The following is a 55,447-nucleotide window of genomic DNA, read 5'->3' on the forward strand; positions in this document are numbered from 1 at the left end:
CGCGTACGCGTGACACCCTCCGCTTCCTGCGGGAGGCGCTGGCCGGCGAGAAGGTGTCGCGGGCGTACGAGACCTTCGAGATCAAGGGCTTCAAGCTGGAGCGGGCGCCGAAGGTCCCGCCCAGGATCGTGCTGGCCGCGCTCCGGCCGCGGATGCTCCACCTGGCGGCCGAGGAGGCCGACGGCGCGATCACCAACTGGCTCTCGCCCGACGACGTGCGCACGGTGCGCGCAGAGATCGGGCCGGACACCGAGTTGATCGCCCGCCTGTTCGTCTGCGTGAACGAGGACGCGGACCAGGTGCGCGAGCTGGCCCGGTGGATGCTGGCCGGCTACCTCACCGTGCCCGCCTACGCCGCCTTCCACGACTGGCTGGGCCGCGCCGAGGTGCTACGCCCTCTGCACGAGGCGTGGGCCGCAGGCGACCGCAAGGCGGCGCTCAAGGCCATCCCGGACGAAGTGGTCGACGCCCTGGTGGTGCACGGCGACGCGGCCACCTGCCGGGCCAGGATCCAGGAGTATGTCGACAACGGCCTCGACACGCCGGTGCTCGCCCCCATCCCCAGCGGTGACGTCTCGATCACCCAGGCGGTGCGCGACCTGGCGCCACTAGATCGTTAGGAACCAATCTCCCCGAGTAACACGTTATGTCGTGAGAGTCGGGTAAGGGGGATCACATGATGGCGAAATCACCAGCACGGGCGGCGGCCGCATGGCGCACGTACCAGGAAGTCACCAAGCCTGGAACGCCGGGACTGATGACGAGGGTGCGAGCGATTCCGCGCATGATCGGCGCGGTGATGCGCGGCCGATACGCCGGCCTGGGCAAGGGCAAGCTCGGCATGATGGCGCTCGGCGTCGTCTACATGATCTCCCCGATCGACGTCGTCCCCGACTTCCTCGTCCTGATCGGGGTCGCGGACGACTTCGGCGTGTTCCTCTGGCTGATGGCCTCGCTGCTCGGCGAGAGCGGCCGTTACGTGGACCACGAACGCCAGATCATCACCGGGCGGGTCGAAGGAGCTCCTCAGGAGGGATAGATCTCTTCCATCCTGAGCCAGGCGCGCGACGGCAGCGGGTGCCCGAACAGCCGGGCCGCGTTGCCGTACGCCACCCTGGCGATGTCGGCGGGCGGCAGCGCGCCGAGATTGCGCGAGACCGCCTGCTGGGTGTCGGGCCAGGTCGAGTCGGAGTGCGGATAGCCGCTCTCCTGCAGGACGTGGTCCAGGCCCACCGCCAGCCGCACGCCTGACAGCGCGTGGTCGTCGAGCGTGCCGAAGAAGAAGTTACGGCGCAGCACCTCGCTGGGCTTGATCCCGCCGTCCCACTCCGCCTCGCCCGCCACCGGGTGGTCGAGGGCGTAGTCGGCCCGCTCGGCCAGCATCGGCAGCCAGCCCACGCCACCCTCCACGATGAGGATGCGCAGGTTGGGGAAGCGCAGCGGCAGGCCGGACCAGAGCCAGTCGGCGCAGGCGAACATGGCGCTGGTCGGCATCAGCGTGGTGATCGCCTCGATGGGCGTGTCGGGCGACGGCACCGGCGACCAGCTCGACGAGCCGGTGTGCAGGCACACGACCGTGCCGGTCTCCTCGCAGGCGGCGAAGAACGGGTCCCAGTGGCCGGTGTGGATCGACGGCAGCCGCAGCCGCGTCGGGAACTCGGGGAACACCACGGCCTTGAAGCCCCGCGCCGCGTTGGCCCGGATCTCCTTGGCGGCGACGTCGGGATCGGGCAGCCAGGGGAGCTGCAGGCCGATGATGCGCTCGGGGTAGGTGCCCGCCCAGACGTCGATGTGCCAGTCGTTGTAGGCCTTGACCAGCGCCAGGCCGAGCTCCTGGTCGCGGGTCCTGGCGAACGGCATGCCCGCCTGGCCGGCCACCATGCCGGGGAAGCACAGGGCGGCCCAGATGCCGGCCATGTCCATGTCCTCGATGCGGGCCTCGATGTCGTGGCAGCCGGGGCGCATGCTGTCGAACCTGACCGGGTCCAGGGTCCACTGCTCACGCGGCAGCCCCGCACCGACGTCCAGGCCCGCGCAGGGATAGGTGGCGCCACCGTAGCGCCAGACCTGGTGACCGGCCTCGGTCTCGACGACCTTGGGCGCGACCTCGGCGTACTTCTCCGGCAGCCTGTCCTCGAAGAGGTCAGGGGGCTCGATCAGGTGATCGTCCGCCGAGATGATCACATAGTCGCGCCGCCTGGGGTCTGGGTCGGGGAGCAGCGGCGTAGTCACGCAGGTAACCGTACGACGACGGGATAACGTCGAACAAGCTGCGACGTATCCGTTGGGTCTCCGAGGCGGTGGGAGAGCGCCATCACTCGGGTCCGGTCAGGAGATGCTCGCGCAGCCGGTCGACGACCGTGGAGTCCAGGCGGAGCACGTCGGTGACGTACCCCTCGACAGAGCCGTGCCTGCCCGCCAGGTCGTCGAGGAAGTGCCGCATCGTCTCGGCCGGCGCCAGCCCGAAGCCGTCCCACATGGGCGCCTCGGGGTGCCTGCGGAGCCAGTCGGCGACGAAGCGCTCGGTGGCCAGGCCGGTCAGCGCGTAGTCGGCCACGATGTCGTCCTCGGCCACGCCCACCAGGGACAGGATCAGGGCCGTGAGCAGGCCGGTGCGGTCCTTGCCCGCGGCGCAGTGGACGACCACGGGGGCGCGGTCGGCCTGGGCGATGGTGGTCACGGCGGTGCGCAGGTGCTCGACGCCGTCCTCCGTCACCTCCAGGTAGCGGTCGGCGAGGAAGCGCGCCACCGGCTGCGTGCCGTCGTAGGCGGTGAGGTTCCAGCGACGGCCTTCGACGGGCAGGTTGTGGTAGGTCAGGCCGTCCTCCTCGGGCACTCGTCCCGACCCCGCCACCTCGTGGGGGTGGCGCAGGTCGATGACCGTCTTCACGCGGAGCGCGCGGAAGGTGTCGAGGTCCTGGCCGGACAGCCGGCCGAGGGAGTCGGCGCGGTAGAGCCGCTGCCACCGGACAGTGCGCCCGTCCTTGGTGGCATATCCACCGACATCGCGAAAATTGTGGACATTGGTGAACTCGATGTGGCGGATCATGTCCTCACCTTAATTGGGGGAAACTTCCGCCTCCAGGGGTGCGTCGGCGTCCTCCTGCGCCTTGCGATCGGCCACCTCACGCCGGATCAGCAGCACCCAGCCACCGATCGCGATCCCGATGAACAGCCACCACTGCACGCCGTACGCGAGATTGAGCCCGCCGCCCGCCCCCACGTCGGGCGCCGGCACCGGCGCGGGCGCGGCGGAGCTCTCCGGCCGCTGCTCGACCAGCTCGACGTACCCGCCCACGAGCTGGTACGGCAACGATGCGCCGATCTTGCCGGGATTGATGAGCAGCACCTGGCCAGGGGGCAGTCCGGGGCGGTCCCTGAGGCCGCTGTTCTCCTCGGTCTCGGCCGGACGTAGCCGTCCGGTGACAGTTACCTCACCTGTTGGCGGGGCGGGCACCTCGGGCGGCGCGTCGGCGGTCGGCCCGGCCTGCACCCAGCCCCGGTTCACCAGCACGGCCTGCCCGCTGCCGATCACCAGCGGGGTCAGCACGTAGAACCCGTTACGCCCGTCCTGGGGCCGCCGGCGCACCACCAGCGCGTGCTGGGCGTCGTAGGTGCCGGCGGCCACGACCTTCCTGAACCGGTCGGACTCCTTGACCGGTTGTCCGGGCCTGGCGAGCTCGCCGAGCGGCACCGGCGCGCTCTCGATGTTGCTGGTGACCAGGTCGCTGTTGGCAGAGCGCTCCTCGAAGCGCCCGAACTGCCACCGGCCCAGGAACACGAAGGCGGGGATCACGAGCAGCACGACGAGGTGAAGCGCCACCCAGCGAGGGGTGAGCAGGAACCGGTACACCCCTCAAGGGTAGGCACCAGGGCCGATGCCTCTCCACGCGCCTCAGGCGGTCGAGAGCCCCGAGCCGGGGCCGGGCAGTGCCGTGACCTCGCGGGGACCGCCCACCTCGTGGCCTTCGGCGCAGCGGAAATACTGCTCGACGGGGGCGCCGCAGTCGCGGTGGGTCAGCAGGACAGGCGGGCCGTCCTCGCCCGCGAGATAGCGGTCGCCCCAGTGCATGAGCGCGATGAGCAGGGGGTAGAGGTCGCGGCCCTTGTCCGTCAGCCGGTACTCGTCGCGTTGCCGCTGGCCGGGCTCGCGGTAGGGGACCTTGCGGAGCAGGCCCTCGTCCACCAGGCGGGTCAGCCGCGCGCTGAGGACCTGCCGGGGCGCGCCGGTGATCGCCTGCATGTCGGCGAAGCGGCGGACGCCGGCGAACGCCTCGCGGAGCACCAGGAAGGTCCACTTCTCTCCGACGATGTCCAGGGTGCGCTCGATCGAGCAGTTGGTCGCCGCCCGGAGGGGCTCGTTCATGAGCACATGATACCTGAGTTCAATTGACAGACTTAGAGGACGTGGTGAAGGCTGGGTCCATGTTCGGAACCCAGTTGCCGCTCATCCGTCCGGTCAGAGCCGACGACGAGGAGCGGATCCGCCGCTTCCTGGCCGGACTCTCCCTGCATACGCAGACCCTGCGCTTCTTCGCCGGGGTCGGCCGCCCGTCCGCCGGTGTGGTGCGCGCGCTGATCGAGCTCAACGAGCGCAGGGACGCCCTCGTCGTCGTGCACGAGGGGGAGATCATCGGCCACGCCATGAGCTACCGGGGCGACCTGAGCGACGTGGAGATCGCCGTGGTGGTCGCGGATCAGTGGCAGGGATTCGGGCTGGGGCCGGAACTGGTCGAAAGGCTGCTCCTCCGGGCCGTGGTGCGCGGCGCGACCACCGTCGGCATGGACGTGCTCGGCGAGAACCGGCGGGCGCTGAGGATGATCCGCAAGGTCTGGCCCGAGGCCAGGATGACGGTCACTTCAGGATCTGTGGAGGTGACCGCTATGATCCAACAGGCGAAGGTATTTGCGGAACAACGTTCTGGTGCAGCACCATGATGACGTGAAGAGTGTCAAGAGCGGACGCGACGGACGGACCCGCATCATCGAGGGCGCCCTGCGCCGCTTCAGCCAGGACGGCGTCTCGGCCACCACCCTGGCCAGCCTCCGCGAGGAGAGCGGCGTCAGCGTCGGCAGTTTCTACCACCACTTCGCCAGCAAGGAGCACGTCTTCGGCGTCCTCTACGCCGAGACTCTCGCCGCCTACCAGCAGGAGTTCCTCGCCGAGCTGGTCGGCCACCAGGACGCGCGGGCCGGCATCGAGAGCGTCGTCGCCTTCCACATGCGATGGGCCGGCGAGCACCCGGAGCGGGCCAGACTGCTGATCAGTGAGCGCCCGCCGCGCAAGCACGAGCCCGGCGGCGCCGAGGTGGCCGAGTCCAGGCGCGCCTTCTATCGCCAGGTCAGCGACTGGTGGCGGCCGCACATGAAGAACGGCCTGCTCCAGCCCTTCCAGGCCGCCATGTGTTACGTGCTGTGGCTCGGCCCCTCGCAGGAGATGTGCCGCCTGTGGTTCGCCGGGGCGCACACCCCCACCGACGAAGAGATCAAGGGCCTGAGCGAGGCGGCCTGGCAGAGCCTGCGCCAGCACGACGAGTAGGCGAGCCCGCTAGGCCGGCTGGCGGATCCGCGTAGGCACCCGCCAGCTCGCGCTGTCGAGCGAGATGTCCAGCCGAAGCTCGCCGCGCTGCCTGCGCAACCCCGGCACGCGTACGCGATCGAGCACGTCGAACCGGCCGCGGGACGGATAGCCGAACCCGAGCTCGCCCGGCAGCACTCGGAGATCGTCGCGGTTTCCGCAGTGTGGGCATGTCCACGACACCAGGTCGAGCCCGCGGTTGTAGTCGGAGCAGGCGCCGAAGTATTCGTCGGGCACGAAGCGCGACTCGCAGGCCAGGCAGGGAATGAGCATTGTGGGTCCGCTCCTCGTCGAACGGGTGACTGACCTCCTAAGAAGTATCCCGTCCCACTTGTCCCACGCTTGCGGAACGCTTGGGTACTTCGGTAACAGTATGATCACTGTCGGTATCGGATCATGCGTGGAGGTCTGCGGTGAAAGGATGGACTCGTGGAACGACTGCGCGATCATCTCCTGGAGACCGGCTACACCATCGACGGCGTCCGTGCCCGGCTCGGCGACGTGGCGGCTTCGGCGCTGGCCCGTGAGGAGCTGGTCCCGGCCCTGCGCGCCACGGCGGGGAAAGATCCGCTGGCCGCGCTGATCCGGCTGTGGTGGCTCGGCGCCGAGGTGGACGCGGGCGACCTGCCCACCGCGGTGCTGGAGTCCGGCCTGGTGCGGGTGACGGGCACGCGGGCCAGGGCGGAGGTGCACCTGCAGCCTTGGGAGGAGGACGGCTACGTCGTCTCCGACCGCAAGGTGCGGCCCGGTGACCCGGCGCTGCGCCCCGACCACGTCGTGGGCGCGGGCGGCGCGTCCGCCAACCTGGCCCAGCTCGTCACCCGCCGGCCCGTCGAGCGCGCCCTCGATCTCGGCACCGGCTGCGGCGTGCAGGTGCTGTCCCTGACGGGGCGGGCCCGGCACATCACGGCTACGGACGTCAACCCACGGGCGATCGAGCTGGCGAAGCTCAGCTGGCGGCTCTCCGGCATCACCGGCGTGGAGGCCCGCACCGGCTCGCTGTACGAACCGGTGGCGGACGACCTGTTCGACCTGATCGTCGCCAACCCGCCGTTCGTCATCTCTCCCGGCGGTGAGCTGACCTACCGCGAGACGGGAGCCGACGGCGACGGTTTCTGCCGCGATCTCGTACGGCGCACGCCCCGCCATCTCAATCCCGACGGCCAGGCGCACTTCCTGGCCAGTTGGCTGCACGTCGAGGGCGAGGACTGGCGCGAGCGCGTCGGCGGCTGGCTGCGCGAGACCGGCTGCGACGGCTGGGTGGTCGAGCGTGACCTCCAGGACCCGGCCGAGTACGTCGAGCTCTGGCTCAGGGACGCCGCCGAGCACGGCACCCCCGGCTACACCGAGCACTACGACCGCTGGCTGGCCTGGTTCGAGGAGCGCAAGGTGGAGGCGGTCGGCTTCGGCTGGATCACCATGCGCAACTCCGGCACGCTCGACCCGGTCGTCCGCGTGGAGCAGCTCACCCACAAGGTCGCCCTCCCCGTCGGCGACTACGTCGACGACGTGCTGGACGCGATCGCCACCGCGCACCGCGTCGCCGATCTCGACTCGGCGCTGCTGCGGACCGCGGACGGGCTGCTCGACGAGCGCATCGGCCTGCCCGGCGCCGAGGACCCCATGCGGATCGTGCTGCGCCAGACGACGGGCCTGCGCCGCAGCAGGGAGGTGGGCACGGTGGAGGCCGCGCTGGCCGGCGTCTGCGACGGAGAGCTGGCCCTGGGGCCGCTGCTCAACGTGATAGCCGAGCTGGTCGGAGACGGCGCGATCCCCCACCCCGACGCCATCCGCCCGCTGATCGCCGAACGCTACTTCCTCCTCTGACCCACCGGGACGCCGCCTCCTGCGCGATCCGCCGGCCCCACCCCAACGCCCTCGTCTTTGATCCGGTGACCGTCTTCAATTCGGTCACCCCGCCCCCTTGTCTGCATTCGGTCACCCCGCCCCTCTCGTCTTTGATTCGGTCACCCCCTCCCGTCTTTGATTCGGTCACCCCCTCTCGTCTGCGATTCGGTGTTGATTGGTTGTTGACCGTCCACGGGCAGGCTGTGATCCACGACACGGACCTGGGGGGTTCGAGGACCGTGTCGGGTCCGGCCGGTCGTCGATGTGAGGCGGCTAGCCGCTACGCGGAGCATCCGGATACCCGGGCCCCCTAGCGAAGCGTGGCGGTCAGATGGCCGGCCGGGCCGAATTCCCCTATCTCACACCAATTTCTGCGGGGCTCGTGACGCCCGAAGGACAGCCTTGTTCAATCATGTGTGGATGACACGTCTGGACGACGAGCTGTACTCAGGACTCGACGACCTGAGCGTTCTCCAGGAGGACCTTGAGGTCCCCGGCCTCAGGAGCACCGAGGCCGGTGAAGATGTCGAAGGCCTGCCGTAGACAGTCGGTGCTCCTGGTGGCGCTGCCGAGCCCCTTGAGCGCCTTGCCCAGCACCGTGAGGGAGAGCGCTTCCCCGTAGGGGTGGCCGATCTCCCTGGACACCACCAGGGCCTCCTCCGCGTGGCGCACGGCCTCGCCGTAACGCTCGGCGGTGATGAACGTCTCCGCCAGCCGGGAGCAGACCCGCTGTTCCCAGACGCGCTGCTTGCTGGCCCGGAAGAAGGCCAGGCACTCGGCGTGGTGGTGGACCGCCTCGGTGAGCCGGCCGACCCGCGACAGCACGATGCCCAGGTGATAGCGGGCTCTGGCGGTGCCGGCGCCGCTGCCGATCTCGGTGAAGATGGCCAGGCCCCGCTCCGCCGCGGCGATCGCGTCCTTGGCGCGGCCCAGGCCGAGGTGGTCGCGGGCCGAGTAGCTGAGCACCAGCGCCTCACCGGCGGGCACGTCGTTGTCGCGGTACCACTGCGAGGCCGTGTCGAACCAGGCCAGCGCCTCGGTGTGGCGGCGCTGGCGGCCGACGACGACGGCGAGGGCGTTCAGCACCTCCCCGGTGACGATCTTCTCCTGGCGCGCCGTGGAGAGCTCGTGCACGATCTTGAACTGCTCCTCGGCCTCCGGCAACCGGTTGCCGGCGAACAGCACCCTGCCGAGCACGTACCGGGCGCGCAGTTCGCTCGCCTGGTCGCCGATCCGCCGGGCGGTGGCCAGCACGGCGCGGGTCCCGTGGTCGAACTCGCGGGTGTGGGTGCCGGACTCCAGCAGCGGCTCCATGGCCACCAGCAGGTCGGCGGCGGGCAGGAGCTGCTCGGGCAGGCGCGAGGAGATGGCGGCCTGGTTGATCGCGGCGAACAGCGAGTCGCCCTCGGCGATCAGCCAGGCGACGGCCTCGTCGGTCGTGCCGAACACGTGGCCGCTGCCGACCACCACGAGGTTGTCGGAGATCATGCTGCCTTCGTAGGCCAGCCGGTGCGCCGACCGGCAGGAGGCCAGATAGAAGCCGAGCAGCCTGCGCAGCGCCATCGTGCGGGCCTGTGGCCGTTCGCTCTTCTCCAGCGCCCGCCGCGCGAACAGCTTGAGCAGGTCGTGGAAGCGGTAGCGGCCCGGAGCGGGCGCCTCCAGCAGGCTCGCGTCGACGAGCGACTCCAGCACGTCCTCGGCCTGGCGCATGCTCAGCGACAGCACGGCGGCCGCGGCTCCGGTGGAGATGTCCGGCCCGGTGGGCAGCGACAGCAGCCGGAACGCGCGGGCCTGGGAGCCTTCGAGCTGGCCGTACCCGAGTGCGAACGTGGCCTCGACGGCGAGGTCGCCCACCCGCAGCTCGTCGAGGCGGCGCTGCTCGTCGGCCAGTCTGGACCCCAGCGAGGCCACCGTCCAGGACGGCCGGGCCGCCAGCCTGGCCGCCACGATCCGTACGGCCAGCGGCAGGAACCCGCAGGCGGCCACCACGTCCATGGCGGCGGCGTGCTCGGCCGCCACCCGCTCGGGCCCGGCCACCGTGGCGAACAGCGACAGGGCCTCGTCCGGCTCCATCACGTCCAGGTCGATCAGCCGGGCCGACGGCAGGTCGGCGAGCTTGACCCGGCTGGTGACCAGCGCCGCGCACCCGGGCGAACCGGGCAGCAGCGGGCTGACCTGCGCGGCGTCGCGGGCGTTGTCGAGCAGGACGAGGATGCGCCGGTCGGCGAGCAGCGACCGGAACAGCGCGGAGCGCTCGGCCGGCACTTCCGGGATCACGTCGGGCGGGATGCCGAGGGCCCGCAGGAACGCGCCGAGCGCCGACTCGGGCGCGGTGGCCTCGTCGGTGTAACCGCGCAGGTCGACGTAGAGCTGCCCGTCGGGGAACAGGTCGCCGGTCGCGTGCGCCACGTGTACGGCCAGCGCGGTCTTGCCGACGCCGCCGATGCCGCAGATCACCGCGACGGGCACCCCTTCGGCCGACGACTGCGCCGACAGCAGCGTACGGAGCCGCCCGGCGATCTCCTTGCGCCCGGTGAAGTCGTTCACCGCGGCCGGGAGCTGCGCGGGACGTGGCAGCTCCGGCGCCGGCTCGTCCTCCGGCTCGGGTGCTTCGGCGGCGACCTCGGCGGCGGCCAGCTTGGGGTCGGCGGCCAGGATGCGCTGGTGCAGCGCGGTCAGCTCGGGGCCCGGCTCGATGCCGAGCTCCTCGATGAGCGCCTCGCGCGTCTCGGTGAACACCGCCAGCGCGTCGCCCTGCCGCCCGCACCGGTAGTAGGCCAGCATGAGCTGGGCGCGCAGCCGCTCGCGCAGCGGGTGGTCGGCGGTCAGCGCGATCAGCTCCGAGACCACCGCCGCGTGGTTGCCCAGCTCCAGGTCCAGGTCCATGAGCGACTCGATGACGCTGATCCGGCGCTCGATCAGCCGGTCGCGCTGGTGCTCGGCGTACGGACCGACGGCTCCGGCCAGCGGCTCGCCCTCGAACAGGCGGAGCGCGTCGCGCAGGCACTGGGCGGCGGCCGACGGCCTGCCCGCCCGCCGCGCGCTCTCCGCCTCGGCGATGCCCGCCTCGAACCGGGTCAGGTCGAGGGAGTTCTGGGGCAGCCGCAGGGCGTAGCCCCGGCCGACGGAGGTGAGCAGGTCGGGACGGGTGCGGGCGGGCCTGTCGGGCTCCAGGACCGTGCGCAGCCTGGAGACGTAGGTGCGCAGCGCGCCGAGTGCCCTGGGTGGCGCTTCCTCGCCCCAGACGGCGTCGATCATCTCGGTCGGCGTGACCGCCCGGCCTTCCCGCAGGAGCAGCATGCCGAGAATCGAGCGCTGCAACGGGGTGCCCAGATCGAGCTCGCTGCCATCGCGCCACGCGCGGACGGGACCCAGCACGGCGAACCGCAGCCTGCCTTCGACGTCCTGACCAGCCATGCCGCTTGTCTCCAACGCAATGGAACGATTTGTTACCGAATGATAGGTCCATAGTCGCCGCGCACCTAGGCGCGGGGGCATTCGTTAACCGAAGCGTTGATTCGCCTTTGATCCGGTATTGAGCGTCGCACAGCATCCTGAAGTCAGCGAGCGTGACCCAGGAAAAACGGGGGCGTCACGCTCGGGAGAATAACCAGGACAAATGTATGGCCCCGCCCATTTCCATCGGGCGGGGCCTCGCGGGTCCGGGGTTCGGCTCAGCCGTGCCACAGAGCCGGCGCCAGCGTGGCGTGCCGTACCAGAGAAAGCTCCTTCAGTCCCATCGTCAGGTGGTCGAGCGCGGCCGCGATCCACGGCAGCTGGAGCGGATCCGCGCTGTTCAGCGCGGTCAGCCGCTCGTCGGTCGTGGTCCCGTACAGCAGACTGACTGCGACCCGCACCCGCGCGGCGGCGGGGTCGTCGCCGAAGGCGTGGCCGGGCAGCACCCCGATGCCGTGCTCGTCGAGCAAGATCCTGGTGATGTCCGCCGAACCGCCGAGTCGCAGATGGCTCAGGTCCGGATAGAGGTAGAAACCCCCCTGCGGAACGGGCACGTCGGCGCCGATCGCGACGAACCTGTCGCGGACGGCGTGCGCCAGCGTGCCGTGCAGCTTCCTGCTCAGCTCGATGCGTTCGGTCAGCTCGGGTGGATCGGTGAAGGCGTACGCCGCGGCTTCCTGCACCGGGGCGGCCGGTGCCGACCAGATCTCGCTGGCCACCGCGAGCAGGGCGGCGCGCAGGTCGGGCGCGTTCTCGGGCAGTCTGGCGACGCCGATCCGCCAGCCGCCGAGTGCCAGGCTCTTGCTCAGGCCGGTGGTGACGACCGTGCGCTCGGGAGCCAGGTCCGCCGGGGAGGTGTACGGCAGGGCCGGGTCGTGCAGCAGGTCGCGGTAGATCTCGTCGGAGATGATGTAGAGGTCGAGGTCGCGGGCGACTTCCACCAGGCGGCGGATGGTCGGCGGCGTGGCGAGCCGTCCCGTGGGATTGTCCGGCAGCGTCACGAGCACGGAGCGGACGGTCCGGCCCTGGGCCCTGGCGCGCAGCACGGCCGCGGCGACCAGATCCGGATCCGGCGCGCCTCCCTCGCCGCGCGGCGCGGGGACCAGGATGGGGCGGGAGCCGACCAGGTCGGCCTGCGCGGCGTAGCTGACCCAGCTGGGCCTGGTCAGGACGATGTCGCCGCCGATCGCCAGGAGCAGGCCGTACAGCAGCGACTTGCTGCCCGGTCCGCTGACGACCAGCTCGGGGTCGGTGGTGAGCCCCCGTCGTGTCCAGTAGCCCGCCGCCGCGCTCCGGAGCTCGGCCGCCCCCGCGACCGGCCCATAGCCGTTGCGATCGGATGCGGCGACCAGCTTGTCGCGCAGCGCCGGGTGGACGGGCAGCCCTGCCTCACCGAAGGCCAGGTGGAGCACACGTTCCCCGGCGCGCCGTCTTCGCTCGATGTCTTCGTTGGCCGCCAGGGTGGCGGACAGGGTCACGGTCATGTTTGTCACGTTCCCAGGGTGGTTGGATAGAGGCATCAGGACAAGCGAGGCTTTTTGTGGGTAGGCATAAGGAAGTCCGATGCTCGATTTGCGCCGTTTGACGTTGATCTGCGAATTTGCCCGTCGGGGCAGCATCGCTGCAACCGCCGCTTCGACGGGGTATAGTCCGTCGGCCGTCTCCCAGCAACTGGCGGCGCTGGAGCGTGAGACCGGCACGGCCCTCATCGACAGGACCGCGCGCAGCGCCGAACTCACCGATGCCGGCCGGAGGCTGGTGGCGCATGCGGAACGCATCCTTTCCATGGTCGAAGAGGCGGAATCGGATCTGTCGGCCCACGCGGGCAGCCCCGCCGGGCGTGTCGTGGTAACCGCCTTCCCCACAGCGGCCGTCGCATTCGCCCCAGCTCTCGCCCGCTCGCTCCGCCGTCACACCGAGCTCACCCTTCGGCTGCGGCAGAGCAGGTCCGGGCGGGGGATACGGGAGGTGCAGTCGGGCGAGGTGGACATCGCGCTGGTCGACGACTGGTACGGCCAGGCCCGCGACAGCGAGAACCTGCGGGTCTTCCCGCTGCTGCACGACCCGCTGGTGCTGGTGGTGCCCCGCAAGCACCGCCTGGCCGACCCCGGGGTGCCGCTGGACCTGCGCGAACTTCGCGACGAGCCGTGGATGGCCACCCCGGACGGCGAACCGTCGCGGCTGGCGGTCGACCGGCTCCTCGTCGACGTGGGCGGCACCAGGCCGGTGCCGTGGGAGTTCGAAGGGCTTGGAACGATCCTCTCCCTGGTCGCCAAGGGCATCGGCATCGCCGCCGTCCCCGCCCTGGCGCTGGCGGCCGGGGTGCGCGGGCTGTCGGTGCGCCAGTTCCCCGGCAACCCGGTGGCGCGTGACGTGCACGCCGTCGCCCGCGCCTCCAGCGTCAACCGCCCGTCGGTGTCGGTGACGCTGCGGGCGATCCACGTCGCCGCCCGCTACATCGCCGCCGACCTCGCTCCGGTACGGCCGGCCGAGCGCTGAGTTCCGGTAGCGTCTGCCGTCATGGCGCCGACCTACGACATCGAGCAACTGCTGCTCACCCAGCCCAGCATCCGTACGGTCGCGGGCGTGGACGAGGTGGGCCGTGGGGCGTGGGCGGGGCCCGTCACCGTGTGCGCCGTCGTCACCGATCTGTCAGCCCCTCCCGCGGGCCTCACCGACTCCAAACAGCTGTCCGCCGCCAAGCGGGCGAAGGTGTCGGCGGAGCTGGCGCCGTGGGCGGTGGGCATCGGCCTCGGCGAGGCCACGCACGCCGAGATCGACGAGCTCGGCATGACCCAGGCGCTGCGCAGGGCCGCCCGCCGCGCGCTGGAGGCGCTCCCGGTACGGCCCGACGCGCTGATCCTGGACGGCAAGCACGACTACATCGGCCCGCCCTGGCCGGTGCGGCTGGAGGTCAAGGGCGACGCGGCCAGCATCTCGGTGGCCGCCGCCTCTGTGCTCGCCAAGGTCCACCGCGACGCGTACATGGCCACCATCGGCTGGGACGACTACGGCTTCGCCGAGAACGCCGGCTACCCCTCGCCCCAGCACACCGAGGCGCTGGCCCGCCTCGGCCCCACCCCGCACCACCGCCTGTCCTGGTCCTATCTCGACGACCTCCCGCGCTGGCGCCACCTCAAGCACCACCGCGATCCGGCGGCGGGCGAGGGGCAGGTCAGCCTCTTCGGCTGACACCGCCCGCCGCGTTCGGCCATCATCGGTGGGATGCGGATCGGCATCTTCCTGCTCGCCGCCCAGTTCCCCGGCCAGGAGCCGGGGCGGGTCCTGGCCGACACGGTCGAGCTCGTCGTGGCCGCCGAGCGGGCCGGGTTCGACGACGCCTGGATAGCGGAGCACCACTTCATGTCCTACGGCGTCTGCCCCTCGCCGACGACGCTGGCCGCGGTCGCGATCGGCCGCACCACCCGCATCGGCCTCGGCACGGCGGTGAGCGTGCTGTCCACGCAGCACCCGGTGGCCCTGGCCGAGCAGGCCGCCATGCTGCACCACCTGTCCGGCGGGCGCTTCACGCTGGGCGTGGGCAGAGGCGGCCCGTGGCAGGACCTGGAGGTCTTCGGCACCGGCCTGGAGCGCTTCGAGCGGGGGTTCGCCGAATCCCTCGACCTCCTGGTCACCGCACTGTCGGGAGGGCCGGTGTCGGCCGACGGCGACTTCTTCCGCTTCCGGGAGACGACCCTCGTCCCCGCCGCGCGGATGCGCCCGGTGGTGGCCTGCACCTCCGACGCCACCCTGAAGCTGGCGGCCGAGCGCGGCCTGCCGATGCTGCTGGGCATGCACATCGACGACCAGGACAGGGCGGCCATGGTCAGGACCTATGGGGGACCGGCCGGCCACATCGCTGCGGCGCTCGCCCACGTCGCGGACACCACTCCGCAGGCGGTGCGGGAGCTCAAGCAGGCGATGCCCGCGTGGCTGGAGCCCGGCCTGGCCGGATACGTGCCGGTGGACGGTCGTCCGCGCCCGCCCAGGGACGTGCCCGCCTACGTGGACTTCCTCACCCGCGTGCACCCGGTCGGCTCACCGGAGCACTGCGCGCGCACGCTGGCGCGCACCTCACGAGCGACCGGGATCGAGCACTTCATCCTCATGGTGGAGGGGACCGGTGACCACCGGCGCACCCTGGAGAACATCCGCCGCCTGGGCGCCGAGGTGCTGCCCGCGCTGCGCTGACCGCCGTACGGCCACCCGCCGGCGCGGCGGGTGGCCTGCACGCTCGGCTCAGCAGTCGACCAGCTCCGGCTTCTGGTTGAGAATCTGCGCGCGCGGGGTCACGAACTCGCGCAGGGACTCACCGGCCGACGGGTCGAACACGGCAACCCGGTGGCAGTTCTGGAAAGCCAGTTTGACGCTGAAGTGGCGCTCCAGCGCACCACGCATCGCGTCGCTCGCCAAGCAGCGCAGGAGCTGTCCGCGAGCCTCCTCGTCGGGGGGCGGCACCTGGTTGTCGACGAACTCGGCTCCTGTCTTGTCACGCTGCTCGACCAGCTCGGTGATCATCGACCAGGCGTAGGGCAGGGAGTCACGGACGCAGGCGAGGAACGCCGCGTCGTCCACCTCTCCGGCTCGGGCCTGGTCGAGCAGATCGTTCGGAACGGTCAGCGACATGCTGTCTCCTTTCGAAAGACATCGAGTACGACGCTAGATCGGCTTCGGAGATCCCTCCAGATGGCTGAAGGGCGACAGTCGTGTGGATCAGAGGCCCGGTCGTGTGGATCAGGGGCCGTAGACGAAGTCGGGGTCGATCTGCGCGGAGAGGTCCACGCCGGTTCTGTCGTTGGCCCACGCGTGCGCGTTGCGCAGGTGGAACTCCGCCGTCTGGCGGCCGAACCGGGCCCAGTCCTTCTCCTGCTCGTCCACGTGCTTGAGCAGCATGGACAGCGTGTCGGAGTTGGCCGGCTCCAGGTCGCCGAGGGTGAGCGGGCGGCCCTGCTCCATGGCCCGGACGGCGGCGGAGTGCTCCATCCAGGTGAGCAGATGGTGGCCGACGTGCTCGCGCAGGAAGTCCACGTCGGCGGAGTCGTGCACCTTGTTGCCCACCACGGCGAGCGGCACCTGGTAGTCGGCGGCGTAGTCGCGGTACTGCCGGTAGACGCCCACGCCCTGCCTGGTCGGCTCGACGACGAGCAGGGTCAGGTCGAAGCGGGTGAACAGGCCGGAGGCGAAGGAGTCGGAGCCTGCCGTCATGTCGACCACGACATACTCGCCCTGGCCGTCGATCAGGTGGTTGAGCAGCAGCTCCACCGCCCCGACCTTGGAGTGGTAGCAGGCGACGCCGAGGTCGTCGTCGTTGAACGGGCCGGTCGCCATCAGGCGGATGCCCTCGGCGGTGGTGACACCGTGCTCGTAGGAGGCGAGATCCTCGAAGGACAGCAGCCGGGAGCCCCGGCCCGGCGGGGTCGTCTTGACCATGGCGGCGGCCGAGGGGACGCGCGGGTTGTCGCCGCGCAGGTGGTCCTTGAGCTCCGTGAGGTGCGCGCCCAGCGGCTCGGGCGGCTCCCCCACGCCGAGGACGAGGGCCAGGTGCTGATTGATGTCCGCGTCGATGGCGACGACCGGGGCGCCCTGGCTAGCCACGTATCTCGCGAACAGCGCCGACATCGTCGTCTTGCCGCTGCCGCCCTTTCCGACGAACGCCACCCTCACGGGATCCTCCTTGAAGCTGATTATGAAAACCGTTGTCGGCCGTACGAATGACCATCATGCCACACTGGCGGGATGCGAGAGGGAGATTCGGCGAGCGTGGCGCGACTGTCCGATGACTCGCGGGAGGAGTTGGCCCGTGGGGTCCGGCTGCGCGAGCGGGGCAGTCGCGAGGAGGCCCGGGACCTGCTGGTGGACCTGGCGGCGCGGCACCCGGACGACGCCGAGATCGCCTACCAGACGGCGTGGGTGCACGACGCGCTCGGCCTCGAAGCGGAGGCGGTGGCCTACTACGAGCGGGCGCTGGCCGGTGCCGGGCTGAGCGCGGAGGACCGGCTGGGCGCCTTCACCGGGCTGGGGAGCACGCTGCGGGTGCTGGGGCGCTACGGCGAGGCGCTGGCGCTTTTCGAGCGGGGGCTGGAGGAGTTCCCCGGCGATCCGGGGCTGCGGACGTTCGCCGCCATGGCCCTCTACAACGAGGGACGGTCCCGCGAAGCGGTGTCCGGGCTGCTCAAGCTGCTGGTCGAGTCGGGCGGGGCCGGGCGCTACCGGCCGGCGGTCGAGTACTACGCGGACCACCTCGACGAGACGGTCCCGTAGCGCCTGGAAAATGGATGGACGTCCGGCGGGGGGCGGTGCGTAGCCTGTGCCGGATATGAACAGGGACATCTTGAGTGATCTCGCTCATGCCGATCACCCCATCGCCTCGCCGATCAGCGAGGAGAACCTTTCTCGCCTGCTGCGCAGGGCCCGGCTTCCCGCCGGCGCCAAGGTGCTCGATCTCGGGTGCGGGTCGGCGTTCTGGAGTCTGCGACTCCTTGAGCTGTACGGCGACGCGACGGCCGCCGGGGTGGACATCTCGGATCGGGGGTTCGATCTTGCCCGCCGGGAGGCGGCGCTGCGAGGCGTGGAGGACCGGCTGACGCTGCACCACGGCTCCGCGGCCGGGTTCGACGCCGCGGGGCCGTACGATCTCGTGCTCTGTGTCGGCGCGACGCACGCCTTCGGCGGGCTGGCCGCCACGATGGAGGCGATCGGGAAGCTTGTCTCGCCGGGCGGGCTGGCGTTGGTGGGGGAAGGGTTCTGGGAGCGACCGCCGAGCGCGAAGCTGGAGGAGCAGATTGGGGTATATCCGGATCTGTTGGGGACGGTGGCACAGGCCGAGGCAGGCGGATTCCGTACCGTGTACGCGCACACCAGCGAGCTCGGTGAGTGGGACGACTATGAGTGGTCGTGGACCGGATCGCTGCTGGACTGGGCGCTGCGCAACCCCGGCGAGGACGGCGACGCCGCCGCGGCCGCGGCCCTCGCCCACCGGGAGCTGTGGCTGGGCGGCTATCGGGACCGGCTCGGGTTCGTGACACTGCTGCTGCGGCGCGCGTAGCCATGCTGCGGCGTACCTGGCGGGTTGCCGCGCTGCGGATTTTCTAGCGGCAGGTGGCGTCGAGGGCGACCGGTCGTTCGGGGGTCGGTGTCGGGACGGTGGTCGAGCGGGCGGCTCTCGGGGTGGTGGCCAGGGTGCGGGCAGGGCGTTCGGAGAGCACCTGGGAGACCTTCTGCCTGATCAGCCGCCAGTCCGGGGCGCCCGTGTCGATCAGCGGGGGGACGAAGCTCAGGCTCCGGATGTGGGTGTCCTTGACCTTCTGCGACAGCTCCACCAGGGCGGGCAGCAGGCTCTGCGGGACGTCCGTGGAGATGGCCCGCTTGGTGGCGGTCGCCAGGTTCTCGAAGCTGTTGACCACGGTGACCGGGTCCGCCTGCTTGGCGACCGCGTTGAGCAGGCACTTCTGGCGGCCCATGCGCACATAGTCGTCGCTGTCGGTGCGGGAGCGGCCGTACCAGAGGGCTTCCTCGCCGTTGAGCCTGCGGGTGCCGGCGGGCAGCAGACCTTCGCGGTACCGGCCGTACACGATGGGCTCCTCGACGGTGACCCGGACGCCGCCCATGGCGTCGATGATCTCGGCGAAGCCCTTCATGTCGATCATGGCGTAGTAGGACACCGGGATGCCGAGGATGCCGCCGACCGTCTCCTTGAGCAGGGTGGGGCCATGCTGCCCCTTGGCGGCTCCGGGGACGACCTCCGGGTGGTCCTCGGCGTACTGGAAGACCTCGTTGAGCAGGCCCGGATGGGTGCTGCCCGAGCCGGTGAAGCCGTACGGGAAGCGGTCTCGGGCGGGGCCGTTGGGCATCGGCACGTCCTGGAGGTTGCGCGGCAGGCCGAACAGGGTCGTGGCGCCCGTCGCGGTGTCCACGCTGGCCACGGTCATGCTGTCGGTGCGCACCCCGGGCCGGTTCGGGGCGGAGTCGGCGCCGATGAGCAGGAAGTTGACGCGCTGGGCGCCGTTCCACGGGTCCTCGGACATGACCGGGCCGGTGTTGCCGGCGAACAGGTGGTGCATCACGTCGCGCGACAGGTAGGCGAGCCGGGCGGCGTAGGCGGTCGGGGCCAGGATGAGCGCGCACAGGCCGATGGTCAGGCCGGTGGTGAGGGCCCGGCCGACGATGCCGGAGGCGGCGGGCCGTACCAGCGTGTAGGACCAGACGATCACGGCGGTCCAGGTGGCCGCGAGCACGGTCAGCGCGATCACCAGCGCGGTGATCCAGCGCGGCTGGACGGCCAGCGACAGCAGCCGGGTGCTGAACGCGGTCACCATCGTGAGAATGAAAGCCAGCAGGAACACATGGGCCGCCATGAGCGCCAGGCCCGTTCTGTGGCGATGTGTCGCCAGGTGGGCCACGCCCCAGAGCAAGGCCGAACTCAACGTGAGCGCGAGGCTCATCCCGAGACCGAAACCGCGATCCTTTCCCGTCATGCCTGGTCAAACCCCCATCGCCCGCCAGTCTCTGCAACGCTAGACACCGGTTGGGGATGATTGACACTCTCCCAGGGAAGTGTCGTCTCAACATCGGGTCAAGGGACTGTTTGAGTTATAACGTGAATGTGCGCGATCGACGTGGTAAGTACGGGTTAGACGAGCCGTGGGCCCTTGGGGGCCTCGTCCTGGGCGCGGTCCTGCTGCTCGCCCTGGCGGTGATCTCGTTCGACAACGACATCCTGGCGGTGGCGATCGCCTTCCTCTTCGGCGCCCTCTACACGCTGGCCAGCGCCGCGAGCCAGCTCTACACCACGCGCCGGGGCAAGTTCGCCGTCTGGGGCGAGGCGCTGCGTGAGCTGACGGGCGAGGAGAAGGTGCTCGACCTCGGCTGCGGGCGGGGCGCCGTGCTGCTGCTCGCCGCCAAACGGATCGACCACGGCACCGCCACTGGCCTCGACCTGTGGGGCCGGCGGTCCAGCGAGGCGGTCACCCGGGCCAACGCCGAGGCCGAAGGGGTCTCCGACCTCGTCGAGCTCACCACGGGCGACATGCGGGAGCTGCCCTTCGACGACGAGTCGTACGACGTGGTGGTCTCCAGCCTGGCCGTGCACCACATCTCCAAGGCGGACGGGCGCGCGGCCGCGATCCGCGAGGCCCACCGGGTGCTGCGCCCCGGCGGGCTCCTGCTCATCGCCGACCATGAGCACGTACCCGCGTACGAGACCGTGCTGCGCGGGCTCGGCGTGGTCGACGTCCACAGGCGTGATCTGGGCTGGCGCTACTGGCATGGCGGCCCCTGGGCCAGGACCTGGATGCTGCGCGCCCGTAAGCCGTAGCGGCGTTTCGGGATCCGCCCTGCGGGCACCGATGGCGTTCATGAGCGATGTTGAGACCGGCGTCATCTCCACGAAGGTGCCCGCCCGGCTTGACCGGCTGCCATGGTCACGCTGGCATTGGATGATCGTCATCGGGCTGGGCACCGTCTGGATTCTCGACGGGCTCGAAGTCACCATCGTCGGTAACCTGTCGGCCCAGCTCGCCAAGCCGGGCAGCGGCCTGGACATCACCCAGGAGCAGGTGGCGGGGCTCGCCGCCGCACTCTACGTGGCCGGAGCCTGCTCGGGGGCGCTGTTCTTCGGCTGGCTGACCGACAGGTTCGGCCGCAAGAAGCTGTTCATCATCACCCTGCTCGTGTATCTCGCGGCCACGCTGGCCACCGCGTTCTCCTTCAGCGCGTGGTGGTTCTTCCTGTTCCGGTTTCTGACCGGCTTCGGGATCGGCGGTGAGTACGCGGCCATCAACTCCGCCATCGACGAGCTCATCCCCAGCAGGCACCGGGGCAGGATCGACATTCTCATCAACGGCAGCTACTGGCTGGGCGCGGCGGGTGGCGCGCTGCTGACCGTGCCGCTGCTGAACAACCTGCCGGTCAACATCGGCTGGCGCATCGCGTTCGGCCTGGGCGTGGTGCTCGGCCTGGCGATCCTCCTCGTCCGCAGGAACGTGCCGGAGAGCCCGCGGTGGCTGTTCATCCACGGGCGGGACCGCGAGGCGGAGGAGATCGTCCAGGACGTCGAGCGCCAGGTGGGCGGCGACCTGCCCGAGCCCGCGCAGTCGATGACCATCCACCAGCGCAAGTCGATCGGGTTCGTCCGGATCGCGCACACGATGGTGGCGCTCTACCCCAAGCGGACCGTGCTCGGGCTGTCGCTCTTCATCGGCCAGGCGTTCCTGTACAACGCGATCACCTTCGGGTACGCCCAGATCCTGTCGACGTTCTACAACATCGACACCTACACCGGCTATTACTTCGCCGTCATCGCGGTCGGCAACTTCCTCGGCCCGCTGCTGCTCGGCCGGCTCTTCGACACCGTTGGCCGGATCCCGATGATCTCGGCCACCTACGTCGGCTCCGGGCTGCTGCTCCTGGGCACGGCCTGGCTGTTCAACCAGGGCGTGCTCACTGCGGTCACCCTGACGGCCTGCTGGTCCGCGGTGCTCTTCGTGGCCTCGGCCGGGGCCAGCTCGGCCTACCTGACAGTGAGCGAGATCTTCCCCATGGAGACCAGGGCGATGGCCATCGCCTTCTTCTTCGCCATCGGCACCGCCGCCGGCGGCATCGCCGGTCCGCTGATCTTCGCCAAGCTGGTCGCGACCGGCGTCCCCGGTGACACGGCACTCGCCTTCACGATCGGCGCCGTGCTAATGATCATCGCGGGCATCGTGGAGCTGATCTTCGGGGTCAAGGCCGAACGCAAGGGCCTGGAGGACATCGCCGCACCCCTCAGCGCGGCCACGCCGGACAAGGTCGCCTGACACCCTCCCGTGCTCCCGTGGTTTCGTGCTCGCAGCGAAGGGCTCGCCCCCGGAAGGCGCTCCGCGCCTCACCCGCTTCGGCGTGCTTCTCGGCCTGGCGGCCCTCATTGTGCGAGGGCAAGCCCTCGCGCTTCGCCCCACGGTGCCTTGATGAGAAGGTGCTTCGCGTCAACGGCAGATCGACGGTAATCCGGATGGCAGACTGACCACGAGTTCTACGGCAGACTGACCACGAACCGAACGGCAGACCGACCACCGATGAAGCGGCAGACTGACCACGGACCGACTGTGAAGTGGGATAACGTGGAGATCGTGGCCGAAGATGATCTGTATCCACGTCGGGCCGAGACCATGGCTCTGGAAGCCCTGGCTGACACGCGGGTCGTGGTGGTCAACGGCGCTCGCCAGGTAGGCAAGAGCACCCTCGCTCGTTCGATCCTGGATGCCAGGCCGGGAGCCAAGGAGCTGTACCTCGACGATCCCGCTGTCCTGGATGCGGCGCGGGAAGACCCGGTCGGTTTCGTCCGGCATGACGAGCTGCTCTTGATAGACGAAGTCCAGCGAGCCCCTGAGTTGCTGCTGCCGATCAAGCGTGAGGTCGATCGAGATCCCCGGCCGGGACGTTACCTGCTCACCGGATCCGCCCGCCTGCTCGATCTTCGTGATCTTCCTGACGCCTTGCCCGGGCGGGCGGAGACGATCGAGTTGTGGCCTCTCTCCCAGGGGGAGATCGATTCGGCGCCGGACGGATTCGTGGACGCCGTTTTTCGTCAGGGTACCGACGTCGATCTCAGGACCACGTTGGGTAAGCGTGACTACGTCAGCCGGGCGTTGCGGGGTGGATATCCGGAGGCTGTTCGACGTGACCCCGGCCGTCGTCGTGCCCGGTTTTTCGACTCCTACGTATCTGATCTCATCACCCGGGACGTGCGTCAGCTGACCGACATTCAGCGGCCTGCGGAAATGCGCAGACTGCTCAGCGTGGTGGCGGGGCGTATGGGCGGTCTCGCGGTCCCGCAAGCACTCGGCAGCGACGTAGGAATGTCCCGCGTGACCCTGTCGCGCTACCTCGACCTTCTGGAGCTGGTGTTCGTCATCAAGAGGATCCCGGCGTGGTCCTCGAATGCGACCACACGTGCGATCGGCACGCCGAAGTTGCTCGTGGTCGATTCCGGGCTGGGCGGCCGGCTGATCGGCATGGCCCCGGAGCGCGCTATGGACCCGACCAGTGCCGTAGGACCCCTGTTGGAGAATTTCGCCGTCGGGGAGATCGCTCGCCAGCTGACGTGGGCTGACGAACCGGTGCAGCTCTTCCACTACCGCGACCGCGACAAGATCGAGGTGGACGCTGTGCTGGAGCATGCCTCCGGGGACCTCGTGGGTGTTGAGATCAAGGCGGCGGAGACCGTACGAGGGGATGACTTTCGTGGTCTGCGTCATCTGGAAAGCCGTCTTGGCAGGCGCTTTCTGGCTGGGTTCGTGCTGTATTCCGGACAGGAGTCGCTGTCGTTCGGCGATCGGTTCAAGGCGTTGCCGCTGGCAGCGCTCTGGCAGCTGAACCCCTGACCAGCCGTTTTACGTCGTCAGCTTTCGGAAGATGATCGTGGCGCGGAAGTTGCCGGGTGTGGTGGGGTCCGGTTCTGCCTTGGCGCTGACGATGTGCAGCTCCGCGCCGTCGCCGAAGAAGCGCAGGGCCACCGGGTAGGCGGCCTCCTCGATGTGGTGCGGTGTCGGCTCGCTCACCGTCACGGACAGCTCGAAGGGGAAGGGCTCGCGCTTGTGCATGTCACACCTTCAAGTCTCGCCGACCGGGGGGAGCGGGCCGACTTTCTCCCCCGCTGTACAGCGAACTACCCACGGGAGAAGGAATTACGACGATAAGGGGTAGGCCCTGACACCGTGTGATGATCTATGCCTGGATGTGCTGATTCTTGGGAGGCATACATGACCATGGCGGATCGTGTGGACGCTGTCCTGCGCGCCGGTGAGGCGCCGAACCTGCATGGTCTCGTGGTGAGCCGACAGGGCCAGGTGGTGCTGGAGCGGTACGGCGAGGGGGCGGACTACCGGCTCGGCGACTCGCTCGGGCGGATCCGGTTCGACGCCGGGACGCTGCACGACATGCGGTCCATCTCCAAGAGCGTGGTCGCGCTGCTGTACGGGATCGCGTTGAAGCACGGGCTGGTGCCCGAGCCGGGCGAGGGGCTCGTACGGCAATTCCCGGAATATCCGGACCTGGTGGCCGATCCGGCACGCGCCCATCTCACCATCGAGCACGCCCTGACCATGACGCTCGGCCTCGAATGGGACGAGAGCGTGCCGTACACGAGCGTGGCCAACAGCGAGCTCGCCATGGAGGCGGCCCCCGACAGGTACCGCTATGTCCTCGAACGGCCCATCGTGGAGGAGGCGGGCAAGCGCTGGTCGTACTGCGGGGGAGCCACCGCGCTCATCGGCGGGATCATCGCGAAGGGCGCCGGGGAGCCGCTGGCGGAGTTCGCGCGGGCCGCCCTGTTCGAGCCGCTCGGGATCGGCGCGTTCGAGTGGACCGCCGGGGACGACGGCGTGGCGATGGCGGCGGCGGGCCTGCGGCTCAGGCCGCGTGACCTGGCGGCCATCGGGACGCTGATGCTCGACGGCGGTCGCGACATCGTGCCGGGAGCCTGGCTCGACGAGGTGCTGAGACCGCGCGTGCCGATCGCCGACGACCGCTGGTACGGCTACCAGTGGTACATCGAGCCCCAAGGGGTGCTCGGCGCCCACGGCAACGGCGGCCAGCTGCTCGCCGTGATCCCGTCGCGGGACATGGTGGTGGCGATGACGGCGGGCGACTACGACGACTTCACCCGCTCCAGCACCGCAGCCGTCTTCGACGCCCTGATCGCCCCACTCGCCTGAGCCCCGTCAGGCCCGCCAGGCGGCGAGCAGGTCCTCCGGGCCCCACTGCTGGACCGGAAGACCGGGCTCGAATCCGGCTCTCGACACGGCGATCCGGGGCGTGGCGGCGGTGACACCGGGCACGAAGCCGCCCTCGCGCACCAACGTGTCGTGGTCATGCCGGTCGAACGGCCGCTGGTCGAGCCATTTGACCGACCCGACGAAGTGGATCCGCTTCGCGACCGGCCCTCTGTCCGCGCCGACCAGGTCCACTTCGGGGTTGTTCTGGCGGTTCCACCAGCCCCCTATCTCCTCGGTGTCCGGCCAGTTGTCATCGGGGAGCGCTCTGGCCAGCGACTCACGGATGATCGGCTCGACCGCGCGCCCGCGCCAGGCCGTCCAGGAGCGCTCGATGCGGCGCAGAGCCACGTCCGGGCGTCCGCGCTCACTGTCGGCGATCGCTCTGTGGAGAAAGGTCAGCCAGAAGCGCAGGTAGGGATCGGCCACGCGGTATCGCTTGTTCTTGGTGTCCGGCGTTGTGGAGAGCGGGAGATCGGCGGCGATGACCCGTTTCGCGGTGAGGGTGGCGAGGATGGGGGCGAGGGTCCCGGACGGGAGTGGCGCGGTGCTGCCCGTCTTGGCGGCGATACTGCCGAATGTCCGCTCACCCGCTCCCACGACCTCCAGCACCGTTCGGGTGTGTGTGCCGGCCGGGAACTCACCCAGCAGTGACAACTCTCCGGCGGCGAGGAGCGGGGACAGCGGTGATTCCAGACTTTGGCGCAGGAAGTCGAGGCGCGACATCCCAGGCCGCCACGACTGGACGATCTCCGGGAATCCACCGGTGAGCAGGAGGGCGTCCACGGCGTCTGCGGCGGGCAACCGGGTCATCTCGGCCACGTCGGCGAGGGACAGCGGCCGGATGGTCATGTTCGCCGCCCGACCGAAGAACGGTCGCCCGTATTCCTGGAGCGCCTGCATCATGGTGAGATCACTGCCCACCAGAATCAACAGGACAGGTCTGCCGGACAGGAACCGGTCCCAGACCGTCTGAAGTGCCCCTTCGAACTCGGGATCCTGCTCGATCAGCCACGGAACCTCATCGAGGACCACGATGCAGGGCGAATCCTCGATCGCGGTGGCGAGTGACCTCAGCGCTTGGTTCCAGTCCTGCGGCTCGACCCCCTGGACCAGGTCGGCTCCCGGTAGGCCCGCGCAGACGGCCGCCTCGACGAGATCGTGCCGTTCAGCGGCGGCGGAGCGTCCGCGAGAAGCCTGGAAGATGACATAAGGAAGCCCCGATCGGTCGCAGAACTCCTGAACCAGCCGGGATTTGCCGACCCTGCGGCGGCCGGTCATGATCAGCGCTCGACCTCGGGTGGTGAGGTGCCCCTCCAGCACCTGGCGCAGTTGCCCGTCGAGAGTTCGCAGATCGTCGGCTCGGCCCGTGAACGCGCGCATCCCAGCCTCCCTAAGTAAGATTCAATCTTAGTAAGAATCAATCTTACTAAGATGGATCCGACTAGACCGGCAACACCCTGATCGCCGATCGGAACGCCGCCACGGCCGCCCTGATCGCCGGGTGCTCGCCGTACCCCCGTCTGAAGGCCGCCAGCGTGCGGCGGCTCAGGGGGAGCCGGGTGAGACGGACCTCGGGGGGCGGGGCGAGCGCGGCGAGGCGGGGGACGAGGGCGACGCCGTGGCCGGCGGCGGCGAAGGCGAGGACGGTGTCGAAGTCGTCGAGGTGGTGGCGGACGAGTGGGTCGAAACCGGCTGCCTGGCAGGCCCTGATCGTCATGGTGTAGCAGAGGGTGCCCGGTTTGGCGGCGATCCACGGGTCGCCGGACGCCGCGGCGATCGAGGGGCGGTTCGTGAGGTAGATCGGCTCGCTGAACAGCGGCTCGGTCTCCAGTGACGGGTCGGTGACCGGCGGCACGAAGTCGTACTCGTGCACCAGGGCCACGTCGAGCTCGCCCGCGCCGAGGGCGGCCGAGACGTCGGCGGGGTCGATCTCGGCGAGCATCGGCACCAGGCCGGGGTGGGCGCGGGTCAGGTCGGCGAGCGCAGACGGCAGCAGGACGCGGGCCGCCGTCGGGAACGCGCCGATGCGGAGTGGCCCCGAGAGGCCGCCGCGGACGGCGGCGAGCGCGGCGGAGGCGCGTTCGAGCTGTTCCAGTACGGCCTGCGCGTGCTCGACCAGCAGGTGGCCGGCGGGGGTGAGGGCGACGGTGCGGCCGGTGCGCTCCAGCAGCGGCACGCCCGCCTCCTTCTCCAGCGCGCTGAGCTGCTGCGAGACCGCCGACGGGGTGAAGGCGACGGCTTCGGCGACGGCGGCGATCGTGCCGCGCCGGGACAGCTCGCGCAGCAGATGCAGCTTGCGTGGATCCAGCATAAGAGAAGCTTACGCTGGACCGCAGAAATGGTCGCTGGACCTAATGGGTCCGGGCACGGCACCCTCGAAGACATGCTGACAGGACTCCATGTACCGCTGATCACGCCGTTCACCTCTACCGGCGAGGTGGCCGCCGAGGCGATCGAGAAGCTCGCCGAGCACGTCCTCGACCAGGGCGCGTCCGGGCTGGTGGCGCTGGGGACGACCGGTGAGGTCGCGGCGCTGAGCGCGGCGGAGCGCGCCCGGGTGATCGAGGTCTGCGCGCGGGTCTGCGGAGCGCGCGGTGTGCCGCTGACAGTGGGCGTCACCGGGAACGACACCCGGACCACGGCCGAGGCGCTCAAGGGCCTGCCCGAGGGCGTCGCGGCGGCGCTGGTGACGGTGCCGTACTTCCTGCGGCCCGGCGAGCGCGGCGTCGTCGCGCACTTCGAGGCGCTGGCGGAGGAGACGCCGGTGCCGCTGGTGATCTACCACATTCCCTACCGGACCGGTCAGGCGGTGAGCGCCGCGACGCTGCGCCACCTGGGCGGCCACCCGATGATCGCCGGGGTGAAGTACGCCGCCGGCGGCATCGACCAGGACGCCATCGACCTGCTCGGCGACCTGCCCGACGGCTTCGAGGTGCTGGGCGGTGACGACACGGTCATCTCGCCGCTGCTCGCGCTCGGCGCGTCGGGCGCCATCCTGGCCTCCGCGCACCTGGCCACCGACCGCTTCGCCGAGCTGGTCGACGCGTGGCGGGCGGGGGACGTGGCGCGCGCCAGGGCGCTGGGGCACCGGCTCGCCAGGCTGTCGGCCGCGCTGTTCGCCGAGCCGAATCCGACGGTCGTCAAGGGCGTCCTGCACGCCCGGGGCCTGATCCCCACCCCCGACGTCCGGCTGCCGCTGCTCCCCGCGAGCGAGCAGGCCATCTCACAGGCTGACCTGGTGGCGGTACATCCAGGCCAGTGACTCCTGGCTCGCGCTCCTCTTCAGGAAGTACGGCATCAGCGCGTCCCGGAAGACCCGGGCCACCGGGCCCGCCGCCTTGCTGTTGCTGATCGTCCTGGCGTAGGCGACCACCCGTTCGACCCGGTCCCGGCGCTCGCTCTCGAACAGCCGGAACGCGGCGCGGTGGTCGCCCGCGTCGCGCAGGCACCTGGCCAGCACGACGGCGTCCTCGATGGCCAGCGAGGCGCCCTGGCCCGAGCTGGGCGAGGTGGCGTGCGCGGCGTCGCCGGTCAGCAGCACCCTGCCGCGATGCCAGGTGGGCAGGGGCGGCAGGTCGTGGATCGGCAGCATCGGCCCGAGCTCGGCGCGGCGGACGAGGTCGGCCGAGAAGTTGGCGTCGGGCTCGAACGCCTCGGCCAGGACCGGCCGCCAGTCGGCGGGCACGTCCCCGAGCTCGCGCGGCAGGTTGGCGAACCACCAGGTCTCGCCCGACTCGGCCACCGTGTAGCCGAAGAACGCCCGCTTGCCGAAGACCAGGTGGTAGACGCCGGGCTCGCCGGTGAAGTCCTGGTCCCGCACGATGCCGCCACCGCTGTAGAGGCCCGCGTACCGGGGCTCGGGCGCGGTGGGGTCGAGCAGCCGGCGGGTGCGCGAGTGCACGCCGTCGGCGGCGATCAGCAGGTCGCCGGTGGCCTCGCCGCCGTCCTCGAACCTGGCCGTCACCCGGTCGCCGGTGTCCTCGAAGGAGACCATGCGGCGGCCGTACGAGATCGTGATCCCGCGCCGGACGGCCTCGTCGCGGACGATCCGATGGAGGTCGGCGCGCAGGATGGTGTGGCTCACCGTGCCGTCGTCGAGCGCCAGGCCGTTGGAGACCGCGCCCAGGCGCTTGCCGGTGCCGCTCCACATGACCAGGTCCGGCGTGGGGATGCCCGCGCGCAGCACCTCGCGGTGGGCGTCCAGTGCGCGCAGCGCGTCGAGGCCGTTGGAGGCGACGTTGAGGAACGCGCCCACGCCGTCGGCCGACGCGCCGTACGCCTCGAAGATCTCGGCGTCGACGCCGACCTCACGCAGCGCCATCGCGATGGCGGGACCGCCGATGCCGCACCCTATGACCAGAGCCTTCATCGTGCTAGCCTTTCGTTCGGTCGAACGAAATATACGGCGAGGGGAACGCTCGTGTCCAGAGATATTTCGGATCACCGAAAGACATTGCTGGATGAGCTGACCCTGGCCGGGCGGGACAACAGCAACGCGGCCGTGATGTACCACACCGCCATGGGCGAGCGGATGGGCCTCGGCGCGAGCGAGGAGAAGACCCTTGACCTGCTGCAGCGCCTCGGCCCGCTGACCGCCGGCGAGCTCTCCCGGCACACCGGCCTGGCCCCCGCCTCGGTCAGCGGCCTGATCGACCGGCTGGAGAGCAAGTGGCTGGTACGGCGGGTCCGGCACGAGAAGGATCGCCGGCGCGTCATCGTGGAGATCAACCACGAGCGGATGACCGGCTTCGGCGAGCTGTTCGAGCCGCTGGTCAGCGGGCTCGCCGAGCTCTACGCCGGCTACTCCGACCAGGAGCTGGAGACGATCCTCGACTTCCTCAGGCGGGCCACCGCCGTCCAGCGCGCGGCCACCGCGAAGCTGACCGAGGGATCATGACCCCCTGATGGCCGAGCCGACCTCGCGGACCTGGTCGGCCAGCAGCCCGAGGGCGCCGACCGCCCTGGTCATCGGGTCGTCCTCGCTGCCGCCCAGCGCCTTGTCCCGCAGGTAGGCGGCCTTGATCTCCGTCCAGCGAGCCTGCTGGACGGGGGTCAGGCGGCCACGAAGCTCGGCGAGCTTGAGCAGGTTCGCCTCGGCGTCCGTGGTGAGGGTCTGCGCCTCGCCCAGGTAGTGATCGTCGATCATCGCTTCGAGCTCCGCCTCGTTCATCGCGGGGACGATGCGCTCGGCCAGCTTGTTCATGTTGCGGTACGAGCCCTGCAGCCGGTACGGCGGCTCGGTGCGAGCGGCGTCCGACTGCGCGGCCGAGGCGATGTAGGCCCGGTTGTTGGCCAGGACCACCTCCTGCACCCGCACCAGCTTGCGCAGCACGCTCAGGATCTGCTCCAGCTCCGGCCCCGAGTAGGGGTGGCTGAGCTGGTCGGGCCTGACGGCCTGGTCGCCCTTGGCCAGGCGGACCAGCAGCTCCACGTCGGACCGGTCGCGAGCCGACAGCGGCGCGAGCACCGGGTTGGAGGTGAGGGCGTTGTCCACGTAACTCAGCGCGAACTGCTCCTCCCTGCCCGACAGCACGTCGCCCAGGTTCCACACGTCGGCACGGTTGGCGAGCATGTCCGGGATGCGGAAGCGCTGCCCGGACTCGGTGTACGGGTTGCCCGCCATGCACACGGCGAACCTCTTTCCGCGCAGGTCGTAGGTCCGGGTGCGGCCGTTCCAGACACCCTCGATGCGGCGCTGCGCGTCACACAGCGAGATGAACTTCTGCAGCAGCTCGGGTGAGGTGTGCTGGATGTCGTCCAGGTACAGCAGCGTGTTGCCGCCGCTCTCCAGCGCGAAGGAGATCTTCTCCACCTCCTGCCGGGCCGTGGCGTTCGGCGCCTCCGCCGGGTCCAGCGACGTCACCCCGTGCCCCAGCGCCGGCCCGTTGACCTTGACGAACATCAGCCCCAGGCGGCTGGCCACGTACTCCATCAGCGTCGTCTTGCCGTAGCCGGGCGGCGAGATGAGCAGCAGCAGCCCCATCTGGTCCGTCCGCTTCCCGTCACCGGCGGCCCCGAGCTGCTTGGCCAGGTTGTCGCCGATCAGCGGCAGGTAGACCTCGTCCAGCAGCCTGTTGCGCACGAACGCGCTCATCACCTTGGGCTTGTACTCCTCCAGCCGCAGCCTGGCCCGCTCGGCCGCGACGAGCTCGCCGCGCCGCTTCTGGTAGGCCCGGTAGGCCGGCACCCGCTCGGCCGCGAACCGCCTGGTCCTGGCCAGGATCTCGTCCAGCCGGATCTCCAGCTTCCGGTCCGCGATCCGCGGGTGCGCGCCCAGCAGCCCCTCCACGGTCGCGGAGACGGACGCGCTGGAGTCGTGCCGGGGCAGGTCGCAGAGCTGCAGCGCGATGGCCTCGGGCAGCTCGGGCCCCTGGTGGAAGGCGCCGATCCAGGCCTGGGCGAGTTGCACCCGCTCCGGCAGCGCGACGGCCTTGAGATCCTCCTCGAACTCCCTGACCTTGGCCGGCCCCAGCTGCCGCTGGAACCCCACCACCAGCTCTCGCGCGGCCTTGCTGGTCACGAACCCGTCCGGCTTGCCGGCGAGCTCCTCGACGAGATACTCCCCGGCGATCGCCGCCACGCCGCCCGCGTGCGGCTGGCCGATGGTGCCGAGGAACGCGTCGATCAGCGCGCCGAGCTCCGCGGCCAGCGCCGCGAGCGCGGGCGTGGCCCCGAAGACGGTCCTGGCCCGGCCGAGCGACCCGGCGCGGGTGGCGAATGTTTTACGTGAAACCTCCTGCATTCCGTACGTCCAGAACAGCTGGGCGGCGGCCCGCGCCTCCGCCGGGTAGCGCAGCAGGCCCGCGCCCTCACGCAGCCGGAGCAGGGTGTCCAGGATGGCGGCGGCGTCATGGTCGTGCACGCCGCGCTCGTAACCCTCGTCGTAGCGCTCCTGGGCGGCTCGCCGTACCAGCTCGGGCAGGTCGGGACCGGGGACGGCGGTGTCCAGGAGTGAGGCCGCCAGGTGCTCGGCGCGGTAGACCTCGGCGGTCTCCGAGACGAGGAGCTGGTCCCAGAAGGGGCGGGTGTCGGCGAAGGAGGCGGGGGCGGGGGAGCGGTAGTCGGTGCCGGTGATGGCGAAGTTCATCGTCACGCCGTCACCGTCCGGGCTCCGCTGCGGCACCAGCGTCAGGTCGATCGGCTGGGTGTTGACGGCGAAGCGGTGCCGGCCGAGCCGGATGCTCTCCCCGTCGTCGGTGAACAGGTCCAGGCGGTCGCGCAGGGCGCGCCCGGCCTCCTGCTGCGCCGCCTTGACCCTGCCCTCCAGCTCCTCGGCCCGTACGGAGTCGCCCAGGTCGCGCAGCTCGGCCGAGACGGATCGGAGCTTGGCCACCATGGGGTCGGTGGCGAAGTAGGTGTTGACCTCGTCGAGCGAGCTCAGCGTGGAAAGCCTTCTGGTGATGCTGCCGAGAGTCCGTTCGGCGGAGGTGAACAGCCGGTCGGCGCGCTGGGCGAGCGCGTCGAGCTGTGCCTGCTTGCGGGCGGAGAAGGCCTCGTAGACGTCGTCGCGCTTGGCGTTGAGCCGGTCGGCGAAGTCGTCGAATTCGCCGAAGCGGGATTCCAGGTTCTCCACCTGGATCATCAGCCGGCCGAGCTGCTCGTCGCACTTGGCAGGCGTGTCGGCGACGGCCAGCGCGCCGGTGATGGCCTGGCCGAGCAGCGCGAACTCGGCCGCGAACGCGGCCCTGCCCTCGGCACCGAGCAGCTCGCGCCGGCGCCCGTCCAGCAGCGCCCGCGCCCGGTTGACGCCGCCCAGCACCTCGGCGATGCGGCCGAGGATGGAGGTGCGTACGGTGGCGTCGGCGATGTCCAGCGAGCCGACCACCTCGGTGACGACGTCGAGCCCCTCCGCCTGCGTGGTCAGCCGCTCGCTGACCGGGGCAGCCTCGGCCACGGTGGTGATCGCGGACGCCTGCGCGGCGAGCTCCTCCACGGCCGCGTGGTAGCCGGTGAACGCTTCGGGCCGTTCCAGGAACGCTATCGCCCGCCGGCCCGCGGAGGTGACCTCCTCGGTCAGGGCGGTGGCGAGCCCGTCCAGCCGGGCGAGATCGAGGTAGCGGACCTCGCGCAGCGTCACCAGGTGGCCCTGGGCCCTGCGCAGGGTGGCCAGCAGGGTGACCCAGGCGTCGGCGGTCGACGGGGACTCGCCCTTGGACCGGCGCAGCAGCTGGGTGACCTCCTCGGCGGCCTCCTCCAGCGTGCCGGCGGCCCGGCGGGTGAGCTCCGCCACGCTCTCGTACTCGTCGAGCACCTGCTCGGCGGTGGCGCGCACGTCGGCGAGCGGCCCGCGCAGACCGTGCTCGCCGAGCCAGTGGTAGCTGTCGAAGGTGCGCGTGCAGGTGGCGATCAGCGCCTCGAACGTGGCCGCCGACGGCGCCATCTCCTCGATCATGCGGGACACCGACAGGCAGTCGGAGATGCCGCGCACCAGCTCGGCGTTGCCGATGCGCTCCAGCGGCCCGGTGCCGGTCGGCTGCGCGGCTGCGTAGGTGTCGGAGACGTACGGCGTCTGCCACACCTGCATGGGGTGCACCCGCGTCGGCTCCTCGGAGGTGGCGCGGAAGACCACCATCGTGCCGTCGTCGAACAGCGAGAAGCCGTGGCAGACGATGGGGTTGGCCACCTCCTTCCTGATCACGTTGTACGGCAGCAGCAGCGAGCGTCCGTCACCCCTGGCGTGGAAGACGTAGAGCACGTCCTCGCCGTTGGGGGAGCGGACCACCCGCTCGAACTCCAGGTCGCTGACGTCGGTGTCGAACGTCTTGCTGACCCCCGTGGCCAGGTAGTAGCCGCCGGGGAAGATCAGCCCCTGATCCTCCGGCAGCCGCCGGCAGGCCTGGCCGATGCCGTCGAGCCTGGTCACGGCCTTGGTGCGGATGTTGAAGACCAGGTGCCGCCACTCGGTCTCCTTGTACGGCCTGATCCGCATGAGGATGAGCGGGCCGACGCGGGCGTACTCGACGTCGGCGTCGGCCAGGCTCTGCAGCTTCTCGGCGACGGGCTCGCTGTAGATGCCCGCACCGGACTCGGTGTTGTTCTCGATCTTGATGGTGAGGTCGCCGCCGACGGTCTCGACGAAGACCTCGTCCTCGATGGAGATGTGCGGGTGGCGGCCGAGGACGTGGTCGTCGCGGTTGCTGGGGGTCCACTCGAAGTCGTGGGAGGACGGGAAGACGTGGTCCCGCTCCCCCCGACTGTCCTGATATTTCATGACCCCGGTGGGGCTGACCGTCCAGCGGAGGACCCGGATGTCGGCCGGGCCCGTCTGGAAGACGGCCAGCAGCTTGCCCTCCACCCGCCTGAGCTGCGCGAGGCTGGTCTCCTTGTAGTAGCGGTAGAGCTCGGAGAAGTCCTTCCTGAAGGCCGGGTCGTCCAGGGCGGGCAGCGTCTCGGCGTCGAACCTGAAGGCGTCGCCCTCCCGGGTGAAGCGGTGCACGGCGAACACGTCGGCCACCGTGGTCTCCGGCTTGAGCCCGATGAAGACGTTGTAGCCGAACAGCATGACGTCGCCCACGGAGACGATGTCCCGGGGGACGCAGTTGTTCTCCGTGCGGATCCGCTCGGTGCCCAGCAGTCGCAGCTCGGCACCGCCGAAGACCGTCAGGCGCTGCGCGTTGACGGCCTCGGCCGCCTTCGACAGCTCCCGGGCCTGGGCGCCGAGCCGGTTCCTGAGCACCTCGTACGTGCCGGCCTCAAGGCCTGTGGTCTTGACCTGAGCGTTATCGATCACGCTGTCAGACCTTCGCGGGGACCAGCGCCGTCACCGACGAGTCCGCCACGCCGAGGCGGCGGGCGGTGTCCAGCAACTCGCCCAGCGGGCCGGAGTCCGGTCCGCCCTGCTGGATGAGCCGCATGAGCAGCGCCGACACGGTGAGGTTCTTCAGGTCCTCGGTGCTGACCCCGCTGACCACGCCGGCCAGGTCCTGCATCAGACTGGCGGACCCGTTCAGGTACGGCGCGGTCAGGGACTTGGCCACGCCGGAGTGCTCGACGAACCCGTCGACCACCTTGCCCGCGGTGATCGAGCCCACCACCTTGTCGAAGAACATCGTGTCGCCGCCGACGATGTCGATGTTCGCCTTGGCCAGGCCGGCGGCCAGCACGCTCGCCTGCGCCTCCGCCACCTGGCGGGACACGTCGATCTGCTTGAGCCGCACTTCCTTGTCGGTCTCCAGCCGCAGGCGGTACTCCTCGTGCGCCCGGCTGGCGTCGTCCAGCGCCGCCATCGCGGCCGCCTTCTCCGTCAGACCCTCGGCCTCGGCCTTGAGCTTCTCGCCGATCGCGGCGGCGGCGGCCAGGGCCATCGCCTGCTCGCCCTCGGCCTGCGCCTTGAGCCGGTCGCCCTGCACCAGGGCCATCGCCCGCGCGCCTTCCGCCTCGGCCTTGAGCTTCTCGCCCAGCGCCATCGCCTCCGCGTGGCCGACCTTCTCGATCGCCTCCGCGCCCCGCTCCCTGACCTGCGCCTCGGCCAGCCCGGCCGCGGCGGTCTCCGCCTGCACGCCCTCGGCCAGCCGGATCTTCGCCCTGGCGTCCAGCTCGGCGGCCTGCTGCCTGGCCTCGGCGAGCACCAGCTCCTCGCGGGCCTTGAACTTCGAGGCGGCCTCGGCTGCCTCGGCCGCCTTGATGCCCTTGACCAGGTTCTCCTGCGCCTCGGCCTCGGCAGCGATGATCACCGCCTGGCGGGTGCGCTCGGCCTCCTCGACCACGCGCAGCCGCTTGATGGCCTCCTCCTGCTCGGCCACCGTCTTGTCCACCGCGATGCGCTCGCGCACCACCTCGGCGATCGACCGCTTCTCGGTCTCGACCTCCTTGTCCTTGGAGATGCGCGACAGCTCGGTCTCCCGTTCGCGGGCGATGACCTCCAGCATGCGGTCCTTCTCGATCCGCTCGGACTCGATCGCGATCACTCGCTCGCGGTTCTTCTCCGCCACGGCCACCTCGCGGGCCCGGTTCTCCTGCTGTACGCCGAGCTGCTCGTCGGTCTTGATGTTGGCCGCCGTCGCCCGCAGTCGCTCCTCGGCCTGCACGCGGGCGATCTCCGCCTCCTCGCGGGCCCGCATGGTCTGGATCTCGCGCTTCTGCTTGGCCTCGGCGTCGGCCTGACGCCGCTCCAGCTCCAGGATGGCCTCGCGGGCGTCCACGTTCTGGCGGGTGATCTCCTTCTCCTCGGTGCGCTGGAACTCGTTCGTGCGCACGTGCTCGATCGCCGTCAGCTCGGTGATCTTACGGATGCCCTGGGCGTCGAGGATGTTGCTCTTGTCGAGCGACGTCAGCGAGGTCTGCTCCAGGTAGTCGATGGCCGCGTCCTCCAGGCTGTAGCCGTTGAGGTCGGTGCCGATGAGCCGGATGATCTCGTCGCGGAACTCGTCCCGCTTGGTGTAGAGGTCCACGAAGTCGAGCTGCTTGCCGGCGGTCTTGAGCGCCTCGGAGAACTTGGCGTTGAACAGCTCTTGCAACGTCGACTCGTCGCTGGCCCGGACGGTGCCGATGGCCTGGGCGACCTTGATGACGTCTTCAGCGGTCTTGTTCACCCGGACGAAGAAAGTGATCTTGATGTCGGCCCGGATGTTGTCCATGCAGATCAGCCCCTCGCGGCCGGTCCGCTCGATCTCGATGGTCTTCACCGAGATGTCCATGGTCTCGGCCCGGTGCACCACGGGGAGGACGATGGCGCCGGTGAACGTCACGTCCACCTTGTTGACCTTCGAAATGATCAGCGCCTTTCCCTGTTCGACCTTTCTGAACAGGCGGCTGATGACGACGAGGAGACCGATGATGACGACAAGGACAACAGCGAGGAAAATCGCGAAACCGGTGGAGATGACACCCATCAGAGCTCACTTTCGTAAGGCATGACCCAGAAGAACTCGCCGTCTGCGTCGTATTCGAAGATCAAGGCGTTGTCGCCGCGCGCGAGGTGATCCTGGCCGGTCGTCCTCACCTGGACGACGGCGGAGGAGCCGTCGGCGGCGGTGACCTCGGCCTGGCCGAAGTCGTGCGTCGCCTGCCCGGTGCGGATCACGCACATCCGGCCGACGAAGTCCCCGCGCGAGGGGAGGCGCTCCTTGGCGAGCAGCCGCCGCAGCGGGCTGAGCAGCGCACGGGTGCCCAGCCAGCCGCCCGCGAGGGCGACGGCCGGTACGGCGAGGAGCAGGGATCCCGGCACGAACCGGCTGCCGATCAGGCTCAGCAGCCAGGCCATCGCGATCAGCAGGGAGAGCGTGACCCCGGCCGGCACGCCGCCGAATCCGAGCCACGGCGCGTCGGGGCCGTCAAGGCCGAACAGGCCGGTGATGACCACGGCCCAATATCCGACGACCACGATCAGCGGAAAGCTGAAAAAGACCGTCGGAAAGCTCATCGCGACGTGCAGGAACTCGCTCAATACTCGGTGCCCCGTCCCCCGGTGCCTGTCCGTGTCGGACTATATCTAGATAAAGGGCGACTAAAGAAGAAAGTTCCCGAATGGTTAGACGGCTGACCTCAACCGCACTTGAGGAAGCAGGCTGGGCCGCATGAGCGAAGAGATGATGCGGGCCGCGGCGTTCGCCGCCTTCGGCGGTCCCGAAGTGTTGCGGGTGATGGAGCTGCCGGCCCCACAGGCAGGACCCGGCCAGGTGCGTGTGAAGGTCAGGACGGCGGGCGTACAGCCCTTCGACGCCGCTGTGCGCGGCGGCTGGACCCCGCCCGGCCTGACCGGCGGCCTGCCGCGCATTCCCGGCAACGAGTTCGCCGGCGTGGTGGACCAGGTGGGCGAGGACGTGACCGGGGTGCCGCTGGGGGCGGAGGTGCTCGGCTTCTCGGTGCTGAACAGTTACGCCGAGTGCATCGTGGTGGACGCCGGGGACGTGACCGACAGGCCCGCCGGGCTGCCTTGGGAGGTGGCGGGCGGGCTGACCGCCGGCGTGCAGACGGCCGAGATCGCGCTCGACGGGCTGGCCGTGGGGCCGGGCGACACGCTGCTTGTGCACGCCGCCGCCGGCTCCGTCGGCACCGCCGCCGTCCAGATCGCCAGGATGCGCGGCGCCACCGTGATCGGCACCGCCCGCGAGGAGAACCACGACTACCTGTGGGACCTCGGCGCGACCCCCGTGACGTACGGCGACGGCCTGGCCGACCGGGTGCGCGCCCTGGCGCCCGACGGGGTGCACGCCGCGCTCGACGGCGCGGGCGGGCACGCGCTGGAGGTCTCGCTGGAGCTGGTCAAGGACCCCGACCGGATCCTGACGCTGGTCGAGCACGGCAAGGCCGCCGCCCTGGGCGTACGGACCACCCAGGGAGTCCGTACGGCGGAGCGCCTGGGCCGCTATGCGGACCTGTACGCCACCGGGAAGCTCAAGTTCCCGGTACGCAGGACGTACGAGCTGGACAGGGCGGCGGACGCGCACAGAGAGATCGAGGCCCGCCACGGCAGCGGCAAGATCGTCCTCCGGATCGGCTGAGAGGCCCGTTCCCTGCCTACTGGCGGTGGGTCATCGCCTCGGCGATCGCCAGCTGGATCTCGTCGAGGCCCGGCTCGCCGTCCTCGATGCTCCACAGCGAGTTCTGCAGCGCCCGGCCCAGGGTCCACCCGGCCGCCCGCTGCCGATCGAGGCCGAGCAGGTCGACCATGAGGTCGAAGCGCCGCAGCACCGCCCGCCGCACGTCCCCGGTGGCGACCACGTCGTCCCACCGGTTGTCCAGCGCGGGCATGAGGTCGAACCCCGGGTCGCCGGCCAGCGGCTTGGGGTCGATGCTCAGCCACGGCTCCCGCTCCCCGGCCAGCACGTTGTCGTAGTGCAGGTCCCAGTGCAGGAGCCGGTCGCCGGGCTCGGACACCAGCTCGCCGACCGCCCCCGCGCACACCCGCAGCCAGTGACGCTCGCGCTCGTCGCCCAGCGCGGCCAGCGCCTTCGGCACGTCGTCGAGCATGTCCTGGGCGATGTCCCCCAACCGGCGCGGCATCCCGGCCGGCGCGGGCACGGCCACCAGCCGGCCGAGCAGCCCGGTGAGGATCTCCAGCGCCTTCATGTCGTCAGGCAGCGCGGACAGCGGCCGGGCGGCGTCCAGCCGCTCCAGCAGCAGGGCGCCCGTGCAGGGGTCCTCGTCGAGCAGCAGCACGGACGCGTCTCCGGCCCAGGCGCGCAGTCCGGGCCCCTCGGTCGCGTTCTCGTCCGTGACGGGCTGCAGCTTCAGCGCCGCAGGGGTGCCGTCGGCCCGCACCACCGGCAGCACCAGCGACACGACCCCGTGCCTCGGCTCCCCGTCGAGCCGCAGCTCCCATTCCCCCAGATAACGCTCCGCCAGCGCGGGCAATCCCGCCGACCAGGCCCGTCCTGCCTCGCCGTCCTGCTTCACATGGTTCGCTGTCAGCGCCGGGGGCACCACGATCGTCATCGATTCAGTCTGGAGCAGAGTGGCCGCCGAACGCGACGGAGTTTCCGCCGAACCCGAAGTGGCCAGAGACTATGTAGAATTAATCTACGTAGAATGCTTCTACCTAGGATGGTGACGGTGGCGGGATTCATCGGCAGGGAGGCGGAGTTGCGTCTTCTCGCCAAGCGTCTTGACCGCATGGCTCAGACTGGGGCCGGGGTCGCGGTCGCCTTGCGTGGACGTCGTCAGGTCGGTAAGTCGCGCTTGGTGCAGGAGTTCTGCGACCGTGCCGGAGTCCCGTACGTGTTCTTTACAGCGATCAAGGGAGCGTCCCCGGTCGAGTCGATCGCCTCGCTGCTCGGAGAACTGGCCGAGTCATCACTTACGGCGACACGGCGGGAACTCCTGCCCAGCGGAGTGACTGGAGGCTGGCCGGACGCGTTCCGGGCCCTGGCGTCTGTGCTGCCCGAGAGCCCGGCGATCGTGGTACTGGATGAGATGCCGTGGCTCGCCGAGCAGGATGCGCTGTTCGAAGGAGCGTTGCAGACCGCATGGGACCGGTTGTGGTCCACCCGTCCGGTTTTTTTGATCTTGCTGGGCAGCGATCTGCACATGATGGAGCGGCTGACGGCCTACGACCGCCCCTTCTACGGACGCGCGGACAACATGGTGCTCGGCCCCCTCAATCCCGCCGAAACCGCGCAGGCCCTCGGACTGGACGGCTCGGACGGCATCGACGCGCACCTGCTCACCGGCGGGCTGCCGGGCATCATCCGCAGCTGGCCCCAGGGGCTGAGCGCACGGGACTTCCTCCTGCGGGAAAGCGACGATCCGGCGACAAGCTTGTTCGGTGTGCCGGAGTCCGCATTGCTGGCCGAGTTCCCCGCACCGGACCAGGCGCGTCGCGTGGTGGAAGCGGTCGGCGGCGATAACCGCACCCATGCCAACATCGCGGCCGCGGCCGGCGGCAGGCAGGGCAGCATCGCGTCCGGATCGCTGTCACCGCTGCTCCGGAAGCTCACCGAGGAAAAGCAGGTCATCGCGGTCGATCACCCGCTGGCGACCCAGGCGGGGAAGCCGGCGTTGTACCGGGTCGCGGACAGCAACCTGCGCTTCTACCTCGCCATGGGCCGGGCCATTCAGGAACAGGCACGACGAGGACGCCCCAACGCCGGCATGAGGATCTTGACGCGGCGATGGAGCAGTTGGCGTGGGCGGGCGGTCGAACCGTTGGTCCGCGAGGCGCTGGAGCGCGCGGCCGTGGCCGGCGAGCTGCCCTGGCCCGAGATCGGAGTCGTCGGAGGCTGGTGGAACCGGAACAACAATCCGGAAGTCGACCTGGTGGCGGCGGACAAAGGCCCGATCGCGGACCAGATCTATTTCGCCGGATCGGTCAAATGGCTCAATCACGCGTTCGACGGCCGCGACCTCGACACGTTGCGCCGTTCGGCTGAGCACATCCCAGGATTCGAGCGCGAACGCTGTGGACTGGTCGTCGTCTCACAGTCCGGTGTCACGTTCGACCCCGGTGAGGTCGACCTGGTGTGGGGACCGGATGAGGTCCTGCGTGCCTGGGCGCCCGGCTAGTAGTGCCAGGGGTACGGTGACCAGTCGGGCTCGCGCTTGTCCAGGAACGAGTCGCGGCCTTCGGCGGCCTCGTCCGTCATGTAGGCCAGGCGGGTCGCCTCACCGGCGAACACCTGCTGTCCCACCAGTCCGTCGTCGACCATGTTGAAGGCGAACTTCAGCATCCGCTGGGCCGTCGGCGACTTGCCGTTGATCTTGCGGCCCCACTCCAGGGCCACCGTCTCCAGCTCCTCGTGCGGCACGACCGCGTTGACCATGCCCATCCGGTGGGCGTCCGCGGCGGAGTAGGTGTCGCCGAGGAAGAAGATCTCGCGGGCGAACTTCTGCCCTACCTGGCGGGCCAGGTAGGCGGAGCCGAAGCCGCCGTCGAAGCTCGCCACGTCGGCGTCGGTCTGCTTGAACCGGGCGTGCTCGGCGCTGGCGAGTGTGAGATCCGCCACAACGTGCAAGCTGTGGCCGCCGCCCGCGGCCCAGCCGGGCACCATGGCGATGACGATTTTGGGCATGAACCTGATCAGCCGCTGCACCTCGAGAATGTGCAGGCGGCCGGTCGAGGCCGTGCCGTCGGCGTACTGATAGCCGTCCTTGCCCCTGATGCGCTGGTCGCCGCCTGAGCAGAACGCCCAGCCGCCGTCCTTGGGCGACGGGCCGTTGCCCGTCAGCAGGACGCAGCCGACGTCGGTGGTCTGGCGGGCGTGGTCGAGGGCGCGGTAGAGCTCGTCCACGGTCTGCGGCCGGAAGGCGTTGCGCACCTCCGGGCGGTTGAACGCGATCCGCACAGTGCCCTGGTCGACCGCCCGGTGGTAGGTGATGTCGGCGAAGTCGAAACCGTCGACGACCTGCCACGCCTTGACATCGAAGAGCTCGGAGACCATGGGCCAGAGCCTAACCGATGGGTGCTCTGGCCCGTCTTCGCGGCCTAGGTGACCTCCGCCCGGAGCTCGGCGAGCAGCTGGCCCTGGTCGGCGAGCATGTCGGTCAGGATGCGGCGGGCGGTGCCGAGCAGGTCGGCGAGCTCTGGGGTGGCCAGGGTGTAGACCACGGTGCTGCCGTCACGGATGGCGGTCACGATGCCTGCCCTGCGCAGGACCGCGAGCTGCTGGGAGAGGCTCGATGCCTCGATGTCGATCTGGGCCAGGAGCTCCCTGACGGGCAGTGGCCCTTCCTGGAGTAGCTCCAACACTCGGATGCGAGCGGGGTGGCCGAGAGTTCGGAAGAAGTCGGCCTTGGCCTGGTTGACCTCCACGTGCATAGTGCCAGACTAATCCAGCGCAGTTGCATAATTCTTCAAGTCGTAACGTTGTTGGATAGCATGACAGCGGGGACTAGGGAGTAGCCATGGGCCGAGGAAGAGCCAAGGCGAAGCAGACGAAGGTCGCTCGCCAGCTGAAGTACACCAACCACAACATCGACTATGACCGGCTCCGCAAGGAGTTGGGCGCCGACGACGATCGGGATGAGATGCGCTCGGCTACGGCGTCCGAGCAGGATAGTGAGCGCGCGCAATAACGCGCGTGAGTCGTGCGGGAGCGAAGGTGACGTTCGCGAGCCGCCTGGCCTCGGGCGCCGGATCCGGTGCCGTGAGCTCCAGGCGGTGCAGCACTTCGCGGATGATGACCCGCATCTCCAGCAGTGCCAGCTGCGCGCCGACGCAGAAGCGACGGCCGCCGCCGAACGGCATCCAGGCTCTGCTCTGCGGCCCGTCGAGGAAGCGTTCCGGCCGGAACTCCTCCGGCGACGGGAAGGCCGCCGCGTCGTGGTGCACGAGCGGGATCGACGGTCCGGCGTACCATCCGGCCGGGATCTCGTACTCACCCAGCCGCAGCGGCGCGTCGAGCAGCCGGGGCGCCTCGTAGACGACGGGCCGGACGCGTAGCACCTCCTTGACCACCGCGTCGAGATAGGCCTCGTCGTCCGGCAGCCGTCGCAGCACCTGCGGCAGGCGCAGCAGCCGCTCGAAGGCCCAGGCCAGGCCGGTCGCCGTGGTCTCGTGCCCGGCGATCAGCAGCGTGATCAGCTCGTCGCGCACCTCCTGGTCGCCGAGCCCGGTCAGCAGCAGCCTGCTCAGCACGTCGGTGCCTTCGGGCTCCTTCCGGCGGCGGGAGATCTCCTCGAACAGGAGCGCGTCGACGGCGGCGCGCAGCTTGAGGAAGCGCGCGTACGGCGAGAACGGCACGCGGGCCATCGGCCCGCGCATCCTGGGCGGCAGCATCGCCACGGACATGGCCCCGCCGCCGTCGATCAGCGGGGGGAGCAGCGTCCGCAGCCGGTCGATGCGCCCGGCGTCGCGGATGCCGAAGACGAGCCGGATGATGATCTCCAGCGTGATCTCCTGCATGCGGTCGCGCAGCGTGAACGGCTCGCCGAGCGGCCAGGTGGCGATCTTCTCGGCGGCGATGGCCGCGATCTCGTCGTGGTAGCCGGCGACCTGCCTGGCGCGCAGGGGCGGGGTGAGCGACTTGCGATGCTCCGCCCAGGCGTCGCCGTCCAGCGTCAGCACCGAGTGGGCGCCCACCAGGGGTTCGAGGAAGTCCCGCCGGGCCTCGCCGGCCCGCCCGCCGCCGGAGTCCGTCCGGTAGACCTGCTCGGCCAGCTCCGCCGTGGCGACGTACACCTCTGGCGGGAAGCCGGGGTAACGCATCGTGAAGACCGGGCCGTACCTGCGATGACAGCTCTCGAACAGTCCTGCCGGGTCTCTGGTGAACCACGCCATCTGCGCCAGGGCGGGGAGTCGGGGACCGGGTGGCAGCATTTCGTGACCTCCAATATATGTACGTACGTCATAGACGCTTGTATACATCTGTAGCATGGATCCTGTGTCACGAAAAGAGGCCCGCGAGAGACTCCTGGCAGGAGCGGTGGTCTGCCTGGAGGAGAAGGGTTACGCCCGCACCACGGCGCGCGACCTGGTCGCCGCGTCGGGGACCAACCTGGCCTCCATCGGCTACCACTTCGGCGGTAAGGACGCCCTGCTCCACGAGGCCATCGCCGACTGCTTCGAGGCGTGGACCGAGCGGGCCGAGCGGACCATCTTCGACAGCGGCGGCGTCAGCACCCCCCGCGAGCTGCTCGTACGCGCCCTGACCGCGCTCGTGGACGTGTTCGAGGAGATGCGTCCTCAGCTCGTCGTCTGCATGGAGGGCTATCCCGCCGCCCTGCGCGAGAGCGTGCTACGGGAGAAGCTGGCCGCCGCCTACGCCAAGAGCCGTCAGGCGGGCGTGGGCATGCTCCACCGGGCCGCCGCCGAGTTCGGCGTCCAGCTGCCCGTCGCGCCCGAGGTGCTGGTCTCCGTGCTGATCGCGATCTCCGACGGCCTGATGATCCAGTGGTTCCTCGACCCGGCGAGCACCCCCGACGCCCACCAGGTCGTGGAGGCGCTCGCCGCCCTGTCGCTGATCAGCGGCTGACGCGCTGTGTCGCTGGTCAGCGGCTAACGCGCCGTGTGCGCGAGCAGTACCCCGGCCAACTCCTCCACCACCTGCGGCGCGATCAGGTGGCCCATGTCCTGGACCATCAGCAGCCGCGCCCCCGGGATCCGCTCGGCGATGATCGCGCCGTGCCCCGGCTTGGCCGGCTCGTGCGTGCCCTCGATGACCAGCGTCGGCGCCTTCACCTGGCCGAGGACCCCTACCGGCTCGAATCCCGGGTTCTCCGTCCCGGCCCGGCGGTGGTTCACCAGCGCGGAGAGGTCCCTGGCCCGCTCGTGCACCCGCTCGGCCAGCCGCCGTTCGGCGTCCTCGTCGAACGGCAGCGCGGTGCCGTTCAGCACCCGGGCCTCGGCGATCATCCGGTCGATCTCCTCACCCCTGGTCGTCGGCGGCGTGCCCGTGATCAGCTCGGTGAAGCAGGCCACGAACTCCGGCGTGGGCGGCGGCAGGCTCCCCTCCGGCTGCGGCTCGCCCATCAGCGCCCGCATGATCACCTCACCCTCGCCCATCCCCAGCGGCGACGCGCCGACCAGGGTGAGCGTCAGAACCCGCGCCGGCCGCTCCACGGCCACGATCTGGCTGATCAGCCCGCCCGCCGAATGGCCGACCAGATGCACGCCCGTCAGCCCGTACGCGTCCATCACGCGCAGCACGTCGTCCTTGAGATCCAGCCAGCTGTACGGGTTCGCGTCGAAGTCCACGGTGCCCGACCTGCCGGTGTCGCGGTGGTCGTAGCGGATCACCCGGCGACCGCCCGCGACCAGCCGCCCGACGAGCTCGTCCGGCCACATGATGCCCTGGGACATCGAGCCGGCCACCAGCAGGACCGGCGGGTGGGCGGGGTCGCCGAACTCCTCGGTGTAGAGCTCCACGCCGTCGATGTCGATCAGTTTCGTTTGCATGCCCACAGCCTGCCCGCGGCCGCCCCCGGTGCCTTCCGTAGAACTACTGGCCACTACAGAAGCCGGGCGAGTTCGGTACGGCTGGTGATGCCGAGCTTGGGATAGATCTTGTACAGGTGGTACTCGACCGTGCGCGGGCTGAGGAACAGCTGGACCGCCACCTCCTTGCTCGACGCCCCCTCCGCCACCAGCCGCGCGATGCGCAGCTCCTGCGGCGTGAGCGCGGCCCACACGTCGCTCGCCGGCCTCTCGGCCGCCTCACCCGCCGCCCGCAGCTCGGCGAGCGCGCGCCGCGCCCACGGCTCCGCGCCCACCCTCTGGAACGTCTCCAGCGCCGCCCGCAAGTGCCCCCTCGCCTTCCCGGGCAACTGCGCACGACGCAGCCGCTCCCCGTAGAGCATGGCCGTGCGCGCCCCCTCGAACGGCTCCCGATGCAGCCGCAGCGCCTCCTCGAAGTCCTCCGCGTCGCCGTCCAGCAGCCCCCGGCAGCGCAGCCGCAGCGCCCGTGACTCGGCGGTCCTGGCCTCGGCCGCCCACCGCTCCAGGCCCTCCAGCGCCGCCCGCGCCGCCTCGATCTCACCCGCCGCCACTGCCGCCTCCACCCGGTCAGGGGTGGTCCGCCACACCACGGTCGGATGCCCCGCCCCCGGCCCGGCCCGCGTGATGGCCACGAAACGGTCATGCGCCGCGGCGAACCTGCCCAGGCCCAGATCCAGCATGGCCAGCGCGTACGCCGCCACCCCCGCCCGCAACCCGACCCGATGCGGCACCGCGATCGCCAGCGCCTGCTCGCCGTACCGCCGGCAGGCCTCCTCCTCGCCGCGCAGCGCCGCCACCACCGCCAGGTTGGCCAGGTGCGCCGCCTCCGAGTTCCGGTAGCCCGCCTCACGGGCCAGCGCCAGCCCCTCCTCGGCGATCGCGGCGCTCTCGGCCAGCCGTCCCTTCAGCCGCTCGGCCGTGGAAAGGTACTCCAGCACCACCGGAAGCTGTCCCGCCATCCCGGACACCCTGGCCACCCGCCCCGCCTGCCCGACCAGCTCGGCGGCGACGTCGGCCTCACCCAGGTACGAGGCCGCCGCGGACGCCCACAGGAACTCGGCCGCCTCCTTCAGCTCAGGCGTGTGCTCCAACGCCCCCCGCAGCAGCTCCCCACCGCTGCCGTCCTCCAGCATCGCCCCGATCCCGACCACCACGTCCCGCACGAACCCCCGCGGGAACCCACGCGCCCGGCGCCCGATCTCCACGATGGCGCCCACATCGCCCACACAGTTCGCGGCCTCGCACGCGTCGGCCAGTATCCCCATCCCACGCCCGGCCGCCAGCATCCGCAGCGCCTCGGCGGCGTCGCCGGAATTGAGCTCGAACCGCCCCCGCAACTGCCCGATCTCCTCAACCAGCCCCTCCCACCCCCTCCCCGCACCGACGCCCGCACCCGTCGTCGGGCCCGCGGCCGAGGCTCCGCCCGAGGAGGCGGCGAGGGTTACGGCGGGATTCGCGGCTTGGGATATGGCGGGATTCGGGGCCGAAGGTACGGCGCGACTTTCGGCCGGGGGTGCGGCGGTGGCGGGCTCGGCTGCGCGGGTGATATGCGCGAGGTCGCGGGCCTCCGCGAGGTAGGTCTGGGCTTGGCCTGGGCGGCCACCGAGCCAGGCGGCCGCGGCCGCGTCCTTGTAGCGCCGGGCGCGGGTCAGCGGGGCCGGGGTGAGCTCGGCCGCCCTGGCCAGGGCGTTGGCCGCGTCGCCGTACCCACCCCTGGCCCGCGCCCGCGCCGCGGACGCGGCCAGGGCGGCGGCCACTGTCTCGTCCTGCCCCACGGTGGCGGCCGCCAGGTGCCAGGCACGCCTGTCACCCTGCACCAGGCCGGCCAGCGCCGCGTGCGCCCGCCGGAGCTCCACCGAGCTGACCGAGGCGTGCACCGCCGACCTGACGAGCGGATGCCGGAACCGTACGCTTTCCCCAGAAACGCTCACCAGCCCGGCGCTCTCCGCCTCATGCAGCCCCGCCATCGCGAGTTCAGCCGGCGGAGACGGCCGATCGCGGAGCTCCGAAGGATCGCCGATGGTCTTCGCGGGCGGCAGGTCGTTGCCTTCCCCGTGCGGAAGGTCGCCGCCCGGGGAGGTGCCGTCGGTGGCGAGGTGGGCGGCGGCGCGCAGGGCCAGGGCGAGATCGCTCTCCAGGGAGGCGATGAGCATGACGTCACGGGCGGCCCTGGACAGGCGGGCGACCTGCTCGCCGAAGAGCTGCTCGCCACCGGGCAACGGGTCGGGCAGCGGCGCGTGACCGGTGAGCTGGTCGGCGCTCAGCAACGCCACGGTCTCCCCGAGGACCAGCGGGTTCCCACCGGTCAGCGACACGAGCTGAGCCCGCACCCCGGGCGCCACCACCGCCTTGGCGTTCAGCAGGCTGACCGCGCTCTCCAGGTCGAGCCCGCCGACGCGCAGCTCCGGCACCCCTGCGCAGTGGCCGCCACCTCGTACGGCCAGCAGCATCGACACCTTCTCCGTCCGGAGCCGCCTGGCCGCGAACAGCACCGCGTCGGCCGAGGCCCGATCGAACCACTGGAAGTCATCGACGAGGCAGAGCACACCACCGGGCCCACCCACCCCACGCACCCCACCACCGGCCGCAGCCTCGGCGAGCAGCGAGAACACCCCCGCTGAAACGAGGAACCGGTCCTCGCTCGGCGCGGCCAGCCCGAGCGCCCCCGACACGGCGTCGCGTTGCGGCCCCGGCAGCATGCCGAGCAGCCCGGTCACCGGCCGCAGCAGCTGATGCAGCGCCGCGAACGCCAGGTCGGCCTCGCCCTCGACCCCCTGAGCCCGCAACACCACCACCGACGGCCTGTCCGCCTCCGGCGTGGCCATGTCCTCCACACGCGACGCCGCCAGGTCGAGCAGCGCCGACTTGCCGACCCCCGCCTCGCCACGCAACACCAGCGCACGCCCTGAACCGGCTGCCGCCGCACCGATCAGGTCGTCGATCGCGGCAGTCTCCGCCCCCCTGCCATAAAGCATGACAACGACCCTATAAGTCGTATCTCGCCACAAACCTCACGGCCATCAGCACCCGCGCCGACGTCCGCGGCCGCCTGGGCGTGGGAGAGCGCGCCCCCGGTTGGTGGGAGCGCGCTCTCACTGCGGATCATGACATCTTTCGCGAAGCCTCATCCGCCGCGCTGGACATCGTCGTCGCACCGGCCTGGTCCGCCGTCTCCATCGTCCTGTCGGACTTCTCGCCGGCCCAGCGTGAGGCGTCGGACGCGGACTCCTTCATGTGTTCGGTCCACTGCTGGGCATTGCGGCGGTAGAACATGTAGCCCACCGCTCCCAGCGCAAGACCGGTCATCAGGGTGAACATGGGCCAGCGCCGGGACCTCGGCCTGGCCGGATTCACCTTGTCCGCTGCCGCGGTCAGCACGTAGCTGACCTTCGGGGCGAGTTGGTCCTCGACCCGGTGCGCGGCGTTCTCTAGCCTTGGTGCTGCCCAGTAACGGGCGTCTTCCATACGCCGGTTGGCGACCATCTTTGCCTGATCCGCCATCGGCGCCATACGTCGGCCGGTTCGCACGGCCTGGGCCTTCATCCGGCCCGTCCACGTGGTGGGTACCTCTATGGCCACGCGGTGTCTTCTTAGTGTCAGGGACACGTCTACCTCCCCTGTCGTTGGGGCCCCGCGCCTGACCTTCCCGGTAGGAGGCGGCTCAATCATGACGACCCGTGGGAGGATGGCTTGAGCGGCCTAACGGCCATAGGCGTCAAAACCGTACAGACCAATCCCGTATATAGAGGAAGGCAGCTGTCTCGTGGCTGAGAAGCTGATCGCAAATCTGCAGACCAATCATGGCAACATCAAGGTCGAACTTTTTCCCAACAAGGCGCCCAAGACGGTGCGAAACTTCGTCGAGCTCGCCGAGGGCAGCCGCGAGTGGACCCACCCGGAGACCGGTGAGAAGAGCACCGACCGCTACTACGACGGCACGATCTTCCACCGGGTGATCCCGGACTTCATGATCCAGGGTGGCGACCCGCTCGGTCAGGGCGTCGGCGGTCCGGGCTACGAGTTCGACGACGAGATCTACCCGGGCCTCTACTTCGACCGCCCGTACCTGCTGGCCATGGCCAACGCCGGGATCCGGTTCGGCAAGGGCACCAACGGCTCGCAGTTCTTCATCACCAGCGTGCCCACGCTGCCGCACCTCAACGGGAAGCACACCATCTTCGGTGAGGTGATCGAGGGGCAGGAGGTGATCGACGCGATCTCCAAGATCCGCACCGGCCGCAACAACCGCCCGGTGGAGGACGTCGTCCTGCAGTCGGTCACCATCGATCGCGTCCAGGCCTGATCCGACCGGACCCGAGAGCGGGCGAAGGGGCCGCCCGTGCGGCGGCCTCCCCCCAGCCCGGCCCCGGGCTCGCGGCCGGCGTACAGCCTGTGGCGTAAGGGAAGCCGAGCCGACGCGGCACGGTCGCCGCTGCCATAGGCTGCGGTCATGACCAGCCAGCCGCCCAGCACGCCTTCGCAGCCCGAGCAGCCAGCGGAGGCGGTGCCGACGTGCTATCGGCATCCTGGCAGGGAGACCTGGGTTCGCTGCCAACGGTGTGACCGGCCGATCTGCCCCGACTGCATGCGTGATGCCGCCGTGGGGTTCCAGTGTCCCGAGTGCGTGGCCGAGGGCAACAAGGGCATGCGGCAGGCCAGGTCCACCTTCGGTGGCTCGGTCGTGACCACGCCCTTCGTGACCTGGGCCCTCCTGGCCGTCAACGTGATCGTGTTCGGCGCCCAGCAGCTCCCGGAGCTGGGCATCACCGAGCGGCTGGCGATGTGGCCGGCCGGGGTCGCCGTGATGGACGAGTACTACCGGCTGATCTCCGCGGCGTTCGTGCACGGCGGAGTTTTCCACATCCTGTTCAACTGCTGGGCCCTCTACATGGTGGGCCCGTACCTGGAGCGGGCCTTCGGGCACACCCGTTTCCTGGCCGTCTACATGGTCAGCGCCCTGGGCGGCTCGGTGATGGTCTTCTGGCTGAGCGAGATCAACTCGGCGACCGTGGGCGCGTCCGGGGCCATCTTCGGGCTGTTCGCCGCGATGTTCGTGGTGGGCCGCAAGCTGAACACGGAGGTGCGCGGCATCGCCGCGCTCATCGCGATCAACCTGGTCATCACGTTCATCGTGCCGGGCATCAGCTGGACCGGCCACGTGGGCGGCCTGATCACCGGGGCGGCGCTGGCGGCAGGCATCACCCTCGCCCCCAAGAACAACCGGACCCTGTGGCAGGTGCTGGCGATCGGGGGAGCGCTGGCCATCCTCGTGGTGCTCGTGCTGGTCAGAGATGCCACGATCCTCGATGCTCTGCGCTGACGTCCCCAGCTGTGGAAAAGCTGTGGAAAAACTAACGCCAGCGGGTGGAGAGCACCACACCGAAGATGATGAAAACAAACCCGATCAGCAGATTCCAGTTCTGCAGATCGCCGATGAAGGGTGCCGTGGGCGCCACATAGTAGGTGGCGATCCACAGGATGCCGATGATCCATGACGCGACCATCGTGGGCGCCAGCCAGCGGGGGCTGACCTGCACCGTCTGGGACTTCTGCGGCGGGGTGTAGACCGCCTTCTTGCGAGCCTTGGACTTGGGCACTGGATAACTCCTGCTGAGGGCCTGGGCTTCCGGATCGCCACAGGCTCTTCGTTAAGGGTAGTCGTAGCGTGCCCCAGGATAGTCGCCACGCGCGCGACATGGCGATCCCGGGGATCACGATCGCGCACGCATACGCTGGCCGGGTGCGGGCCACGTTGCGGACCGTGGGGGAGCTGAGCGTCACCGCGGGCCTGATCCTGACGCTGTTCTGCGCCTACCTGCTCTGGGGCACCGGCGCCTACACCGCGAGCCAGCAGTTGCTGCTCCAGAGGGAGCTGGCCGCCGCGAGCGCGGGGCGGATCGAGAAGATCGAGCTCGGCGGGGCGCTGGCCATGCTGCGCATCCCGAGGCTGGGTCGCGGTTACGAGTACGCCGTGGTGGAGGGCGTGGACGCCGAGCACCTGAAGAGGGGGCCGGGCCACTACCCCGGCAGCGCCCTACCCGGCGAAATAGGAAATTTCGTGATCTCGGGGCATCGGACCACGTATGCCGCGCCGTTCAAGCGCATCGACGAGCTGGAGCGCGACGACGAGGTCATCGTCGAGGCCCGCGAGGCCCGCTACACCTACCGGGTGACCTCGCAGGACATCGTGGAGCCGGACGAGGTCGAGGTGATCGCCCCCGTCCCCGGCAAGCCCGACATCCGGCCCATCCGCGCCTACATCACCTTGTCCACCTGCCATCCGGAGTACTCCGCCGCCCAGCGGCTCATCGTCTACGGCGTGCTCAAGCGGACCGAGCTCAGGAAGGAGTGAGATGTACGCCTGGCTGTGGCGCAAGCTGCCCGGCGGCACCGCCACCAAGCTGCTGGGGGCCGTGGTGCTGGTCGCCGTCGCGGTGGTCGTACTCTGGTATGTCGTGTTCCCGCTATGGGAGCCGGCAGTGACGCTCGACGAGGTGACCGTACGCAGATGAGCCGTGTGCTGGTGGTGGACAACCACGACAGCTTCGTCCACACCATCGTGCAGTACCTACGCGCGCTGGGGGCCACCTGTGACGTGCGCTCCCGTGACGACGTGCGGGTGGCCGACGCCGGCGGCTTCGACGCGGTGCTGGTCAGCCCCGGCCCCGGCACGCCGGAGGCGGCCGGTGTGAGCATCCCCCTGGTCCACCACGCGGTCGAGCGGGGACAGCCGCTGCTGGGCGTCTGCCTGGGCCACCAGGCCATCGCCTGCGCCTTCGGCGCCACGGTCTCCCGCGCTCCCGAGCTCGTGCACGGCGGCACCAGTGACATCTCCCACGACGGCAAGGGCGTCTTCGCCACGCTCCCCTCGCCCGTGCGGATGACCCGCTACCACTCGCTGGCCGTGCTCCCGGAGACCGTGCCCGACGAGCTGGACGTGACCGCGCGCACTGACGACGGCGTCATCATGGGGCTGCGCCACCGCACCGCGCCCATCGAAGGCATCCAGTTCCACCCCGAATCCGTGCTCTCCGAACACGGCCACCGGCTGCTGGCGAACTGGCTGCAGGCCATCGTGTAACGAACAACTGCCGCGAAACGACTCAGAGTTGAGCGCCCCCGCCGTCGCCCCCGAACGGCGGGGGCGCTTTCCGCTGTCCGGCACGGGCCTGAGGCGCACGTACGGCGTCCGCGGGGACACGCGAAGGCCGCCACCCCCAGAGAGGGGATGGCGGCCCTCAGTCGCCTGTTCAGCCGTCTGTCTAGCCGCCCAGGCCGTTGTCGCCGAACGGGTCGTCGCCCGGCGGCTCGTCCTGGGTCGGGAAGTCGTCCGTGGGCGGCTGGCCCGTGTCGTCCGTCGGCAGGCCGTCGTCGGTCGGGAAGTCGCTCGTCGGCTCGTCCGTCGGAGTAGTCGGCGCCGCCGGCCCCTCGGAGACCACGATCGTGACGGTCATCCGCGGGGAGAGCTTGGCGCCCTCGCCGGGGTTCTGCTGGATGACCGTGCCCTCGGCCTGCTGGTCGGGCTGCTTGCGCACCTGGACCTTGAAGCCCGCGCCTTCGAGCACCTGCTTGGCGTCCTGCTCGGTGAGGTTGAGGACGCTCGGGACCTCGGCCAGCTCCTTGGGGATGTAGAGGGTGACGGTGCCACCCTTCTCGACCTCGCTGCCGGCCTTCGGGTCGGTCTGGAAGACCTTGCCCTGCGCCCTGCTGGACGCCTTGGTCTTGACCGAGCCCTTCAGCCCCGCTTCCGTGAGGAGCCGGTTGGCCTCGTCGGTGGTGAGGCCGATGAGCCCGGCGGGCACCTTGACCTTCTCCTGGCCCTTGGAGACGTACACCTTGACGCTGGCGCCCTTCTCCACCTCGACGCCCGCGGCCGGGTCGGTCTTGATGACCGTGCCCTTGTCGCTGTCGCTGAACTCCTCGATCACCTCGGCCTTGAGTCCAAGGGTCTGCAGCTCCGTCTGGGCGTAGTCGAGCTGCTGGGTGGCCAGGTCGGGCACCTTGATCGCGGCGTCGGTCGTCGTGCTGGCGCCACCACTGCTGAAGACCACGTAGCCCACGGTGATGAACGCACCGATGATCAGCAACGGGATGATGATCCAGGCCGCGGTCTTGATCGCGTTGTTGCCGCCGCCATTGGCCCTACGCCGCCCGCCACGACCGCCGCCGCCGTCGTCGTACTCGTAGTCCGGCAGCGCGCCGGAGCGCTGGGTGGCCGGCCCGGCGGCGGACTGGGTCGCCGTCATCATCCGGGTGCCCTGGGCCTGGCCGTAGTTGCCGCCCATCGTCATCGTCTGCGCGTCGACGGGCATGCCGGACATGGCCCGCTGGATGTCGGCCCGCATCTCGCCCGCGCTCTGGTAGCGGTGGGCGGGGTCCTTGGCCATGGCCTTCAGCACGATCGCGTCGGCCCACGCGGGGATCTCCGGGTCGATCTGCGACGGCGGGATCGGGTCCTCGCGCACGTGCTGGTAGGCGATCGCGACGGGGGAGTCGCCGGTGAACGGCGGCTGGCCGGTGAGCAGCTCGTAGAGCAGGCACCCGGTGGAGTAGATGTCGCTGCGGGCGTCGACCCGCTCGCCGCGCGCCTGCTCGGGCGACAGGTACTGGGCGGTCCCTATCACCTGCGCGGTCTGCGTCATGGTGGCGGCGGAGTCGGCCATCGCACGCGCGATGCCGAAGTCCATCACCTTGATCTCGCCGCCGGTCGTGATCATCACGTTGGCGGGCTTGATGTCGCGGTGCACGATGCCGCCGCGGTGGCTGTAGTCGAGCGCGCGCAGGATGCCGTCGACCAGCTCGACCGCGCGCTCCGGCAGCAACCGCCGATCGGCGCGCAGCAGGTCGCGTAGCGTCCGGCCGTCGACGTACTCCATGACGATGTAGGGCACGGGGGTGCCCTCGGTGACGTCCTCGCCGGTGTCGTAGACGGCGACGACGGCCGGGTGGTTCAGCGACGCCGCCGACTGGGCCTCTCGACGGAAGCGGGCCTGGAAGGTGTGGTCTCTTGCCAGGTCCGACCGGAGAGTCTTGATCGCGACTATTCGGTCCAGCCGGATGTCTCGGGCGCGATACACCTCGGCCATGCCGCCGCGCCCGACGACACCGTCGAGCTCGTAGCGACCTCCGAGTAGCCGAGGCTGAGTCATTTCCTGCACTGTCCCTTACCGTTCATCTTGTGGCCGGCCTGCTCGGGGGGCGGCCGCCGGTGTCCATCATCGACCCGTTGGCGCATCACGTCTCCTCCTTCGGCGGGTTCGTTTCACCCGGGTCCGGCGAGGCCGAAGGTGTCGCTGTCGGCGTCGTAGTTGGCGTTGGGGTCGGTGTGGGGGTCGGTGTACGGGTGGCGGTCGGGGTCGGTTTCGGCGTCGGCCGTCTCGTCGGAGTTGCCGACTTGGTAACCGTAGCCGACCGTGAGGGTACCGGCCTTGTCGACTTCACCGTAACAACTGGAGGGCGACGGGTCTGTGTCTTAGTACGTGATGGTTTGTGCTTCGGGGTCGCGGCGCCGCCCGCCGGCTCCGCGGGCTCCGCGGTGGGGGTGGGCATGGGAGCCGGCGTCACCTGCGGAGAGGTGAACGCGAAGGCGCCGAATCCGACCGCCGCCACGCATCCGGCGGTGGCGGCCAGCGCCAGGGTGCGGCCGACCCCGCGCCGCCGTGGCCGGGGAGCGGCTTTCTGCACCACCGTGTCCGCCGTCGGCCCGGCCTCGGTGACCTGCCCGGCGTCCGGCTCCGGCGGGCGAACCGTGAAACCGGACGGATCGGTCAGCATGCTCAACTCGGCGCCCGGCGAAACGCCCGCCAGCGACTCGCGCAGCACGTACGCGCGGTCGGCCAGCTCCAGCGCGGAGCCGGGGCGCTGGGCGGGGTCCTTGGCCAGCAGCGCCAGCACGAGCTGCCGCACCGGTGCGGGCACGTCCACGCCCAGCGGCGGCGGCTCCTCGTTCAGGTGCTGCAGCGCGATCGCCACCGCGCTGTCCGCCCGGAACGGAGTCCGCCCGGACAGGCACTCGTAGGCCACGACGCCCAGCGAGTAGAGGTCGGTCGCCGGTGTCAGCGGCAGGCCCTGAGCCTGCTCGGGACTGACGTACTGGGCGGTGCCGAGCACCGTGCCGGTCTGCGTGACGGGCGCCGCCTCCATCGCGCGGGCGATGCCGAAGTCGGTCACCTTGATGGCGCCCTCGGGCGTGACGAGCAGATTGCCGGGCTTGATGTCGCGGTGGATGATCCCGGAGGAGTGCGCGACATGCAGCGCCTTGGCCGTCTGGTGCAGCACGTCCAGGGCCACCTCGGGCCCGAGGGAGCCGTTGCGGGTCAGGATGGCCGACAGCGGCTCGCCGTGCACCAGCTCCATCACCAGATAGGCCAGGTCGCTGTGCTCGCCGTAGTCGAAGATCTGGGCGATGCCGGGGTCGGCCAGGCCGGCGGTGATCCTCGCCTCGTTGCGGAAGCGCTCGCGGAACCCGGGATCGGCGTAGATGTGGCTGCGCAGCACCTTGAC

52 protein-coding genes (2 of these 52 cut by a window edge) are annotated in these 55,447 nt (G+C 70.3%); 25 read left to right on the plus strand and 27 right to left on the minus strand.

What is annotated here, in order from left to right:
• Positions 1 to 620, plus strand: partial view of an LLM class F420-dependent oxidoreductase gene (locus ACTMTF_RS33030; protein WP_441114199.1) — the 3' portion only. 343 nt of this gene lie to the left of the window's left edge; only the last 620 of its 963 coding nucleotides appear in the window; the start codon falls outside the window, past its left edge; it ends in the stop codon at positions 618 to 620.
• Positions 621 to 757: 137 nt separating this feature from the next.
• Positions 758 to 1,039 (plus strand): YkvA family protein, encoded by a 282-nt coding sequence (locus ACTMTF_RS33035; RefSeq protein WP_397015704.1) that lies wholly within the window; start codon positions 758 to 760, stop codon positions 1,037 to 1,039.
• Here ACTMTF_RS33035 and ACTMTF_RS33040 read toward each other — a convergent pair.
• The 4 genes from ACTMTF_RS33040 to ACTMTF_RS33055 all read right to left on the minus strand — a co-directional run bounded on the left by ACTMTF_RS33040 (position 1,027) and on the right by ACTMTF_RS33055 (position 4,366).
• A complete protein-coding gene (locus ACTMTF_RS33040; protein ID WP_397015706.1) occupies positions 1,027 to 2,232 on the minus strand; it encodes an amidohydrolase family protein in 1,206 nt (401 codons plus the stop codon). The genes ACTMTF_RS33035 and ACTMTF_RS33040 overlap by 13 nt on opposite strands.
• 82 nt (positions 2,233 to 2,314) lie before the next feature.
• On the minus strand, positions 2,315 to 3,049 hold the full coding sequence (locus ACTMTF_RS33045) for a tyrosine-protein phosphatase (protein ID WP_441114200.1): 735 nt from the start codon (positions 3,047 to 3,049) through the stop codon (positions 2,315 to 2,317).
• Positions 3,050 to 3,058: 9 nt separating this feature from the next.
• Positions 3,059 to 3,853 (minus strand): SURF1 family cytochrome oxidase biogenesis protein, encoded by a 795-nt coding sequence (locus tag ACTMTF_RS33050; protein ID WP_441114201.1) that lies wholly within the window; start codon positions 3,851 to 3,853, stop codon positions 3,059 to 3,061.
• A 42-nt stretch (positions 3,854 to 3,895) separates the two neighbouring features.
• Positions 3,896 to 4,366 (minus strand): winged helix-turn-helix transcriptional regulator, encoded by a 471-nt coding sequence (locus ACTMTF_RS33055; protein WP_441114202.1) that lies wholly within the window; start codon positions 4,364 to 4,366, stop codon positions 3,896 to 3,898.
• A gap of 59 nt (positions 4,367 to 4,425) precedes the next feature.
• Here ACTMTF_RS33055 and ACTMTF_RS33060 point away from each other — a divergent pair, with 59 nt between their 5' ends.
• On the plus strand, positions 4,426 to 4,938 hold the full coding sequence (locus tag ACTMTF_RS33060; protein ID WP_397015714.1) for a GNAT family N-acetyltransferase: 513 nt from the start codon (positions 4,426 to 4,428) through the stop codon (positions 4,936 to 4,938).
• 4 nt (positions 4,939 to 4,942) lie between these two features.
• The gene (locus tag ACTMTF_RS33065; protein ID WP_441114203.1) at positions 4,943 to 5,539 is read left to right on the plus strand and encodes a TetR/AcrR family transcriptional regulator; all 597 of its coding nucleotides are present in this window, start codon (positions 4,943 to 4,945) and stop codon (positions 5,537 to 5,539) included.
• 9 nt (positions 5,540 to 5,548) lie between these two features.
• On the opposite strand, the gene ACTMTF_RS33070 is transcribed toward ACTMTF_RS33065, so the two are convergent.
• Entirely contained in the window at positions 5,549 to 5,851 is a 303-nt protein-coding gene (locus ACTMTF_RS33070; RefSeq protein ID WP_397015718.1) for a hypothetical protein, read from the minus strand.
• 156 nt (positions 5,852 to 6,007) lie between these two features.
• Between ACTMTF_RS33070 and ACTMTF_RS33075 the strand changes: the two genes are divergently transcribed.
• Positions 6,008 to 7,405: a DUF7059 domain-containing protein gene (locus ACTMTF_RS33075; protein WP_397015720.1), complete on the plus strand. Its 1,398-nt coding sequence runs from the start codon at positions 6,008 to 6,010 to the stop codon at positions 7,403 to 7,405.
• A gap of 468 nt (positions 7,406 to 7,873) precedes the next feature.
• Here ACTMTF_RS33075 and ACTMTF_RS33080 read toward each other — a convergent pair whose 3' ends face one another.
• Both ACTMTF_RS33080 and ACTMTF_RS33085 read right to left on the minus strand, forming a co-directional pair.
• Entirely contained in the window at positions 7,874 to 10,843 is a 2,970-nt protein-coding gene (locus ACTMTF_RS33080) for an AfsR/SARP family transcriptional regulator (RefSeq protein ID WP_441114204.1), read from the minus strand.
• Between the two features lie 257 nt (positions 10,844 to 11,100).
• A complete protein-coding gene (locus tag ACTMTF_RS33085; protein WP_441114297.1) occupies positions 11,101 to 12,366 on the minus strand; it encodes a pyridoxal phosphate-dependent aminotransferase in 1,266 nt (421 codons plus the stop codon).
• A gap of 79 nt (positions 12,367 to 12,445) precedes the next feature.
• Here ACTMTF_RS33085 and ACTMTF_RS33090 point away from each other — a divergent pair, with 79 nt between their 5' ends.
• From ACTMTF_RS33090 to ACTMTF_RS33100, 3 genes are read left to right on the plus strand one after another with little or no spacing between them, the layout of a single operon-like run.
• Complete coding sequence (locus ACTMTF_RS33090; RefSeq protein WP_397015724.1) at positions 12,446 to 13,381, plus strand: LysR family transcriptional regulator; 936 nt, start codon at positions 12,446 to 12,448, stop codon at positions 13,379 to 13,381.
• Positions 13,382 to 13,402: 21 nt separating this feature from the next.
• Entirely contained in the window at positions 13,403 to 14,074 is a 672-nt protein-coding gene (locus tag ACTMTF_RS33095; protein ID WP_441114205.1) for a ribonuclease HII, read from the plus strand.
• Positions 14,075 to 14,107: 33 nt separating this feature from the next.
• Entirely contained in the window at positions 14,108 to 15,073 is a 966-nt protein-coding gene (locus ACTMTF_RS33100; protein WP_441114206.1) for an LLM class flavin-dependent oxidoreductase, read from the plus strand.
• A 48-nt stretch (positions 15,074 to 15,121) separates the two neighbouring features.
• On the opposite strand, the gene ACTMTF_RS33105 is transcribed toward ACTMTF_RS33100, so the two are convergent.
• Positions 15,122 to 15,508 carry an SCO5389 family protein gene (locus tag ACTMTF_RS33105; RefSeq protein ID WP_397015730.1) on the minus strand — a complete coding sequence of 129 codons (387 nt, stop codon included), beginning with the start codon at positions 15,506 to 15,508 and terminating at the stop codon, positions 15,122 to 15,124.
• A gap of 108 nt (positions 15,509 to 15,616) precedes the next feature.
• Positions 15,617 to 16,546, minus strand: a complete 930-nt coding sequence (locus ACTMTF_RS33110) for a nucleotide-binding protein (RefSeq protein ID WP_441114207.1) — start codon at positions 16,544 to 16,546, stop codon at positions 15,617 to 15,619.
• A 72-nt stretch (positions 16,547 to 16,618) separates the two neighbouring features.
• Here ACTMTF_RS33110 and ACTMTF_RS33115 point away from each other — a divergent pair, with 72 nt between their 5' ends.
• A complete protein-coding gene (locus tag ACTMTF_RS33115; protein WP_441114208.1) occupies positions 16,619 to 17,143 on the plus strand; it encodes a tetratricopeptide repeat protein in 525 nt (174 codons plus the stop codon).
• Positions 17,144 to 17,198: 55 nt separating this feature from the next.
• Complete coding sequence (locus tag ACTMTF_RS33120) at positions 17,199 to 17,927, plus strand: SAM-dependent methyltransferase (RefSeq protein WP_441114209.1); 729 nt, start codon at positions 17,199 to 17,201, stop codon at positions 17,925 to 17,927.
• Between the two features lie 43 nt (positions 17,928 to 17,970).
• Here ACTMTF_RS33120 and ACTMTF_RS33125 read toward each other — a convergent pair whose 3' ends face one another.
• A complete protein-coding gene (locus ACTMTF_RS33125; protein ID WP_397015738.1) occupies positions 17,971 to 19,323 on the minus strand; it encodes an LCP family protein in 1,353 nt (450 codons plus the stop codon).
• 161 nt (positions 19,324 to 19,484) lie between these two features.
• Here ACTMTF_RS33125 and ACTMTF_RS33130 point away from each other — a divergent pair, with 161 nt between their 5' ends.
• The 3 genes from ACTMTF_RS33130 to ACTMTF_RS33140 all read left to right on the plus strand — a co-directional run bounded on the left by ACTMTF_RS33130 (position 19,485) and on the right by ACTMTF_RS33140 (position 23,241).
• Entirely contained in the window at positions 19,485 to 20,195 is a 711-nt protein-coding gene (locus ACTMTF_RS33130) for a class I SAM-dependent methyltransferase (protein WP_441114210.1), read from the plus strand.
• A 40-nt stretch (positions 20,196 to 20,235) separates the two neighbouring features.
• Positions 20,236 to 21,675 (plus strand): MFS transporter, encoded by a 1,440-nt coding sequence (locus tag ACTMTF_RS33135; protein ID WP_441114211.1) that lies wholly within the window; start codon positions 20,236 to 20,238, stop codon positions 21,673 to 21,675.
• Positions 21,676 to 21,978: 303 nt separating this feature from the next.
• Positions 21,979 to 23,241 (plus strand): ATP-binding protein, encoded by a 1,263-nt coding sequence (locus ACTMTF_RS33140; protein WP_441114212.1) that lies wholly within the window; start codon positions 21,979 to 21,981, stop codon positions 23,239 to 23,241.
• A 9-nt stretch (positions 23,242 to 23,250) separates the two neighbouring features.
• Here ACTMTF_RS33140 and ACTMTF_RS33145 read toward each other — a convergent pair whose 3' ends face one another.
• Positions 23,251 to 23,460, minus strand: coding sequence for a hypothetical protein (locus tag ACTMTF_RS33145; protein ID WP_397015743.1), 210 nt, complete (start codon positions 23,458 to 23,460; stop codon positions 23,251 to 23,253).
• 159 nt (positions 23,461 to 23,619) lie between these two features.
• On the opposite strand from ACTMTF_RS33145, the gene ACTMTF_RS33150 reads away from it, so the two are divergent.
• Complete coding sequence (locus ACTMTF_RS33150) at positions 23,620 to 24,573, plus strand: serine hydrolase domain-containing protein (RefSeq protein WP_441114213.1); 954 nt, start codon at positions 23,620 to 23,622, stop codon at positions 24,571 to 24,573.
• Between the two features lie 6 nt (positions 24,574 to 24,579).
• On the opposite strand, the gene ACTMTF_RS33155 is transcribed toward ACTMTF_RS33150, so the two are convergent.
• The gene (locus ACTMTF_RS33155; protein WP_441114214.1) at positions 24,580 to 26,013 is read right to left on the minus strand and encodes an ATP-binding protein; all 1,434 of its coding nucleotides are present in this window, start codon (positions 26,011 to 26,013) and stop codon (positions 24,580 to 24,582) included.
• A gap of 61 nt (positions 26,014 to 26,074) precedes the next feature.
• A complete protein-coding gene (locus ACTMTF_RS33160; protein ID WP_441114215.1) occupies positions 26,075 to 26,944 on the minus strand; it encodes a LysR substrate-binding domain-containing protein in 870 nt (289 codons plus the stop codon).
• A gap of 72 nt (positions 26,945 to 27,016) precedes the next feature.
• On the opposite strand from ACTMTF_RS33160, the gene dapA reads away from it, so the two are divergent.
• Positions 27,017 to 27,895, plus strand: a complete 879-nt coding sequence (dapA, locus tag ACTMTF_RS33165; protein ID WP_441114216.1) for a 4-hydroxy-tetrahydrodipicolinate synthase — start codon at positions 27,017 to 27,019, stop codon at positions 27,893 to 27,895.
• On the opposite strand, the gene ACTMTF_RS33170 is transcribed toward dapA, so the two are convergent.
• On the minus strand, positions 27,857 to 29,002 hold the full coding sequence (locus ACTMTF_RS33170) for an FAD-dependent oxidoreductase (RefSeq protein WP_441114217.1): 1,146 nt from the start codon (positions 29,000 to 29,002) through the stop codon (positions 27,857 to 27,859). The genes dapA and ACTMTF_RS33170 overlap by 39 nt on opposite strands.
• Positions 29,003 to 29,086: 84 nt before the next feature.
• Here ACTMTF_RS33170 and ACTMTF_RS33175 point away from each other — a divergent pair, with 84 nt between their 5' ends.
• Positions 29,087 to 29,530: a MarR family winged helix-turn-helix transcriptional regulator gene (locus tag ACTMTF_RS33175; RefSeq protein WP_397015754.1), complete on the plus strand. Its 444-nt coding sequence runs from the start codon at positions 29,087 to 29,089 to the stop codon at positions 29,528 to 29,530.
• Here ACTMTF_RS33175 and ACTMTF_RS33180 read toward each other — a convergent pair.
• From ACTMTF_RS33180 to ACTMTF_RS33190, 3 genes are read right to left on the minus strand one after another with little or no spacing between them, the layout of a single operon-like run.
• A complete protein-coding gene (locus ACTMTF_RS33180) occupies positions 29,525 to 34,363 on the minus strand; it encodes a DNA repair ATPase (protein WP_441114218.1) in 4,839 nt (1,612 codons plus the stop codon). The two genes, ACTMTF_RS33175 and ACTMTF_RS33180, sit on opposite strands and share 6 nt — an antisense overlap.
• Before the next feature lie 4 nt (positions 34,364 to 34,367).
• Positions 34,368 to 36,464 (minus strand): flotillin family protein, encoded by a 2,097-nt coding sequence (locus ACTMTF_RS33185; RefSeq protein ID WP_441114219.1) that lies wholly within the window; start codon positions 36,462 to 36,464, stop codon positions 34,368 to 34,370.
• Complete coding sequence (locus ACTMTF_RS33190) at positions 36,464 to 37,018, minus strand: hypothetical protein (RefSeq protein ID WP_441114220.1); 555 nt, start codon at positions 37,016 to 37,018, stop codon at positions 36,464 to 36,466. The genes ACTMTF_RS33185 and ACTMTF_RS33190 overlap by 1 nt, the downstream gene beginning before the upstream one ends.
• Positions 37,019 to 37,148: 130 nt before the next feature.
• Here ACTMTF_RS33190 and ACTMTF_RS33195 point away from each other — a divergent pair, with 130 nt between their 5' ends.
• Positions 37,149 to 38,075, plus strand: a complete 927-nt coding sequence (locus ACTMTF_RS33195; protein WP_441114221.1) for an NADP-dependent oxidoreductase — start codon at positions 37,149 to 37,151, stop codon at positions 38,073 to 38,075.
• Between the two features lie 16 nt (positions 38,076 to 38,091).
• On the opposite strand, the gene ACTMTF_RS33200 is transcribed toward ACTMTF_RS33195, so the two are convergent.
• Positions 38,092 to 39,009, minus strand: coding sequence for an aminoglycoside phosphotransferase family protein (locus ACTMTF_RS33200; RefSeq protein WP_441114222.1), 918 nt, complete (start codon positions 39,007 to 39,009; stop codon positions 38,092 to 38,094).
• A gap of 117 nt (positions 39,010 to 39,126) precedes the next feature.
• On the opposite strand from ACTMTF_RS33200, the gene ACTMTF_RS33205 reads away from it, so the two are divergent.
• On the plus strand, positions 39,127 to 40,575 hold the full coding sequence (locus ACTMTF_RS33205) for an ATP-binding protein (protein ID WP_441114223.1): 1,449 nt from the start codon (positions 39,127 to 39,129) through the stop codon (positions 40,573 to 40,575).
• Here the strand turns inward: ACTMTF_RS33205 and ACTMTF_RS33210 are convergent.
• Both ACTMTF_RS33210 and ACTMTF_RS33215 read right to left on the minus strand, forming a co-directional pair.
• On the minus strand, positions 40,572 to 41,450 hold the full coding sequence (locus ACTMTF_RS33210) for a 1,4-dihydroxy-2-naphthoyl-CoA synthase (RefSeq protein ID WP_441114224.1): 879 nt from the start codon (positions 41,448 to 41,450) through the stop codon (positions 40,572 to 40,574). The two genes, ACTMTF_RS33205 and ACTMTF_RS33210, sit on opposite strands and share 4 nt — an antisense overlap.
• A 44-nt stretch (positions 41,451 to 41,494) precedes the next feature.
• Positions 41,495 to 41,827: an ArsR/SmtB family transcription factor gene (locus ACTMTF_RS33215; RefSeq protein WP_397015776.1), complete on the minus strand. Its 333-nt coding sequence runs from the start codon at positions 41,825 to 41,827 to the stop codon at positions 41,495 to 41,497.
• Positions 41,828 to 41,913: 86 nt separating this feature from the next.
• On the opposite strand from ACTMTF_RS33215, the gene ACTMTF_RS33220 reads away from it, so the two are divergent.
• Positions 41,914 to 42,084, plus strand: a complete 171-nt coding sequence (locus ACTMTF_RS33220) for a DUF3073 family protein (RefSeq protein ID WP_397015778.1) — start codon at positions 41,914 to 41,916, stop codon at positions 42,082 to 42,084.
• Here ACTMTF_RS33220 and ACTMTF_RS33225 read toward each other — a convergent pair.
• On the minus strand, positions 42,047 to 43,327 hold the full coding sequence (locus ACTMTF_RS33225; protein ID WP_397015780.1) for a cytochrome P450: 1,281 nt from the start codon (positions 43,325 to 43,327) through the stop codon (positions 42,047 to 42,049). The genes ACTMTF_RS33220 and ACTMTF_RS33225 overlap by 38 nt on opposite strands.
• A 64-nt stretch (positions 43,328 to 43,391) precedes the next feature.
• Between ACTMTF_RS33225 and ACTMTF_RS33230 the strand changes: the two genes are divergently transcribed.
• On the plus strand, positions 43,392 to 43,982 hold the full coding sequence (locus ACTMTF_RS33230; RefSeq protein ID WP_397015782.1) for a TetR/AcrR family transcriptional regulator: 591 nt from the start codon (positions 43,392 to 43,394) through the stop codon (positions 43,980 to 43,982).
• Positions 43,983 to 44,005: 23 nt separating this feature from the next.
• Here ACTMTF_RS33230 and ACTMTF_RS33235 read toward each other — a convergent pair whose 3' ends face one another.
• The 3 genes from ACTMTF_RS33235 to ACTMTF_RS33245 form a co-directional block, all read right to left on the minus strand.
• Entirely contained in the window at positions 44,006 to 44,905 is a 900-nt protein-coding gene (locus ACTMTF_RS33235; protein WP_441114225.1) for an alpha/beta fold hydrolase, read from the minus strand.
• Positions 44,906 to 44,958: 53 nt separating this feature from the next.
• Positions 44,959 to 47,919 (minus strand): LuxR C-terminal-related transcriptional regulator, encoded by a 2,961-nt coding sequence (locus tag ACTMTF_RS33240; RefSeq protein ID WP_441114226.1) that lies wholly within the window; start codon positions 47,917 to 47,919, stop codon positions 44,959 to 44,961.
• 127 nt (positions 47,920 to 48,046) lie between these two features.
• Positions 48,047 to 48,487, minus strand: a complete 441-nt coding sequence (locus ACTMTF_RS33245; protein WP_441114227.1) for a hypothetical protein — start codon at positions 48,485 to 48,487, stop codon at positions 48,047 to 48,049.
• A 220-nt stretch (positions 48,488 to 48,707) separates the two neighbouring features.
• Between ACTMTF_RS33245 and ACTMTF_RS33250 the strand changes: the two genes are divergently transcribed.
• Together ACTMTF_RS33250 and ACTMTF_RS33255 are read left to right on the plus strand one after the other, a co-directional pair.
• Positions 48,708 to 49,247 carry a peptidylprolyl isomerase gene (locus ACTMTF_RS33250; RefSeq protein WP_441114228.1) on the plus strand — a complete coding sequence of 180 codons (540 nt, stop codon included), beginning with the start codon at positions 48,708 to 48,710 and terminating at the stop codon, positions 49,245 to 49,247.
• Between the two features lie 282 nt (positions 49,248 to 49,529).
• A complete protein-coding gene (locus ACTMTF_RS33255) occupies positions 49,530 to 50,264 on the plus strand; it encodes a rhomboid family intramembrane serine protease (RefSeq protein ID WP_441114229.1) in 735 nt (244 codons plus the stop codon).
• 31 nt (positions 50,265 to 50,295) lie between these two features.
• Here ACTMTF_RS33255 and ACTMTF_RS33260 read toward each other — a convergent pair whose 3' ends face one another.
• The gene (locus ACTMTF_RS33260; RefSeq protein ID WP_397015794.1) at positions 50,296 to 50,541 is read right to left on the minus strand and encodes a cell division protein CrgA; all 246 of its coding nucleotides are present in this window, start codon (positions 50,539 to 50,541) and stop codon (positions 50,296 to 50,298) included.
• Positions 50,542 to 50,684: 143 nt separating this feature from the next.
• Here ACTMTF_RS33260 and ACTMTF_RS33265 point away from each other — a divergent pair, with 143 nt between their 5' ends.
• From ACTMTF_RS33265 to ACTMTF_RS33275, 3 genes are read left to right on the plus strand one after another with little or no spacing between them, the layout of a single operon-like run.
• Positions 50,685 to 51,296, plus strand: coding sequence for a class E sortase (locus tag ACTMTF_RS33265; protein ID WP_441114230.1), 612 nt, complete (start codon positions 50,685 to 50,687; stop codon positions 51,294 to 51,296).
• 1 nt (position 51,297) lies between these two features.
• Complete coding sequence (locus tag ACTMTF_RS33270) at positions 51,298 to 51,456, plus strand: hypothetical protein (RefSeq protein ID WP_397015798.1); 159 nt, start codon at positions 51,298 to 51,300, stop codon at positions 51,454 to 51,456.
• A complete protein-coding gene (locus tag ACTMTF_RS33275) occupies positions 51,453 to 52,025 on the plus strand; it encodes a glutamine amidotransferase-related protein (protein ID WP_441114231.1) in 573 nt (190 codons plus the stop codon). The genes ACTMTF_RS33270 and ACTMTF_RS33275 overlap by 4 nt, the downstream gene beginning before the upstream one ends.
• 181 nt (positions 52,026 to 52,206) lie before the next feature.
• On the opposite strand, the gene pknB is transcribed toward ACTMTF_RS33275, so the two are convergent.
• Together pknB and ACTMTF_RS33285 are read right to left on the minus strand one after the other, a co-directional pair.
• Positions 52,207 to 54,093 (minus strand): Stk1 family PASTA domain-containing Ser/Thr kinase, encoded by a 1,887-nt coding sequence (gene pknB / locus ACTMTF_RS33280; RefSeq protein WP_441114232.1) that lies wholly within the window; start codon positions 54,091 to 54,093, stop codon positions 52,207 to 52,209.
• An 85-nt stretch (positions 54,094 to 54,178) separates the two neighbouring features.
• On the minus strand, positions 54,179 to 55,447 hold the 3' portion of the coding sequence (locus ACTMTF_RS33285) for a protein kinase domain-containing protein (protein WP_441114233.1). It continues 102 nt past the right edge of the window; only the last 1,269 of its 1,371 coding nucleotides appear in the window; its start codon lies off the right edge, out of view; the stop codon is at positions 54,179 to 54,181.

Source organism: Nonomuraea sp. ZG12 (genome assembly GCF_052068115.1).
Classification (GTDB): domain Bacteria; phylum Actinomycetota; class Actinomycetes; order Streptosporangiales; family Streptosporangiaceae; genus Nonomuraea.

Bases quoted from the DNA above. Each gene is read 5' to 3' on its own strand.
- ACTMTF_RS33035 (WP_397015704.1), top strand. From the start codon at position 758: ATGACGAGGGTGCGAGCGATTCCGCGCATGATCGGCGCGGTGATGCGC.
- ACTMTF_RS33210 (WP_441114224.1), bottom strand. From the start codon at position 41,450: ATGGTCTCCGAGCTCTTCGATGTCAAGGCGTGGCAGGTCGTCGACGGT.
- ACTMTF_RS33060 (WP_397015714.1), top strand. From the start codon at position 4,426: ATGTTCGGAACCCAGTTGCCGCTCATCCGTCCGGTCAGAGCCGACGAC.
- ACTMTF_RS33080 (WP_441114204.1), bottom strand. From the start codon at position 10,843: ATGGCTGGTCAGGACGTCGAAGGCAGGCTGCGGTTCGCCGTGCTGGGT.
- ACTMTF_RS33055 (WP_441114202.1), bottom strand. From the start codon at position 4,366: ATGAACGAGCCCCTCCGGGCGGCGACCAACTGCTCGATCGAGCGCACC.
- ACTMTF_RS33225 (WP_397015780.1), bottom strand. From the start codon at position 43,327: ATGCTGCCACCCGGTCCCCGACTCCCCGCCCTGGCGCAGATGGCGTGG.
- ACTMTF_RS33240 (WP_441114226.1), bottom strand. From the start codon at position 47,919: ATGCTTTATGGCAGGGGGGCGGAGACTGCCGCGATCGACGACCTGATC.
- ACTMTF_RS33245 (WP_441114227.1), bottom strand. From the start codon at position 48,487: ATGAAGGCCCAGGCCGTGCGAACCGGCCGACGTATGGCGCCGATGGCG.
- ACTMTF_RS33120 (WP_441114209.1), top strand. From the start codon at position 17,199: ATGAACAGGGACATCTTGAGTGATCTCGCTCATGCCGATCACCCCATC.
- ACTMTF_RS33220 (WP_397015778.1), top strand. From the start codon at position 41,914: ATGGGCCGAGGAAGAGCCAAGGCGAAGCAGACGAAGGTCGCTCGCCAG.
- ACTMTF_RS33150 (WP_441114213.1), top strand. From the start codon at position 23,620: ATGACCATGGCGGATCGTGTGGACGCTGTCCTGCGCGCCGGTGAGGCG.
- ACTMTF_RS33135 (WP_441114211.1), top strand. From the start codon at position 20,236: ATGAGCGATGTTGAGACCGGCGTCATCTCCACGAAGGTGCCCGCCCGG.
- ACTMTF_RS33095 (WP_441114205.1), top strand. From the start codon at position 13,403: ATGGCGCCGACCTACGACATCGAGCAACTGCTGCTCACCCAGCCCAGC.
- ACTMTF_RS33270 (WP_397015798.1), top strand. From the start codon at position 51,298: ATGTACGCCTGGCTGTGGCGCAAGCTGCCCGGCGGCACCGCCACCAAG.
- ACTMTF_RS33200 (WP_441114222.1), bottom strand. From the start codon at position 39,009: ATGACGATCGTGGTGCCCCCGGCGCTGACAGCGAACCATGTGAAGCAG.
- ACTMTF_RS33105 (WP_397015730.1), bottom strand. From the start codon at position 15,508: ATGTCGCTGACCGTTCCGAACGATCTGCTCGACCAGGCCCGAGCCGGA.
- ACTMTF_RS33045 (WP_441114200.1), bottom strand. From the start codon at position 3,049: ATGATCCGCCACATCGAGTTCACCAATGTCCACAATTTTCGCGATGTC.
- ACTMTF_RS33275 (WP_441114231.1), top strand. From the start codon at position 51,453: ATGAGCCGTGTGCTGGTGGTGGACAACCACGACAGCTTCGTCCACACC.
- ACTMTF_RS33085 (WP_441114297.1), bottom strand. From the start codon at position 12,366: ATGACCGTGACCCTGTCCGCCACCCTGGCGGCCAACGAAGACATCGAG.
- ACTMTF_RS33125 (WP_397015738.1), bottom strand. From the start codon at position 19,323: ATGAGCCTCGCGCTCACGTTGAGTTCGGCCTTGCTCTGGGGCGTGGCC.
- ACTMTF_RS33090 (WP_397015724.1), top strand. From the start codon at position 12,446: ATGCTCGATTTGCGCCGTTTGACGTTGATCTGCGAATTTGCCCGTCGG.
- ACTMTF_RS33155 (WP_441114214.1), bottom strand. From the start codon at position 26,013: ATGCGCGCGTTCACGGGCCGAGCCGACGATCTGCGAACTCTCGACGGG.
- ACTMTF_RS33195 (WP_441114221.1), top strand. From the start codon at position 37,149: ATGAGCGAAGAGATGATGCGGGCCGCGGCGTTCGCCGCCTTCGGCGGT.
- ACTMTF_RS33160 (WP_441114215.1), bottom strand. From the start codon at position 26,944: ATGCTGGATCCACGCAAGCTGCATCTGCTGCGCGAGCTGTCCCGGCGC.
- ACTMTF_RS33255 (WP_441114229.1), top strand. From the start codon at position 49,530: ATGCGTGATGCCGCCGTGGGGTTCCAGTGTCCCGAGTGCGTGGCCGAG.
- ACTMTF_RS33235 (WP_441114225.1), bottom strand. From the start codon at position 44,905: ATGCAAACGAAACTGATCGACATCGACGGCGTGGAGCTCTACACCGAG.
- ACTMTF_RS33185 (WP_441114219.1), bottom strand. From the start codon at position 36,464: ATGGGTGTCATCTCCACCGGTTTCGCGATTTTCCTCGCTGTTGTCCTT.
- ACTMTF_RS33100 (WP_441114206.1), top strand. From the start codon at position 14,108: ATGCGGATCGGCATCTTCCTGCTCGCCGCCCAGTTCCCCGGCCAGGAG.
- ACTMTF_RS33170 (WP_441114217.1), bottom strand. From the start codon at position 29,002: ATGAAGGCTCTGGTCATAGGGTGCGGCATCGGCGGTCCCGCCATCGCG.
- ACTMTF_RS33215 (WP_397015776.1), bottom strand. From the start codon at position 41,827: ATGCACGTGGAGGTCAACCAGGCCAAGGCCGACTTCTTCCGAACTCTC.
- pknB (WP_441114232.1), bottom strand. From the start codon at position 54,093: ATGACTCAGCCTCGGCTACTCGGAGGTCGCTACGAGCTCGACGGTGTC.
- ACTMTF_RS33145 (WP_397015743.1), bottom strand. From the start codon at position 23,460: ATGCACAAGCGCGAGCCCTTCCCCTTCGAGCTGTCCGTGACGGTGAGC.
- ACTMTF_RS33070 (WP_397015718.1), bottom strand. From the start codon at position 5,851: ATGCTCATTCCCTGCCTGGCCTGCGAGTCGCGCTTCGTGCCCGACGAA.
- dapA (WP_441114216.1), top strand. From the start codon at position 27,017: ATGCTGACAGGACTCCATGTACCGCTGATCACGCCGTTCACCTCTACC.
- ACTMTF_RS33115 (WP_441114208.1), top strand. From the start codon at position 16,619: ATGCGAGAGGGAGATTCGGCGAGCGTGGCGCGACTGTCCGATGACTCG.